This is a genomic window from Aeromonas sp. QDB68, from assembly GCF_027707405.1.
Taxonomy (GTDB): domain Bacteria; phylum Pseudomonadota; class Gammaproteobacteria; order Enterobacterales; family Aeromonadaceae; genus Aeromonas; species Aeromonas caviae.
In genome coordinates, this window is the sequence record NZ_JAPCIQ010000017.1 from 1 (window position 1) to 55,851 (window position 55,851).

Below are 55,851 nucleotides of genomic sequence, written 5' to 3' on the forward strand. Positions count from 1 at the left end.
TGGCATATGGATTTAGGGACTCAGAATACTTTTTTCTGAAAATCAAGGCGGCCTTCCCCGGAAAGCCGCGATGAACCAAAAATAAGGGGCCGAGTGGCACTGGTGGCTAGAGAGTTTAGCGCATAATGAAAACGGCGCTCCGAGGAGCGCCGTCGTTTTGGTGTTGGCTGATCAACTACTGCTGCAATTCCTGCTCGCTGAACACTCCGGCGAAGAGGGCGCTGGAGAGGTAACGCTCGGCGGCGCTTGGCAGGATGACGACGATCGTTTTCCCTTCGAACTCCGGCAGCTCGGCCAGACGGTTGGCAGCGACCACGGCAGCGCCGGAGCTGATACCGGCCAGGATCCCTTCCTCTTCCATCAGGCGGCGGGCCATCTCGATGGCTTCGTCACTGCTCACCTGCTCGACGCGGTCCAGCAGGCTCAAATCCAGGTTGCCCGGGATGAAGCCAGCGCCGATGCCCTGGATCTTGTGGGGACCGGGCTTTATCTCTTCACCCGCCAGTTTCTGGCTGATGACGGGGGATTCGCTGGGCTCGACCGCTACGGAGACGATGGCCTTGCCCTTGGTCTTCTTGATGTAGCGGGAGACCCCGGTGATGGTGCCGCCGGTACCGACGCCCGCCACGAACACATCCACCTCGCCATCGGTGGCGTCCCAGATCTCGGGGCCAGTGGTCTGCTCGTGGATTTCCGGGTTGGCGGGGTTTTCAAACTGTTGCAGCAGTACGTACTTGCCCGGTTCGGATTCGAGGATCTCGTTGGCCTTGGCGATGGCGCCCTTCATGCCGAGGGGACCTTCGGTCAGCACCAGGTTGGCCCCCAGGGCCTTGAGCAGTTTGCGGCGCTCCAGGCTCATGGTGGCTGGCATGGTCAGGGTGATGGGATAGCCGCGGGCCGCAGCCACGAATGCCAGGGCAATGCCCGTGTTGCCGCTGGTGGGCTCAATGATCTCCTTGCCCTTGGTCAGCACGCCGCGTTTCTCGGCATCCCAGATGAGGTTGGCACCGATCCGGCACTTGACGCTGAAACTCGGGTTGCGGCTCTCGATCTTGGCCAGCACGCGGCCCTTGGTAACACGGTTGAGACGAACAAGCGGGGTGTTGCCTATGGTCTGGCTGTTGTCCTCAAAAATTTTGCTCATGGTGCTATCCCTGTGTTTGTTAAGGCGATGAAACAAGATTACCCTGTGGTTTCTGAATGAGAAGTGACGAATCGTTATAACAATATGTTATTACAACATATAGAACTTATTCTCTCTTGCCGAGGGGGCTCCCGCTGCCTGGGCATCCAGTGGAAGGGATCTCATGGGATTTGCAGGAAGCGACCGCTATCTCGCATCACAGGCACTGAAGATGGCCGTCGATGCCGCCATCGTGCTGGAGAAGCCGCTGCTCATCAAGGGTGAGCCCGGTACGGGCAAGACAGTGCTGGCGGAGGCGGTAGCCAAATCTCTGGGCGCCGAGCTCATCAGCTGGCACATCAAGTCCACCACCAAGGCCCAGCAGGGGCTCTACGAATACGATGCCGTCGCCCGGCTGCGAGACTCCCAGCTCGGTGACCCCAGGGTAGGGGAGATAGGCCACTACATCCGCCGGGGCAAGCTGTGGCAGGCCTTCAGCGCAGAGCGGCGGCCAGTGCTGCTCATCGATGAAATCGACAAGGCGGACATCGAGTTTCCCAACGATCTGCTGCTGGAGCTGGATCGGATGGAGTTCGATGTCTACGAGACCGGCGAGCGCGTCAAGGCGCGCCAGCGCCCCGTGGTCATCATCACCTCCAACAACGAAAAAGAGCTGCCGGACGCCTTCCTGCGCCGCTGTTTCTTCCACTACATCCGCTTTCCCGACAAGGCCGAGATGCAGGCCATCGTCAAGCTCCACTACCCAAACCTCAAGGAGCGGCTGCTCGACGAGGCGATGACGCTCTTCTTTGAGCTGCGTGCGGTAGAGGGGCTGCGCAAGAAGCCGTCCACCTCCGAGCTGCTGGACTGGATCCGGCTGCTGTTGGCCGACGACATCGCCCCCGAGGCCCTGCGCACCCGTGAGCCCGGCAAGCTGGTGCCCGCCCTCTATGGTGCCCTGCTCAAGACGGAGCAGGACTTGCACCTCTTCGAGAAGCTCGCCTTCCTGGCGCGCCGCGGCGGCTGAATGCTCATCGACTTCTTCCTTCACCTGCGCCGCCACAAGCTTCCTTGCAGCCTGCGGGAGCTGCTCGACCTGCACGGGGCGCTGGCGGCCAGACTGGCCAGCCTCGACATGGACGAGTTCTACCAGCTATCCCGCTGCCTGCTGGTGAAAGACGAGGCGCACTACGATCGCTTCGATCGCGCCTTCGCCGAGTATTACGAGGGGTTGGCCGCCATCCCCCTGTTGCCGGAGACCCTGCCTGACGACTGGCTACGCAAGGAGTTCGAGCGACTGTTAAGCCCGGAGGAGAAGGCGTTGCTCCAATCCCTTGGCGGGCTCGACCAGCTGCTGGAGACCCTCAACCAGCGGTTAAGCGAGCAGAAGGAGCGCCACGCCGGCGGCAACAAGTGGGTCGGCACTGGGGGCAGCAGCCCGTTCGGTCACGGCGGCTATCACCCGGAAGGGATCCGCATGGGGGGAGAGGGCCAGCACGGGCGGGCGACCAAGGTGTGGGAGGCGCGCCACTTTCGCAACTTCAGTGACGACTCGCCCCTGGGGCAGCGCGCCATCCAGCTCGCCCTGCGCAAGCTCAGGCGCTGGGTGCGCCGGGGCAATCCCGACGAGTTGGATCTCGACGACACCATCCAAAGCTCGGCCAGGCAAGGCTGGCTCGATGTGAAGCTCAGACCCGAGCGCCACAACGGGGTCAAACTGCTGGTCTTCTTCGACGTAGGGGGCTCCATGGATGCCCACGTGGCCGAGGTGCAGCGCCTCTTTTCGGCCCTGCGCCACGAGTTCAAGCACCTGGTGTTCTTCTATTTTCACAACTGCCTCTACGACTTCGTCTGGCAGGACAATGCCAGGCGCCTTGATGATCGGCTCGATACCTTGCGGCTGCTGCGTACCTACGGCAGCGACTACAGGGTGATGGTGGTGGGGGATGCGAAAATGGGCCCTTATGAAATCACCTGGCCAGGTGGCAGCGTAGAGTACTGGAACGAGGAGCCCGGCCAGGTGTGGCTCGGGCGCCTGCAACAACATTTCCCCAAGATGGTGTGGGTCAATCCGCTGCCAAGGCAGGAGTGGCTGTGGCACCCCTCCATCAAGTTGATGAACGAATTGATCGGCGGGCGGATGCACCCGCTGACCCTGGCGGGTCTGGCTGCGGCCATCGACCAGCTGTGACCCTCTGAACCCTAAAAAACAGACAAGCCGGGATTGCACCCGGCCAGGAGCAAAGATGACCTCTATCGTAATCAGTGGCTCAGGCCTCTATACCCCTCCCTTTGCCGTCAGCAATGAAGCGCTGGTGGCGGCCTTCAACCAGTACGTGGATCTCTACAACGAGGAGAACGCCTCCGCCATCGATGCAGGGCAGCTGCCTGCCAAACAGCACTCGAGCTGCGAGTTCATCGAGAAGGCCTCCGGCATCAAGAGCCGCTATCTGGTGAGCAGCGAGGGGGTGCTGGATCCCGACATCATGCAGCCGCTCATGGCGGAGCGCCCGGACAATCAGCCCTCCATCATGGTGGAGATGGCGGTGGCGGCCGCTGAGCAGGCGCTGATCGCCGCCGGTCGTGAACCGGGGGAGATCGATCTTGTCATCGTCGCCGCCTCCAACATGCCGCGCCCCTACCCGGCGCTGGCCATCGAATTGCAGCACTATCTCGGCGCCAGCGGCCTGGCATTCGACATGAACGTGGCCTGCTCTTCCGCCACCTTCGGGATCAAGACCGCCGCAGACATGCTGGCGGCAGGCACCGCCCGGCTGGCGCTGGTGGTCAATCCGGAGATCTGCTCGGGTCACCTCAACTTCCGCGATCGGGACAGTCACTTCATCTTCGGTGACGCCTGTACCGCCGTGCTGCTGGAACGGGAGGCCGATTGCCAGGTGGCCAACCCCTGGCAACTGGTGGCCAGCAAGCTGGTGACCCAGTACTCCAACAACATCCGCAACAACTTCGGCTTCCTGAACCGGCTCAGCCCGCGCACCCGCTACGGCGACGACAAGCTGTTCCGCCAGCAGGGGCGCAAGGTGTTCAAGGAGGTGCTGCCCCTGGTGTGCGATCAGATAGCCTCCCAGCTGGTGGAGCAGGGATGGGTGGCCGATGGCTTGAGCCGGCTCTGGCTTCATCAGGCCAACCTCACCATGAACCAGTTCATCGGTCGCAAGTTGCTGGGCTATGACGCCAGCCAGCAGGAGGCGCCTGTCATCCTCGACCGCTACGGCAACACCAGCTCGTCGGGTTCCATCATCGCCTTCCACCTCTTTAACCAGGATCTGCCGAGCGGGGCTCGCGGGGTGCTCTGTTCCTTTGGCGCCGGTTACTCCATCGGCAGCCTGCTGCTGCAGCGGCGCTGAGCACCCTGTTTTGCCCATAAAAAAGCCACCCTCCCGGGTGGCTTTTTTCATGCTGCCAGAGAGGCTTTTTTCAAGCAGGTTCGATGGTAATTACCTGACATTGCGGTTCTTTTATCTGAAATCGCACGTTCACATCGAACAATCTAACACCGTACACCTTGTCATCCGGCTTGCCCTTCTTGTAAGCAGGGCGGGGATCCTGGGCCAGTACCTCCCTCACCAGTTCGCGCAGCTCCGGGTGGGCCTTGAGCCAGGGGGCGAGCTGCTGCTCGGCCTGGGCGCTGAAGCTCACCGCCAGCGGCGGGGTGGGGGCATCGGGGGCGAAACCGCCACGGGCGTGGGGCAGGCTGTCGGCATAGGGGACATAGGGCTTGATGTCGACAACGGGGGTGCCGTCGAGCAAGTCCACGGCGCCCAGCTCGAGCCAGAGCTTGCCGCGCTCACGTCCCACCCCGTGCAGTTCGACCACGGAGAGGCCGAGGGGGTTGGGGCGGAAGGTGGAGCGGGTGGCAAAGACCCCGACCCGCTCGTTGCCGCCGAGGCGCGGCGGGCGCACCGTCGGGTGCCAGCCCTGATCCATGGTCTGGTGAAACACGAAGCTGATCCAGAGATGGGAGAATTGCTCGATGCCGCGCAGCACATCGGGCTGATCATAGGGAGGAAGCAGTTCGAGGCGGGCGCGAGCCGCGCTGACCAGACCGGGCTGGCGGGGTATGGCGAACTTCTCCTTGTAGGGAGAGCGGATGATCCCTAGGGTATCGATATCGAACTTCATGGCGGATCCTGGCTGAAAACCCGGGCAATGTAGCACAGGCACGCCGAAAACGCAGGGGGAGCTCCAGGACGCGGCCCCTGTGATCCCGATCCCAGACCCGGTGCCTGGGGGCTGTGTCCTGGTGCCAACTTGCGTAGGGTGGGGCGGCAAAAGGGGTGGCGGGGGAGCGGGCAAGGAGCCTGCTGCCCGCACCATGACGATATGCCTGGCGGCATCAGGGCGTGCCTGGGACGTGTGCTCACCATGCCAGGCCATGGCCGTTTCGGCTGCCCGTGGAGGGGCTGCAAGGAGAGGGCGCCATAGAGGAGAGACAGGGATGAAATTGTTGATTATCGGCGGCACCGGCTTTCTGGGTCGCCACCTGACCACGCTGGCCCTGGATTGGGGGCACGAGGTGACGCTGTTCAATCGCGGCCACCGCCAGCACCCGGATTGGCGGGAGCTGACCCAGCTTCACGGGGACAGAGACGGGGACCTGGCCCCCTTGCGGGGCGAGGGGCGGCACTGGGATCTGGTCATCGACACCTGCTGCTATCGCCCCGAACAGGCCGAAGGACTCTCTGACGCTCTGCTGGGGCGCTGTGATCGGCTCATCTTCATCTCCACCATCAGTGTCTATCGCGATTTTTCCCAACCCGGCATGGATGAGTCGGCCCCCTTGCACGAGATGGCAGGAGCGCCCACCGACTACGGCCCCCTCAAGGTGCTGTGCGAGTCGGTGTATCGTGCCCGCTGGGGAGATCGCCTGTGCACCCTGCGCCCCGGCGTGCTCTGCGGCCCCTTTGACCCGACCGCTCGTCTTGCCTGGTGGGTGAGGCGGGTGCAGCGGGGCGGGCACTGGCTCTTGCCGGGGCAGGGGGAGGACAGGCTGCAATATCTGGATGTACGCGACTGCGCCGAGTTCGTGCTGCGGGCTGCCGAGCAGCGACTCGCTGGGTGTTTCAACCTGATCAAGCCCGGCATCGCACTGAACGACTGGGTGGAGCGCCTCGCTGCCCGGCTGACGCCAGCGACCCCCTTGCAGCTCGAGTGGGCTCCCTGGCGTGACCTGATGGCGGCAGGGGTGGCGCCCTGGCAAAGCTATCCCACGCTGCTGCCAAACGAGCTGCCCGAGTATGCTGGGTATGGCACCATCAGCGCTGAGGCCGCCATCGTCCATGGGCTGAACTTTCGCCCCCTGGAGGAGACGGTTGACGATCTGGTGGTATGGCTTGCCAGCAACCCCCGGGGGCCGCTGCCAGGCATGACCCATGATGAGGAACAGGCCCTGCGACGACGGGGGGCGCTTCCCCTGTCATCGAATGCGCATTAGCCGACATCATAAAGAAGAGGGCACCCCGGGGTGCCCTCTTCTCATGTGGGGTGTTCATCCATGACGGGGCTCAGCGCAGCAATGCACCCGCGTCGGCCAGCAGGGTCCTCAGCACACTGCGATGGCAGCGGGACTCCTGTTCGCAGTAGCATCCCACCGAGAAATGGGTGGTGTGGGAGAGGGCAGCCAGCAGGGCCAGATCGTGCCTCGCGGCCGGGGCGGCCATCTCGGCCTTGTACTGCTTGCAGAAGGCGGTCCACCGGGCCGGGGTGTCGGCAGTCTGACCGAGTTTCATGGTCTCGGCGCTGGGGGCCAGATTGGGGAACCAGACGTCGTACCAATCCTGGCTGGCGAACGCCGCTTTGGGCACGCCGCGAGGGGGGCGACGCACGGTACCGATGCGAAGCCCCTCATCCTCGAGGCGGGGGCTGCCGAGTCGCACGATGGCGATCGCCATGGCAGGACTTACTTCTCTTCGGCCACTTTCAGCGCCTGACCGTAGCAGATCACCTGTTTCAGGCAGCCGGGCACGTCGCTGAACTCGGCGCACTTGTCGAAGCTGACGCCGTTGCCCCCCATGTCCGCCACGCGGCGGCGGGCCAGGGTGCGGGCTTCACCGGCATTGGGCACCGCCTGATTGGCATCGCTCTGGCAGGATTCCCCCTCGACGGTGCCGAGATAGAGGTAGTTGAGGTCGGCGAGCTCGCTCTGCTCGTAGATCCGCACGCTCCCCGGCTTGAAGTACTCGTCGAAGTTTTCCTTGTCCAGATTGCTGTTGAAGGCGAAGTCGGCGCAACCGGAGGCAATCAGGGGCATCATCAGGATCAGGCGTTTCATATCGGCATCTTGTTGGGTGGCGAGTGGGCCATTATAGGGGGCAGTCGCCGATGGCGACCAGCCCCATTTTTAGCCATATCAATGGATTGTAGCGAGACGACCCCGGATCAGGCGGGGGCCAGTCGCCGGTGCAGGCTGCGGTAGTGATCATCTTCCAGCAGCTCCTGGTGGGGGGCACACAGACGGATGCGACCCTCTTCCATCAGGGCTACCCTGTCCATCCGTTCCAGCCCCAGCAGGCGGTGGGAAATGAGCAGCAGGGTGCGATCCGCCCCCAGGGTCAGCAGCAGATCCATGATCTCCCGTTCGGTCTGGGTATCGAGCCCTTCGGTGGGCTCGTCCAGCAGCCAGAGCGGTGCATCGTGGAGCAGGGCGCGGGCGATGCCGATGCGGCGGCGCTCCCCGCCGGAGAGCGGACGCCCGCCATCCCCGAGCCAGGCATCCAGCCCCTGTTCGGCCTGCTCACCCTCATCGCGCAGCAGAGTTCCGAGCCCCACCTGGGTGAGCACCTCGATGAGCCGTTCGTCGCTGGCTCCGGGGGCGGCCAGGGTGAGGTTGCCACGCAGGGTATCGGCAAACAGGTGGACCCGCTGGCTCACCACGGAGCAGGAGGCGCGCAGCGCCTCTTCGCTGTAATCGGTGAGGGGTTTGCCATCGAGCAGGATCTCCCCCGATAGGGCCGTCCACTCCCGGGTCAGCAACCCCATCAGGGTGGACTTGCCACAGCCGGTCTGCCCCAGCAGCGCCAGCTTCTCCCCGGCATGCAGTTGCAGGGTGCACCCTTGCAGCACGGGAGCATCCTGGCCTGGATAGGTGAAATGCAGATCGCTTATCTGCACGGCACCCCGGGCAGCGGGGGCTTGCTGTGCTCCCCACTCCGGCGCCTTGGCCTCTTGCAGGATCTCGTTGAGACGGCGGGCGGAGGTGAGGCTGGTGGAGAGGTGCTGGAAGGCACCGGCCAGCGGCAGCAGCGCCTCGAAGCTCGCCAGGGTAGCGAACACCATGAGTGCGGTGATGGGATCAGGGGCACTGCCACCGACGCCGTGACCGGCCAGCCAGAGCATCAGGGTCAGAGTCCAGCCGCTCAGCAACTGCACCGAGAAGGCTGCCAGGCCGCTGACGCGGGCCATGCGGGCCTGGGCCCGGATCAGGGCCTGCTCCGCCTGCTGCAATCCGGTGAGCGCCTCGGGAGCGGCGGCGAACATCTGCAGTTCGGCCTGGCCATCCAGATAGTCCACCATGCGGGTACGCAGGTTGGACTTCTCGGCGATGAGCTGGCGGCCCGGCGCGCGCCCGGCAAAATAGAAGACCAGGGGCAAAGCCAGCATGCCAAAGAGCAGAATGGCTCCCAGCGTCAGCGCCAGGCGACCATCGAAGAAGGAGAGGAAGAATACCAGCCCGGCGCAGCTCAGCAGTGCCGCCCCAATGGGGGTGATGAGGCGCAGATAGACGTGATCCATGGCGTCGATGTCGGCCACCAGACGGTTGAGCAGGTCAGCCTGGCGAAAACCGGCAAGGGAGCCGGGGGAGAGAGGGGAGAGCTTTTGCCAGAACCAGACCCGCAGCCGGGTCAGCACCCGGAAGGTGGCGTCGTGGCTCACGACCCGCTCGCCCCAGCGACTGGCGGTGCGCACGATGGAGAAGAAACGCACGCCCCCCGCAGGGGTCATGTAGTTGAAGGTGTCTCGGGTGGCGACCGCCAGCCCGGCGACGGCGGCGGCGGAGAGGAACCAGCCGGAGAGGGAGAGCAGGCCCATGCCGGCCACCAGGGTGACCAGGGCCAGCAGCAGGCCGATGGAGAGGCTGAGCCAGTGCTGGCGATAAAGGCGCAGGAACGGCAATAGATCAGTCATCGAGAGAGTCTCCGAAACCTTGGGATTGCGACAGGAGGCGGGCGAAGGGGCCCTGGGCCTCGCCGAGTGCGGCAAAACGTCCCTGCTCCACCAGCTTGCCGTGCGCCAGCACCAGGATGTTGTCCATCTGGCTGAGCTGATCAAGGCGGTGGGTGATCATCAGCAGGGTCTGACCTTGTGCGGCCTGTTCGAGGGCGCTCATGACGGCCCGCTCAGAATGGCGATCCAGGCTGGCAGTGGGTTCATCCAGCACCATCATCTGGGTCGTCTTGAGCAGGGTGCGGGCAAGGGCGATGCGCTGGGCCTGGCCGACGGAGAGGCCGCCCGCCTGATCCCCGACCCGATAGTCCAGCCCTTTCTCATTGACGAACTCCCAGGCCTGGGCGCGCTTGAGCGCGGCTTCCAGCTCGGCGTCGCTGGCGGATGGTCTGGCCAGCAGCAGGTTGTCCCGCAGGGAGCTGTGGAAGAGTTGGGGATTCTGGGAGAGCCAGCCTAGCTGCTGGCGCCACTGGCTGATGTCCAGGGTACGAAGCTCCACTCCGTTGACGCACAGGGAACCGCGATAGGGGGCAAAACCGAGCAGGGCATTGACCAGGGAGCTCTTGCCCGCGCCGCTGATGCCGACCAGGGCGGTGCGCGTGCCGGCTTCCAGCGTGAAATCGAGGGGACCGACCAGCACCTTGCCCTCGGCGCTCAGCACTTCCAGGCTGCGGGCTTCTACCTTGACGGGGCCATCCGCATGGAAGGGGAGCGTCCCGGAGGCGGGTTCGCTCACGTCGGCCTCGAGAAATTCCAGCAGTTGTTCGGCGGCGCCAATGGCCTGTGCCTTGGCGTGATAGTGGGCACCGAGTTCCCGCAGCGGCGCGTAGAACTCGGGGGCGAGGAAGAGCACGAACAGGCCGGTAAAGAGGGTGACCTTGACGCCATAGCTGCCAAAGTTGAGGTGATCGATGTAGGAGAAACCGAAGTAGACGGCCACCAGGGCCACCGCGATGGCGGCGAAGAACTCCAGCACGGCCGTGCTCAGGAAGGCGAGGCGCAGCACCTCCATGGTGCGCTCGCGAAAATCTTCCGATGCATCGCGGATGGCCTCCCCTTCCGCCCGGGTACGCATGAAAAGCTGCAGGGTGCGCAGCCCCTTGAGGCGATCGAGGAAGTGGCCTGAGAGGCGCGCCAGCGACTGGAAGTTTCGGCGGTTGGCATCGGCGGCGCCCACCCCTACCAGGATCATGAAGAGGGGAATGAGGGGGGCCGTGCCGAGTAGAATGAAGCCCGCCGCCCAGTTGACCGGGAACACGGAGACCAGGATCACCAGAGGAATAAAGACGGCGATGGCCATCTGGGGCAGATAGCGGGAGAAGAAGTCCTGCATCTCTTCGATCTGCTCGAGCAGCAGGCTGGCCCAGCTACCGGCGGGGCGACGCTGGATATAGGCAGGGCCGAGCCTGGCGAGGCGGGTGAGCACCAGCTCGCGGATGGCCTGGCGCACCGCACTGCCTGCCTTGAAACTCGCCACCTCGCGGCCATAGGCCAGGGCCGCCTTGGTCAGGGTCACCAGCAACAGACTGATGAAGAGGGGGGCGGAGTGCTCCGGCGTGGAGCCTTCGATGATGAAACCGTGCAGCAGGGTCGCCAGCAACCAGGCCTGCATCACCATCAGGACGCCCTGACCCAGCCCGAAGGCGATGGAGATGCCGATCCAGCGCCGACCATGGCCCGATTGTTTGCGCAACCAGCCATAGAGATGTTTCTGTCTGTTCTTGTCCATTACCACCACTCCTCAAACGAGTGGCGCAAGACTATCGTCGCCCCCACGGCTTGGCAACCTTGCAGAACCGGGCGGATGAACATCATTGTGTGAAAAATCGGCTTCATGCTCATTAGTTGGCCGAACAGCTTGATTTATGGCAAAAAATGCGAGGTCGGTGATTGCGCTCGGCGGCAAAATGCATATAGTAGAGGCCACTGACGCGGGTGTAGTTCAATGGTAGAACGGTAGCTTCCCAAGCTGCATACGTGGGTTCGATTCCCATCACCCGCTCCACATTCCAGATAGCGGCACGCGCCGTTGTCCATATCAGCCAGATGGCTGTCTGTCGTGGGGATTCCCCATCACACCAAGCACGTTTTGATGCCTAGCGGGCATCGTATAATGGCTATTACCTCAGCCTTCCAAGCTGATGATGCGGGTTCGATTCCCGCTGCCCGCTCCAGTCTTCACACAAAAAGCCCACTCCTGCGAGTGGGCTTTTTGTTGTCTGTTTTTTGATGCCGGCGAGAGTGCCAGAGCGGCCAAGCTGAAAGGCGCAGACATGGAAAAGGCGCCACAGGGCGCCTTTTCAACTCGGGAGTGGGGAGGATTACTCCTGCTCCAGCTCGCCGCAGAAGCGATAGCCTTCGCCATGGATGGTGGCGATGATCTCCGGGGTGTCGCCCACGCTCTCGAAGTGCTTGCGAATACGGCGGATGGTCACGTCGACGGTGCGGTCGTGGGGCTTGAGTTCGCGGCCCGTCATCTTCTTGAGCAGCTCGGCACGGGTCTGGATCTGGCCCGGGTTCTCGCAGAAATGCAGCATGGCGCGGAACTCGGAGCGGGGCAGCTTGAACATGTCCCCTGCCGGGCTGACCAGGGCGCGGCTGTTGATGTCCAGGGCCCAGCCATTGAACAGATAACGTTCTACCAGCTTCTTCTCTTCGCCACCGGCGGCCACGTTCATGGTACGGCTCAGCAGGTTGCGGGCACGGATGGTCAGTTCACGTGGGTTGAACGGCTTGGTGATGTAGTCATCTGCGCCGATCTCCAGCCCCAGGATCTTGTCCACTTCGTTGTCGCGACCGGTCAGGAACATCAGGGCGATGTTGTCATCTTCACGCAGCTCGCGCGCCAGCAGCAGGCCGTTCTTGCCCGGCAGGTTGATGTCCATGATCACCAGGTTGATGGTGTGGCTGGTCAGGGCCTGGTGCATCTCGTCACCGTTGTTGGCTTCCAGCACGATGTAGCCTTCGGCTTCGAAGATGCTCTTGAGGGTGTTGCGGGTGACCAGCTCGTCTTCGACGATCAGAATATGTGGTGTTTGCATGAGTATTCCCAGATTCTTATCAGTTAATTATCGAAATTTTAACACTCTTTGGCGTTATCCGACCGGTCCTGAAAATTTATTACGTCATCCTGGGTATGAATATCAGGTCGAATCATCGCGAATTTGGTAACTATGTCGGCAAGCATCCCTGTGCCGTACATGGGCTCTCAACAAGTCTGAACAAGAGAAGCCCGGAGAGGTAGTCCATTACAAAAGTTGCTGCATTTTATCAGTTAACAGGCGCATAACAACACTCTTTGCCGTCAGATAGCAACTTTTTAACTCAGCTTTGATATAAGTCAATCCCCGAGTTCGCTGCATCATACTTGGGCTGACCCGCTTTTTCGCCCTTAATAAATGTAATGGGATGTAACATGTGGTTGACATGACTTTGTGGGAAAACTACAGAAAAGTGTGCTTCATCGCCCCCTTTGCGCCTCCCAGCTGCCCAGCCTATGCCATTGTCACGGCCTGGAACCCGGCCAGCCGGTGGGTGGGGCTGCGCCGCAATGCCCGTCGCCAGCGAGCCCTTGTCCGGCAAGTGGGTGAGTGTCCCGTCATGGGAGAGGTCTGGGGGAGCGATGAGGATGAGCGCTGGCAGGAGGCGTCGCTATTGTTGCCGCTTTCGCTGCCAGAGGCGATCCGGCTGGCCGCCCGATTTGGCCAGAATGCCCTCTATTGGGTGCGTGAAGGAGAGCTCTGGCTGGTGCCCGTGTTGCTGGAAGGGCCGCCCTGTCATCTGGGGGCGCTTGCGTCCCGCTGGCGGCTCAGGCCTTCGGGCTGACATGGCCCCCCGCCATCCGCACAGGGCACCCGGCCGGTGGATTGTCAGCGCCCCGACATGATGAAAGAATGAGCGGACACATTTCACTCCATGGAAGGATGATGATCATGCTGGACCTGCTGCCCGACCTTTGCGATGAACATGGCGATGCCCTTAGGATCGCTGACCCCCTGTTTCAGGACTATGGTGGCAAGGCGCTGTTTTACGGCGAGGCCGTGACCCTCTCCTGCTTTGAAGACAACAGCCTGGTGCGTGATCTGGTCAATCGTCCCGGCCATGGCAAGGTGATGGTGATCGACGGGGGCGGCTCCCTGCGTCGGGCGCTGCTCGGGGATCAGCTGGCCATCAAGGCGGTGGAGCAGGGGTGGGAGGGGATCCTCATCAATGGTGCCGTGCGGGATGTGGGGACGCTGGCGACCCTGGCGCTGGGGGTCAAGGCCCTGGCCCCCTGCCCGGTCAAGACCGAAAAACGGGGCCTGGGCACGCTGGACACCGTGGTCTCTTTTGCCGGTGTGACCATAGCGCCCGGCGACTATGTCTACGCCGATCTCAACGGTGTGCTGGTGAGCGGCGCCAGGCTCCTCTGAACCTCAAAAGTTGAAGCCCACTCCCAGAGTGAGAAAGTGTTCCGTGCTGAAGGCACTGAGTCCGTAATTGGCGGTGATGGCTAGGGAGGGGGTCACCAGCAGGCTGCTGTTGAGCTCAACCAGGGTGCTGGCCTTGCTCACCTCCAGTTGCTTGAGCTGGCTGCCGATGTTGAATGACGGGGAGAGGCGATAGCGCACCCCAGAGCTGATATTGAACCCGGCCTGCCCGCTCTGGGGACCGATGGCGGGGCCGGCCTCCATGTAGAGGCTGATGTCATCCTGAAGCGGGTATTGGTAGCCGGTATTGATGAGCCAGAGGTCGAAGTTGTCGCCAAGATGGCTCTGGTTGCCGAGCAGTACGCCGGAATAGCTTTTGACGTAGAGCGGGTTGTCCGATTCGGTCTGGAGAAAACTCCAGTCGGCGGCCTGAGCCGAAAAGACGAGGCTGGATGCCATTGCGATGACGAGAGACTTGACCATTCGTTTCCCCTCCCTGGGTCCGAACAGGACTACAAGCATGGCACATGCCAGCGGGGAGTAAAGGGAACCCCGATCACAATAAAAGAGTTTTGATTGACGCCGCAGTCATGGCACACAGGCCCCTCACTCCGTGTCGTTACGACACGCTCCATCACGAGGTGAACTGATGAACAACAAACTGATCCTGCTGGCCGCTCTGGCCCTGGGAGGCTGCGCCATGACTACGGGCTCTACGCTGGCACAATTGCAGGCATCGACCTGGCAACTGCAAGGGGCGAGCGGTGATACCTTCACCCTGCAGGTCGCCGGTGACAAGGTGGCGGGCAAGGGCGGCTGCAACCGCTACTTTGGCGGCATCACAGAGCAGGGTGACGGCGTGTTGACGCTGGGCGCCATGGGTTCGACGCGCATGATGTGTGCGGGGGATCTGGCCGGCAAGGAGATGAACTACCTGCAGACCCTGGAGAAGGTGGCGAGCTTCCAGATCAGCGGCAAACAGCTAGTACTCAAGGATGCCGACAAGGCCACCTTGCTGACCTTTGACGCCGTGAAATAAGCCGGGATCTCGTCAAAGGCTGTCGCAGGCGGCCCCTGCGCCAGCGTGCAGAAGAATGTGAAAAGGGACGCCATGGCGTCCCTTTTTGTGCCTGATGCCGGGTCATCCCCCTCGCTGGAAGCGAAACCGCTTCTTGCGCCGGTAGGGATAGACATCCTCGAACATCCCCTCCTTGATGTTGCTCTGCAGCATCTTCCAGTAGTTGGCATCGAAGAGCTCCTTGTGCAACTGCATCATGATCTCCCGCACCTGGGGTTTTTGCAGCAGGAAGGTGGCGAACTCCTCCGGGAAGATGTCGTTGGGTGCCACCGAATACCAGGGTTCGGCGCTCCACTCGTCCTCCGGGTAGCGCGGCGGCGGGATCTGGCGGAAGTTGCACTCCGTCATATAGCAGATCTCGTCGTAGTCGTAGAAGACCACCCGGCCGTGGCGAGTCACCCCGAAGTTCTTGAACAGCATGTCGCCGGGGAAGATGTTGGCCGCCGCGAGCTGGCGGATGGCGTTGCCGTACTCCTCCAGGGCGAGGCGGGTCTGCTGTTCGTCCGCCTGATCCAGATAGAGGTTCAGCGGGATCATCTTGCGCTCGGTGTAGAGGTGTTTGATCACCAGCTTGTCGGCGGTGAGGGTAAGCGCAGAAGGCGCCACAGCCTTGAGCTCGGCCAACAGCTCCGGCGAGATGCGATCGAGGGGAAACTCGAAGTTGGTGAACTCCTGGGTATCTGCCATGCGGCCCACTCTATCGTGCTGTTTTACCAGCCGGTATTTCTCCTTCACCTGCTCGTGGCTCACCTCCTTGGGCGGGGTGAACTCGTCTTTTATCACCTTGAACACCACATCGTAGGAGGGGAGGGTGAACACGCTCATCACCATCCCCTTGATGCCGGGCGCAATGACGAACTGCTCCCGGCTCTGGGCCAGGTGCTGCTGGTAGTGACGATAGAGCTCGGTCTTGCCGTGTTTCTGGCAGCCGATGGCGTTGTAGATTTCATAGTCCGGCTTGCGGGGCATGATCTGGCGAAGGAAGGCCACAAAGAGCGCCGGCACCGGGGCATAGACCATGAAGTAGGCGCGGGCGAAGCCGAACACGATGGAAGCCAGCTCCGGCTCGAAGATGACGGTGTCCACATAGATGCTCTGACCGGTGCTGAGCAAGGGCAGGATGAAGGGATAGACTTCTCCCTTCACCCGGATGAGCCCCACCAGATAGGCTCCCTTGTTGCGATAGAACACCTCCCTGAGCAGCTCGATGGCGAAGGGCTCCTCGTGCAGGATGGCCGGGCCGCTCTCTGCCAGATGGCGGTGGATATCCATGATGTCCCGCTGCTTGTCTTCGAAAGGGAGGGTGAAGCTGTAATCCCCGAGCAGCTGGCTCAGGGTCTGGGGCAGGTGGGAGAGATCGGTGCGATAGATACGCAGCAAGGATCCCAGGTCAGGCTTGTCACCCCGGCTCACGAAGGGGTGGATATAAAGGTTCTCGTCGCGGATGTTGCGATGGCGGAAGATGCGGCGATAGACGGAATTGAAGAAGGACTCCGCCACCTCGAAGTTCTCGCAGCGGGGCAGGAGATCGCTGAAGGCGCCTTTCACCTGCTTGAGCAGGGCCTGGGTCGGCAGCTGCTCCCCCATCATCTGCTTGATGAGGGCAGTGGTGGCGCCGACGTGATGATCATAGAGGCGAATGCGCTCGCGCCCGGCGAGCTGCACTCCCAACCAGTCGCTGTTCTCGAAGCGGCTCTTGCTGCCCTGGGTTATCTCGAGAAAGCGGCTGTAAAACGACTCGAAACGCTGCAAGATCGTCTCGGCGACCGCCTGTTCCAATGGCTGCTGCATCTCTCTCTTCCTTGTGATGTATCGGGCCCATGGCGTCTGTGCCGGTAGGCAAGGGGCTCACTCGTCCGGCCACTATGGCAACATCCAAACATCTGTTCAAGTGGCAATGTTCGGGGATAAACGGTAGATTGCGCCCCTGTTTTGCCGGCGGTTTGCTGCAGTTCGCGGCATCGGCCCTGTTCAGGAGAAACCCGATGAAACTCTATTTTGTACTGGTGGCCCCCGCTCGCGCGGCGAACGTGGGGGCGGCCGCCCGCGCCATGAAGACCATGGGCTTCGATGCCATGCGACTGGTGGGGAGCCGGGTGCACGAAGAGGAGGAGGCGAGCTGGGTCGCCCACGGTGCCCAGGAGATCCTGGCGGAGGCCCAAGCCTTCGACACCCTGGAAGAGGCCCTGGCGGACATGGATCTGGTGGTCGCCACCACGGCCCGCCAGCGCGGCCGCTATCAGCACTACCTCACCCCGGCGGACATTCGCGACCAGATCCGGGCCAAGCCCTCCCTTGAGAAGGTGGCCATCGTGTTTGGCTGCGAGGAGTCCGGGCTCTCCAACGAACAGCTCGCCCAGGTGGATCTCATCAGCTACCTGCCTCTCAAGGTCTCATACCCGTCCCTGAACCTGGGTCAGGCGATCATGTTGTATGCCTATGAGCTGAGTCCGCTGCTCGATGACCAGAAAGTGAGCGACGAGCAGGACGTAGCAGAAAATTTCGAGAGTGCCGGGCAGGTTCGTGTGCTGAAATCAAAAACAGCAGAATTACTTGGTGAACTCGGAGTTTCGCAGGATGAAAAACTGCATCAATGGGTGATGGACCGAGTGCCCATGCTGCCGCAGCGGGATCTCAATATGCTCCATCTGCTCTGCAAAGACCTTGCCCGCAAGTTTGGCAAGGAGGTTTAGGTTGACAGCCCCTCGCCGGGCGCGGTATTGCTAACAACCAGATTCGTTCAAGAGTGTTCGTCATGCAGCTATTCACCAACATCATCACCACCACCATTATTACCGGTACCACCACAGGTGGCACTGGGGCCGGTTGATGCGCTGACGAACAAGCACAGAAATCAGAAAAAGGCCCGTACCCACCCAGTACGGGCCTTTTTTGTTGGATTGTTTTTAGACCTATTAGCAGATCAATTTGCAGGGAATACAGGGAGATAGCGATGAGAGTGTTGAAATTTGGCGGGTCGTCACTGGCCGACGCAGAGCGTTTCTTGCGGGTTGCCGATATCGCGGTGAATACCCATGGCCAATCCCAGGTGGCCCTGGTGCTGTCGGCACCGGCCAAGGTGACCAATCACCTGGTCGCCCTGGTGGAACAGACCAGTCGCGGCATGGATGCAAGCAGTACCCTGTTCGAGATCAACGGCATCTTCTCCCGCCTGCTGGCCGGCTTGAAGGCCGCCTATCCCGCGCTGGATGACAAGGCGCTGCAGGCTCGTTTGACCAGCGAACTGGATCAGGTCGAGCGGCTGATGCAGGGTATCCGTCTGCTGGGGCTGTGCCCGGACAACGTCCAGGCCCGCATCCTGAGCCGTGGCGAGAACCTCTCCATCGCCTTCATGCACGAGCTCTTGCGGGTGCGCGGCCTCGAGCTGGATCTCATCGTGCCCGAGCAGTTGCTGGTCACCGATGGCGGCTACCTCGAAGCCCATGTGGACATCGAAGCTTCCCGGGTGCGCTTCGCCGCCAAGGGCCTGCGCTCTGATTGTCTCTACCTGATGCCGGGCTTCACCGGTGGCAGCGACAAGGGCGAGACCGTGCTGCTGGGCCGCAACGGCTCCGACTATTCCGCAGCCGTCTTGGCCGCCTGCGTCGATGCCGAGTGCTGCGAGATCTGGACCGACGTGGAGGGCTGCTACAACTGCGACCCTCGCCTGGTACCGGATGCCTACCTGCTCAAAACCCTCTCCTATAAAGAGGCGATGGAGCTCTCCTACTTCGGTGCCAAGGTGCTGCACCCGAAGACCATCGCCCCCGTGGCCCAGTTCCACATTCCCTGCCTCATCAAGAACAGCTTCAACCCTCAGGGTCCGGGTACCCTCATCGGGGTCGATCAGGGGGATGACGATCTGAAGGTGAAGGCCATCTCGGATCTCTCCGGCATGTGCATGTTCAACGTCTCCGGTCCCGGCATGAAGGGCATGGTAGGCATGGCCGGTCGTATCTTCTCCGCCGTCTCCCGCGCCGGGGTCAGCATCGTGCTGATCACCCAGTCGTCCTCCGAGTACAGCGTCAGCTTCTGTATCCACAGCTACGACAGCGACAAGACCCGCAAGGTGCTGGAGCGCGAGTTCGAGCTGGAGTTCAAGAACCAGTTGCTGGACCCGCTCGAGATCATGACCGATCTCGCCATCATCTCCCTCATCGGTGACGGCATGCGCACCTCCAAGGGGATGGCGGCGCGCTTCTTCACCTCCCTGGCCCAGGCCTCCATCAACATCGTCGCCATCGCACAAGGGTCGAGCGAGCGCTCCATCTCCGCGGTCGTGCGCTCCGGCAAGGTGGCGGAAGCCATCAAGGCGTGTCACCAGAACTTCTTTGGCAGCCAGCAGTTCATCGATCTCTTCGTGGTCGGGGTGGGCGGCGTCGGTGCGGCCCTGGTGGATCAGATTGCCCGCCAGCAGCCGGTACTGGCCGAGCAGGGCACTGGCCTGCGAGTAGTGGGTATCGCCAACAGCCGCCAGATGGCGGTCAACAAGGATGGTCTGGCCCTCGCCAACTGGCGTGAACAGCTGGTGGAAGCCCAGGGCAGTTTCAGCCTGGAGGCGGTGAAGAAGCTGGTGGAAGAGAGCCACCTCATCAACCCGGTGATCGTCGACTGCACCTCGAGCGAAGCCGTGGCCGTCCAGTACGCCGATTTCCTCGGGGCAGGTTTCCACGTGGTCACCCCGAACAAGAAGGCCAACACCGGGTCGCTCGATTACTACAAGGCGCTGCGCCGCACCGCCCGCCAGACCCGTCGCAAGTTCCTGTACGAGACCAACGTGGGCGCGGGCCTGCCGGTCATCGAGAACCTGCAAAACCTCATCAAGGCCGGTGACAAGCTGCGCGCCTTCGACGGCATCCTGTCCGGGTCGCTCTCCTTCATCTTCGGCAAGCTGGACGAGGGGATGGCCTTCTCCGAGGCCACCCAGATCGCCCGCGGCAACGGCTTCACCGAGCCGGATCCCCGCGATGACCTGAACGGCATGGACGTGGCTCGCAAGCTGCTCATTCTGGCCCGCGAGGCCGGCATGGCGCTGGAGCTCTCCGATGTGGAGGTGGAGCAGGCACTGCCGCCGGGCTTTGACGTGAGCGGCGACGTGGAGGCCTTCATGGCCCGCCTGCCCGAGGCCGACGGCTGGTTCCGCGACCAGTTCGCGGCGGCCCAGCGTGAAGGCAAGGTGCTGCGTTACGTCGGCTCCATCGAGGGTGGCAAGTGCAAGGTGGCCATCAAGGCGGTGGGTGGTGACGAGCCCCTGTTCAAGGTAAAAGACGGGGAGAACGCGCTCGCCTTCTTCTCCACCTATTACCAGCCCATCCCCCTGGTACTGCGCGGCTATGGCGCAGGGACCGAAGTGACCGCCGCCGGTGTCTTCGCCGATGTGCTGCGCACCCAGAACTGGAAGCAGGAGCTGTAACATGAGTTCAGAGATGAACCCGAATGTAGAAATCGGCGGTAGCGTGGTGGCCTATGCCCCGGCCTCCAGCGCCAACCTGAGCGTGGGCTTTGACGTCCTGGGGGCGGCGCTTGCCCCCGTGGATGGCTCCCTGCTGGGTGACCGCGTCCAGGTCAAATCGGCAGAGGTGCCTTTCGCTCTCTCTTCCGTGGGCCGTTACGCCCACAAGTTGCCGGACGACCCGAAAAAGAACATCCTCCACGACTGCTGGGTCGCCTATGGCGAGGCGCTGGAGAAGCGCGGCCTGGGTCTCAAGCCGCTGGAAATGGTGCTGGAGAAGAACCTGCCGGTGGGCTCGGGCCTGGGATCGAGTGCCTGCAGCGTCGTGGCGGCGCTGGAAGGGCTCAACGCCTTCCACGGTGCGCCCCTGAATGAACACGACCTGCTGCTGCTGATGGGGGAGATGGAAGGGAAGATCTCCGGCTCCGTCCATTACGACAACGTGGCGCCCTGTTATCTGGGCGGCATGCAGCTGGTGCTGGAGGAGGGGGGCGTCATCAGCCAGGGCATCCCGGTGTTTGACGAGTGGTACTGGGTGGTCTGCTACCCGGGCACCGTGGTCTCCACCGCCGCCGCCCGCGCCATCCTGCCGGCCCAGTATCGCCGCCAGGACTGCCTCACCTATGGCCGCCGGCTGGCCGCCTTCGTGCATGCCAGCTACAGCCGCCAGGAAGGGCTGGCCGCCAGCGTCCTGAAAGACGTCATCGCCGAGCCTTATCGCGCGGCCCTGATTGAAGGTTTTAACGAGGTGCGGGCCCAGGGGGCCCAGAACGGGGCGCTGGCCACCGGCATCTCGGGGTCCGGTCCCACCGTGTTCGTGGTGATGAAGGATCTGGCCCAGGCCGAACGCATGAAAGAGTGGATGGAAGCGCACTTCGTGCGCAATGAAGATGGATTTGCCCGGGTCTGCAAACTGGACATGGCCGGGGCACGGGTAACAGGAAGCGAGCTATGAATCTTTACAACATCAAGGACAAGAGTGAACAGGTGAGCTTCGCGCAGGCGGTGCGTCAGGGTCTGGGCCGCGAGCAGGGGCTCTTCTTCCCAGAGACCCTGGAGCCGCTGGCCGACGTGGATGCCCTGCTGGATCTGCCGCTGGCCGAGCGCTCGGCCCGCATCCTGAGCCACCTGCTGGGTGACGAAGTACCGGCTGCCAAGGTGAGCGAGCTTATCGACGCCGCTTTCACCTTCCCGGCGCCTCTGGTGAAGCTCAAAGATGGCACCTATGCCCTCGAGCTGTTCCACGGCCCGACCCTGGCGTTCAAGGATTTCGGCGGCCGCTTCATGGCCCAGTGTCTGGCTGCGTTCAGAACCAATGACAAGATCACCATTCTCACCGCCACCTCCGGCGACACCGGCGCCGCCGTGGCCCACGCCTTCTACGGCCTGGAGGGGATTGAAGTGGTGATCCTCTACCCCAAGGGCAAGATAAGCCCCTTGCAGGAGGCGCTTTTCTGCACCCTCGGCGGCAACATCCGCACCCTCGCCATCGACGGTGACTTCGATGCCTGCCAGGCGCTGGTCAAAGATGCCTTCGACGATGAAGGGCTCAAGACCGCCATCGGCCTCAACTCCGCCAACTCCATCAACATCAGCCGCCTGCTGGCCCAGGTTTGCTACTACTTCGAAGCCGTGGCCCAGTTGCCGAAAGCCGATCGCGCCAAGGCGGTCATCAGCGTGCCGTCCGGCAACTTTGGCAACCTCACCGCGGGTCTCATCGCCAAGGCGCTGGGGCTGCCGGTGAAGCGCTTTATCGCCGCCACCAACGCCAACGACACCGTGCCGCGCTACCTGAAAACCGGCCAGTGGGAGCCGCACCAGACGGTGGCAACCCTGTCGAACGCCATGGACGTGAGCCGCCCCAACAACTGGCCGCGGGTGGAAGAGCTGTGCCGTCGCAAGGGCTGGGCGCTGGAAACCTTGGGCTCAGGGATGCGCGACGATGCCCAGACCCGGGATGCGTTGCAGCGCCTGCATCAGCTGGATTACCTGTGCGAGCCCCACGGGGCGATTGCCTGGGATCTGCTGAACGAGCAGCTTGGGCAAGACGAGGTCGGTGTGTTCCTCTGCACCGCCCATCCGGCCAAATTCAAGGAGTCGGTGGACGAGATCCTGAATCTGGATGTGCCGCTGCCGGGCCCGCTCGCCAAGCACGCCGAGTTGCCGCTGCTCTCTGTTAATTTGCCAGCGGAGTTTGCCCGGTTAAGGACGTTTTTGGTGGGGTAAGTAGCTGAGCTGAGATAACCGATAGAAATAAAAATCCCCCGGTAACGGGGGATTTTTATTATCATCTGATGAAGGGTATTTCGTATCGGTGGCCCATTACTCCCTAGGGAAGGTGCGAATAAGTCATATGGCACGAGAGCATTTACTGGTAACCCATTGATATTAAATGACTAAAATTTTCATTTTTTGTTCGTGGGATACTTGTTCGCACTTTCCCAAGGCGTAACGCCACCAAAACCCACGCTACCGCCCGTGGATTACAGCTTCCAATGCGCTCCATTAACCAGCGGGCGGGGCCCGAATGGTGCAGTAGGCGCCGAATGGCCAGCATATCCTCAAGCCTCATACGCAAACCAGTCAAAAGTTGACGCAACCGCAGGGAATGACTGGATTTTTTGCGCCAGCTCAACAATTGAAGTGAAGGCGCCGGGTGGCCGGAGCGGGGGCAAGGAGGGGGTTGTCGAGAAGGAAGGGGCATTTTGTTGTCACGGGGAGGGGGGACTATAGTGCAGCGAGGCGAGGGTGCCTCGTTTGGCCCGCGTGAGTGGGGGCCAATCACAATGGATAGAACAATGGGAGTGTGACATATGAAGCGGATCCTGATGGTGTTGAGTCTGTGTGTGACGGTCATGGGCATGGGAATGGGGGTAGCCCAGAGCGCGACCTCTGGCGCGCAGCAAGAGTGCGAGGCCCAGGCGGCGGTGAAGAAGCTGGCGGGCGCCGCCAAGACCAGCTTTGTGGGCAAGTGCGTCAAGGATGCCTCTGCCAGTGCCAAGGCAAGCCAGTGCGAGAAAGCGGCCGCCGACAAGAAGCTGGCCGGTGCGGCCAAGAACAGCTTCGTTCAAAAGTGCCTGAAGACGGACGGGGCCGCCGACAAGGCGACCCAGTGCGAGAAGGCGGCGGCGGACAAGAAGCTCGCCGGGGCGGCCAAGAACAGCTTTATCCAGAAGTGCGTGAAAACCGCCTGAGCCGGTTGAGGCTCTGACACCAACGCTGGTTGAGGCAGTGACGAGAAAGGGGCCCTGGGGCCCCTTTCTCTGTTGTGATGGGTGGTGGGGGCTGCCCTCGCCGCCAGTGTGCCCGGCCATAAGCTCCGGGCGGGGAGCTAACTTGATCCCTGCCTGGTCATCACTCTCCCTGGGTTGGCTGGGTATGTTCGGGGGCGCTGCTAAGCAGATCCTGCCCCTCGTCCTGGCTCAGCACCAGATAGCGCTCGTACTGGCGCAAGACGTCGGCACTCAGCTCGTCCCGGGTCAGGTACTGGATGTCGTACCCGGCGCGGCCATCGGCAAAATAGGTGATGGGCTCGAAGATGCGGGCCTCGGGATCGTGGTTGTGGGCCGCCTCCAGGGGGTTGAAGGCGGGGGCGGGGCGGGCCTCGATGCGCACCCCGTAGCAGAAGTCCCGGCGACCTTGCTGGGGTACCAGCAGATGGCACTGATCCGGCCCATCCTCTTCGACCCGGCTGGTGATGCCCCGGGCAGCGAACTCCTGGCTCAGGGCCGTCAGGGCGGGCAGGGCGACCTTGTCCACAAAGGCGCGGGCTTCCTGCTCGGTGGAGGGGCGCAGCAGGTGATCCATCCGGGTGCGCCACTGCTTGCCGTTCCAGAAGTCAGTGGCGGGGGAGAGGCGCCTGGCCGAGTGCTCCTTGTCTGCGACAAGGCCGCGGCAGAGTCCGAGGCAGAGCAGCACCATGATGAAGGCAAACGGCAGTGCGGCGATGAGGGTCATGGACTGGAGTGCCGCCAGCCCCCCTGTGCTCATCAGGGTACCCGCGGTGACCCCGAGCAGCAGAGCCCAGAACAGGCGCTGCCAGATCGGTGAGCCCTCCTTGCCCTGGGTAGCGATGTTGTCGATGACGAAGGCTCCCGAGTCGGCGGAGGTGACGAAGAAGACGCTGATGAGGATCACCGCGAGGGCCGAGGTGATGTCCGCTCCCGGCAAGAGGTCAAAGAAGTTGAACAGCAGGGTGTCGATGTTGCCGACCGAGTCGATGAGGCTTGTGCCCCCCTCATGCTGGCTGGCCCAGATGGCGGCGTTGCCGAACACCGTCATCCAGAGCAGGTTGAAGGCGGTGGGCACGAACAGGACGCCGAGGATGAATTCGCGCAGGGTGCGTCCGCGGGAGATGCGGGCGATGAAGAGGCCGACAAAGGGGGACCAGGAGATCCACCAGGCCCAGTAGAGCAGGGTCCAGTTGCTGAACCAGCCCGCCTGGCGGGTCTCGCTGTAGGTGAAGGTGCGGAAGGTGAGCTGGCTTAAAGAGGAGACATAGTTGCCAATGTTCTCCGAGAGGGCTCCCAGCAGGTACTGGGTGGGGCCGGCCACCAGCACGAACAGCAGGAGCACGATGGCGAGAAAGAGGTTGAGCTCGGAGAGGCGCTTCACCCCCTTGTCGAGACCGGTGACCGCCGAGATGCCGGCGAGGGTGATGACGACCCCGATGAGGCCGAAGCGAAACAGCTCCCCCGAGGTGTCCATGCCGGTGAGGCGGGTGATCCCCGCCGAGAGTTGCATCACGCCATAGCCCAAGGTGGTGGCGATGCCGAAGATGGTGCCCACCAGGGCGAAGACGTCCACCGCGTGGCCGAGCGGCCCGTGGATCTTCTCCTTGAAGATGGGATAGAGGCCGGAGCGGATGGTCAGGGGCAGGTTGTAGCGAAAGCCGAAGTAGGCCAGCACCAGGCCGACGATGGCGTAGACGGCCCAGGCGTGAAAGCCCCAGTGGAAGAAGGTGGTGACCATGGCCTCGCGGGCGGCCACCGGCGTCAGGGGCGTCGCCTGGGGCGGCGAGACGTAGTGGCTCATGGGCTCGCCCACCCCGAAATACATGAGCCCGATACCCATGCCGGCGGCGAACAGCATGGCGAGCCAGGAGGTGAAGCTGAACTCGGGGCGGGCGTCGTCCGGCCCCAGGCGAATGTTGCCGTAGTGGCTGAAGGCGATCACCAGCAGCAGGATCAGGAACATGCCGACCACCAGCACATAGAACCAGCTGAAATGCTCGGCGATCCAGCTCTGGCCGCTGCCGAAGAAGCGGGCGGCGGCCTCAGGGGCCAGGGAGCAGATGGCCAGCAACGCCAGGATGAAGAGCAGGCCGGGGATGAAGATGGGCAGCGACAGGGTGCATCTGGGAGGGCGAGGAGCGTTCATGGGACACCTTTGGGTGGAAGGACTCAAGACACTATAGGCCCCTCGGGTGCAAAGCAGACAAGGGGTGGATGGCGAGTGACGGGGTCAACGGCCATGAGCACCGTGGGGGAGGCACTCGTCGTCCTGTTTTTTTCATCGTATTTTATGCCTTTAAATCAGATGGTTACCGATTTCTTGTTTGTTAATAGCGAGTTGATGCCGTTTTTTGGGAAATCATTTCTCCCCTCGTCCGGTTCTATTGAACGTAGCCGGATGAGATGCGCCGGAGACATCACTCTCGACAACAAGGAATAGAGACATGAACGTGAAAAAGAGTACTGCCATCGCCTCTGCCATGACGGGTCTGCTGGCCCTGGGTGCCCAGTTCATCGCCGCGCCGGCCATGGCTGCGGATGACAAGGAGAAGTGCTACGGCGTGGTCAAGGCGGGCAAGAACGACTGCGCCACCAAGGGCGGATCCTGCGCCGGCACCGCCAAGATGGATGCCCAGGGGGATGCCTTCGTGGTAGTGCCCAAGGGGCTGTGCGAGAAGCTCGCTGGCGGGTCCCTGCAACCCAAGTAAGCCGCATGCCATGGTGTGGCGCCCGCCACATCATGGCCCTATCTATTGAGAGCCCAGCCATGAACCCCTTGATCGGTATCGGTTTACGCCCCCCGCACTACGACGAGATCCGCCACACCCTGCCCGGAGTGGGCTGGCTTGAGGTACACAGCGAAAACTACTTCGAGCGCCACAACCAGGGCTTTGAGGTGCTGGCGGAGCTTGCGAGGCACTACCCCGTGAGCCTTCACGGAGTCGGCATGTCGCTGGGCTCCGCCGATCCTCTCGATGCCGGGCACCTGCGCCAGCTGGCGGCCCTGGTGGCGGCCATCTCGCCGGTGCGGGTGTCGGAGCACCTGAGCTGGGGCAGCATCGGCGGGCGCTATTTCAACGATCTGCTGCCCATGCCCTACACCCGGGCCGCTCTTTTGCACATGAGCGACAAGATAGATCGGGTGCAGCAGACACTGGGCAGACAACTGCTCATCGAGAATCCCTCCTCCTACCTGCAACTGGCGGGGGAGATGGGGGAGGCCGAGTTTCTGGCCGAGCTGGCTGGGCGCTGCGGCTGCGGCGTCCTGCTCGATCTCAACAACCTCCATGTGAGCGCGGTCAATCACGGCCTGGAGGTGGACGACTATCTGGCGACTATCGACCTCGACACGGTCGGCGAAATTCACCTGGCCGGTTTTACCGAGAAGCACCTGCCTCAGGGGCCCCTCTATATCGACACCCACAGCACCCCCGTGGCCGAGCCCGTCTGGGCGCTCTACGAGCAGGTCTGCCAGCAGCGTGCCATCCCCACCCTGATTGAATGGGATCTGGCGATCCCCCCGCTGCCGGTGCTGCTGGGAGAGGCGCAGCGTGCCAGCGAGATCCTGAGCGCGGCGCAGCAAACATCCAGGGAGGCCGCCCATGTCTGAGCTTGCTTCCCTGCAACGCGCTTTTGCGAGCGGTCTGCTCGGCCAGGATGATGCCATCCTCGGGCACATCCAGCCGGGACGCTTTGCCCCCGACGCCCTGTTGCAGATCTATCGCAACAACTTCATCCTCGGCCTCACCGAGGTGCTCGCCAGCAGCTACCCCGCGGTACGCGCCATGGTTGGCGAGACCTTCTTTGAGGCTGCGGCACGAGGGTTCGTGCTGGCGGCACCTCTGGAGGAGGGGAGCGTCATGGACTACGGGGAGGGCTTTGGCGACTGGCTGGCACGCTTGCCCACCACGGCCGCGTTGCCCTGGCTCGGGGATCTGGCCCGCTTCGAGTGGGGGCTGGAGCGGGTCTCGCTGCTTGCACCAGAGACGCGGCGCTGGCCTGCCGAGCGGCTTGCCGCCATGACCCCTGACCACTGGGAGCGGCTGGTGCTGCATCCTGCCTGCGATCTGCAACTCCTGGAGAGCCCCCATCCGGTGCTGGCGCTCTGGCAGATGGCCCTGCACGGCGGTGAGACGGTCAGGGAGCTGGATGCTGTCTGCTCCCTGGCACTCAAGAAACGCCCCGGACACCGGGTCGACCCCATTGCCCTGGATGCCGCCGCCTGGCGTCTGCTGCAAGGCTGCCTGCAGGGCAGGCCGCTGGCCAGCCTGCTGGCTCAGGATCCCGCCATGGCCGAACACCTGGCCCCCCTCATCACCCTCGACCTGCTGGTCGATCTGGAGCTTGCCCCATGACAACGCAAACCCTTGCCAGGCCCCTTGGCCCCCTTGTTGAACGCATCTTGCCCTGGTGCAGCGGTGGCCTGTTGCTGCTTGCCAGGCTCTGGGTCGCCACCATTTTTCTGCGATCCGGCTGGCTCAAGTTCACGGCCTGGGACAGCACCCTCTATCTGTTCGAGTTCGAATATCAGGTGCCCCTGCTGCCCTGGCAGTGGGCGGCCTATGCGGGCACGGCGACCGAGCTGTTGCTGCCCCTCTTCCTGCTGGCGGGCCTCTTCACCCGTCCGGTCGCCTTGCTGCTGTTTGGCTTCAACGCCATGGCGGTCATCTCCTACCCGGCCCTCTGGGCGGGGGGCTTTCACGATCACCAGTTGTGGGGCTGGATGCTGCTGACCCTGGCCGTGTGGGGGGCGGGCCCCCTGGGGCTCGACAGCTGGCTCCTTGCCCGTCGCTCGCCTCCGGCGTAAGGTGGCCGCACACGAGCCCTGCCTGACTGACGGGTGGGAAAGGAATGCAAAGGAGAAGAGATGAAGGTTCGCGAGGCCCTGGCGGCCGATATTCCTGCCCTGACGACACTGCGCATGGCGCTCTTTTGCGAGGTGGGGGAACTTGCCTGGCCCGATGAGGATCCGGTCCTCAGGGAGGCGACGCAGGCCTACTTCATTCAGGCGCAGGAGAGGGCAGCGCCCGTAGCTGGGTGGTGGAGGAGGAGGGCGAGGTGGTGGCGTGCGCCACCCTGGCACTCTTCGTGCGCCCGCCCTACCCGGGCAATCTGGCGGGGCGGGAAGGGTACCTGCTCAACATCTACACCCGGCCGGCCTGGCGCAGACGGGGAATGGCGAACGCCCTGCTGGTGGCCATGGTGGCGTATGCCCGCGAGCAGCAACTGGGCAAGCTGTGGCTCCATGCCAGCAGTGATGGGCGCGCTATCTACGAACGGTTCGGCTTTGCCGCCAATCCCGCCTGCCTCGAGTGCGTACCTGCCCGTTAGCCTCCTCTTTTTCTGCACCGGGTTGATCCTCTTTCACAAGGGCTGCGTACTGGGAGCCCTTGGCGGCATCGCCGCTTTTCTATACACTGCGCGCCCCATTCGTTTCAGTCGTCTGACCACTTATGTCGGCGCTGGCGATGCCGATACCCTCTGTGGGTGAGGCCGTGGTGCCCATGGGGATGGTCAACGAGGAAGAAGTGTCATGTTCAATCAGAAGCTCAAAGCGCAGTTGCAGGCATGCCAGACCCGGCTCGACGAGGAGCAGGGCATCATAGAGGCGATCAAGGCGGGTGCCGCCACCGTCATCTTCAGCCCGGAGGGGATCATCCAGGAGGCGAGCACCCCTTTCCTGGCCCTGATGGGATATGGTGCCGCCGAACTGATTGGGCAGCCCCACAGCCAGCTCTGTCCGAGGGCCTGGGGGGAGTCCGGTGACTATCGCCAGTTCTGGCGCCGCCTGGCCCAGGGAGAGGTGCAGTCAGGCACCTTCGAGCGCGTGAACCGGCAGGGGGAGACGCGCTGGCTGGAGGCGACCTATTTCCCGGTGAAGCACCAGGGCCGGGTGACCCGGGTACTCAAGATTGCCAGCGACGTCACCGAACAGCACCAGCGGCTTGGGCGGCTCGAGGCGCTGACCGAGGCACTGGACCGCTCCCGGGCCATGATCGAGTTCACCCCGAACGGCGACATTATCCATGCCAATGCCAACTTCCTGAGCGTCATGGGTTACACCCTGAGTGAGATCGCGGGCAGGCACCACAGGATCTTCTGTGACGAAACCTTCCTGCGCGAGCAGCCCCGTTTCTGGGAAGAACTGGCCCGGGGTCAGTTCAAATCCGGCCTCTTCATGCGCCACAACAGCCGGGGGCAGGCCGTCTGGCTGGAGGCGACCTACAACCCCATCCGGGATGGCAGCGGCAAGGTGGTGCGGGTGGTGAAGTTCGCCAGCGACATCACCGCGCGCATCGAGCAGAACCACGCCACCCGGGAGGCCGCCCGCCTGGCCCACAGCACCGCCCAGGAGACCCTGCACAGCGCAGAGGAGGGGGCGGGCCTGCTGCGCGCCGTGGTGCAGACCTCTTCCCTCATCGCTTCCCAGGTGGATGAGGCCATCGCCCTCATCGGCCAGCTCAACGAGCAGTCCAGAAGCATCGAGGCCATCGTCTCGACCATCAGCGCCATCGCCGATCAGACCAATCTGCTGGCCCTGAACGCCGCCATCGAGGCGGCGCGGGCGGGTGAGCAGGGGCGCGGGTTTGCGGTGGTGGCGGACGAGGTGCGCCAGCTGGCCGCCCGCACGTCGCTCTCTACCGACGAGATCGCCAGGGTGGTGCAGAAGAACCGCGAGCTGACCGCCAGGGTGACCGACGACATGGCCGGGGTGGCGGGCAGCGCCGAACTCGGCAAGCAGCAGATCGCCGGGGTGGACAAGCTGATGAGCGAGATCCACCAGGAGGCGGACAGGGTCTCCCAGACGGTGTCCGCCCTCTCCATCTGAGGGGCTGACCGCAAGATTGCCAACAGAGTGAGCGATCGGACGGCCAGGCTGAACCCTGGCTGTATAAGGCCCCCCTTCGTCATTGTGCCGCCCGGCCCCCTTGTTTAGGCTGCCGCCTCCTTTTTATTGAGAGGTAGACAACAATGGCAGTACGACAGAGAGGCAGGGCACTGGCCCTGCTGCTGGGAGTGGGGGCGAGCCTGGGGCTCGGTGGTTGCATGGGCCAGATGGGCCTCTCCTCCATGGTGACCAAGGGCAACCTCAGCGTGGTGGACAACCGCTACGGCCGTGCCGGCGTCTTCGTGCTGCTCTCCCCCGTCTATGGCCTGGCGGCCACGGCGGATCTCTTCGTGTTCAACACCATCGAATTCTGGTCCGGCAAGAACCCCATTACCGGCAAGTCGCCCGCCCTGGTGGATCAGAAGAGCGATGCGATCATCAAGGTGAACCAGCACCTGGATCCTGCCCTCAACCAGGTGCCGCTGGCCCTGCTGCCCCAAGGGGTGCGCGAGGTACAGGTGAGCTACCCGGACGAGCGCACCGCCCAGATGGAGATCCACTACATCGACGGTCAGCGCAGCCTGATGCGGGGAGAGATGCGCGGGGAGCGACTGGATCTCTACCTGGACGACAGACTGGTCTCGACCCTGAGCCGCGAGCAGCGCGATGCGGCGGCAAGTCGGGGAGCGGTGCAGGCATAATTTGTCGCGCCCCTGATCCTTTACTCCCGACAAATGCTATACATGCCTGCGGGCAAGTACGCCCCGATGTAGAGGGAGTGGGCTATGACGGTAAACGGGTTGCGTTTGGCAGAGCTGATTGGTTCTCTCAGTCATGCCCTGGACATGACGGAAGGGCAGCCGAGAGGCCACTGCATCCGCTGCTGCTGGATAGGCTCTCGTCTGGGGGAGCAACTGGGACTGGATGCCCGGCAGCGCCACGACCTCTACTACACTCTGTTGCTCAAGGATCTGGGGTGCAGCAGCAATGCCGCCCGCATCTGCGAGCTCTATCTCACCGACGATCTTCACTTCAAGCGCGACTTCAAGCTGGTGGATGGCTCCCTCTCCGAGGTGGTCAACTTCGTGCTGGGCCACACCGGCTTGCAGGCGGATCTGCTGGGCCGCTTTCGCAGCCTGTTCCACATCTTTCGCAACGGGGATCAGATAGCCAACGAGCTGATCCTGACCCGCTGCCACCGGGGGGCGGACATCGCCCGCCAGTTGCGTTTCAGCGACGAGGTGGCCCAGGGGATCCTCTCCCTGGATGAGCACTGGAGCGGCAAAGGGCGGCCGCAACAACTGGCGGGGGAGGCCATCCCGCTCTTCTCCCGCATCGCCCTGCTCTGTCAGGTGGTGGACGTGTTTCACGCCGCCGCCGGGCCGGACGCGGCGATGAGGGAGCTGCGCGAGCGCAGCGGCAACTGGTTTGATCCCGCCCTGGTCAGCGCCTTCGAGGCGCTGGCAGACGAGGCCTTCTGGCAAGGGCTGGCGGATCCCGCGTTGGTGGAGCGGGTCTTCGCCCACCCGGCGGGGCAGGGGGAGGTGGCGCTGGATGAGGATTATCTGGATGAGATTGCTGCGGCCTTCGGCCAGGTGGTGGACTCCAAGAGCCCCTATACCGCGGGGCACAGCGGCAGGGTGGCGCTCTATACCGACATCCTCGCCGCCCAGATGGGGCTGTCCGAGCCACGGCGACGCTGGCTCAAGCGGGGTGCCCTGCTTCACGATGTGGGCAAGCTCGGGGTGAGCAACGCCATCCTCGACAAGCCGGGCAAGCTTGACGAGCAGGAGTGGGCGGCGGTGCAGATGCATGCCGCCTACACCGAGGAGATCCTGGGCCGCATCGGCGCCTTCGAGGAACTTGCCCTGGTGGCTGGTGCCCACCATGAGCGACTCGACGGCAAGGGCTACCCCAAGGGGCTCAAGGGGGAGGCGATCACCCTGGAGACGCGCATCATCACCACCGCCGACATCTTCGATGCCATCACCGCCAAGCGCCCCTATCGGGATGCCATCCCGGTGCCGCGTGCCCTGGAGATGATGGCGGAAAACCTGGGGACGGCCATCGACCCCGACTGCTTTGTCGCCCTGAAGGCGGGGATAGAGGACTTCTCCCTCTACCTCACTCCCGAGCAGCCCCTGGCTCGTGCAAGCTAAGGCGCGAGCCCGAGACAAGCAAGCCCCGCATCGGCGGCAATGCTGTTCACTTAAGAGAATTTGAGTTCCAGTCCACGTAGTATCAGGACAAAAAATCGAGGGAGGCATGATGCCTCCCTCTTTCTATTGCAAGCCCCGCTGGATAAAGGCTGGAGGAAGATCGACTGGACACAGCCTTGCCCCCTCAACTCAAATCCAATTTATGAATAATCAGTCAAAAAAGTGCTTATCTGAACAGCATTGCGCATCGGCGGGGCTTTTTTGTGGGCGGTTGCAGGCGGCGCGATCAGGGGCGGGTCGAGGGCTTGGCATAGGGTTGCAGCACCAGCCCCAGCAGGCGATGGAGGTGGGCGAGCTGCTCGATGAGATGGAGATTGAGCCAGAGGTAGCCGCCAAGAGTGGGGTCGTGTCCCTGGCCTGGCGCCTGGCTTGCGTCCCCATCGAGCCGGGCGGCGGCGGCTTGCAGGCGGCCGATGGCCTGGTCGGCCGCCGTGGTATCGCCGCTCTTGAGTATGAGGGCGAGTTCGGTGAGCACCGACTCCGTCGCCTGCTGGCAGGCGCGAAGCCCCGGGTGGCTCTGCATCAGGAAGTGGCTCTGGCGATCCCGCCAATAGGTGTTGGCCAGCATCTCCAGGGTGCAGACGCTGTTGCGAAGGGTGGTCTGGGTCGCCTCGAACAGCGGGCTGCCAAGGCGGGTCTCCTTGACCGCCGGGGCCAGCAGGGGGCGCAGGCTGACTATTTTGGCGAGCAGGCGGGCATGGCTTCGGGTGAGCTTGGGGCGCTCCAGCACGTTGGGGGAGAGGTGGGTGTGGTAGAGCCGCCCGGCCTGCTGCAGGGTGTCGTGCATCTGCAGACGCCAGTGGGTATAGGCCCGCTGGGGGTAGATGCTGCAAAACAGCAGGGCCAGCACCGACCCCAGGATGACGTCGCCGCTGCGCCAGAGCGCGGTCTCGATGTCCCCGGGCACCCCGCCGACGATGACCCCCAGGGTGATGCCGATGAGCAGCCCCACATAGGGGCGCTTGCCGAGCGCCAGGTAGCCGCACAGGAACATGATGGCGCAGCACCAGGCCAGCATCAGGGGCAGGGAGTAGAGCTCCAGATAGAGGGCCACCACCCCGCAGGCGGCGCCAAAGACGGTGCCCACCACCCGTTGCAGGGCGCGCGATAGCACGTTGCCCCAGAACGAGATGGGGCCCATCACCACCACCAGGGTGATGAGGGGCCAGGTGCTCTCCGGCAGCTTGAGCTCCCGGGTCAGCAGGAAGGTGAGGGTGAAGGCCAGGGCGATGCGCAGGCCGTGGACCAGGCGGTAGCGGCCATAGATGAGCAGATCGAAGCGGGAGAGCGGGGCATTGAGGCGCAAGGGCGTTCTCTTATCTCGGGTCAGGGTTGTGAGGATAGCAAGGGGGATGGCATTCGCCTTGACCTGCGTCGTTTCCCCGGTTCATGCGGGCGCACCTGTCGGCAGGCGCACCATGACCCGCTCGCCGGGGGGAAGGGCCGCGCTACCCGGCGCCCGTTCGATGCGGCAGTTGGCACTGTCGTGGCCCCCATCCACCGGGCGCACCAGCAGGGTGCCCGCCTCGTCCTGACTGAGCAAGCCGGGCACAACGCCCTGTTCTGCCGATGGGGGCAGGGCCGCCAGCAGCCGGGCGCAGAGGCGAAGGGGCGGCGGGGCCTGACGGGGTTCGTGCGGGGGCAACCGGGCGCAGATGAAGTCGGCGATGGCCTCCAGATCCTCGAAGGAGAACCGGGGCAGGGTCGTGGCCTGGGGGGCGTCGCACACGAGGGCGACGATGTCAGGATCATCGGGGAAGAGCAGGGGCCGGCCGATGGCGGCGCGATACAGCTCCACCTTGGGAAAGCGCCTGTGCTTGAACCCCTCGACCAACAGCAGATCCAGGGCGTTCGTATCGAAGCGGGCCAGCAGCGCCTCGAAGGGGGGCTCCCCCTCCGGGGTCTCCCGGATCAGGGCGTGGCGCCGGTCGGAGGCCGCCATCACCTGGGTGGCGCCCGCCTGGCGCAGGCGGTGGCTGTCCTTGCCGGGTTGGTCCATGTCAAAGGCGTGATGGGTGTGCTTGAGCACCCCGAGGCGCAGACCGCGTGCCACCAGGCGCGGGATGAGGCGCTCCAGCAGGGTGGTCTTGCCGGTGCCGCTCCAGGCGACGAAGCCGAGCAGGGGCAGGGGGCTCATGGCGCGCCCCCTTCCCGCAGCCTCGCCTCCCAGGCGGCGAGATCGCTCGGGCTGTTGAGGTTGACGAAGGCGTCGGGCAGATCGGCAAAGGACACCACCGCCATCCGGTGGCGGGCAAACCAGGCCCCGGTCTTGCGCTCCCCGTCCGCCAGCGCCTGGCTCAGGGAGGGGCGCAGGGCGCGGCGCAGCAGGGCGACCACGGGCTGGAGGTGCTCCCCGTCGTGGGCCACCACCAGATCGGTGTCCGGGGTGATGGCGGCGCGAAAGCGGGTCATCAGATCAAGGGGCAGGGCGGGGCCGTCACAGGGGACGAACAGCACCCAGTCGTGACGGGCCGCCGTCAGCCCCGCCAGCATGCCGGCCAGCGGCCCCTGGAAGTCGGCCTGCGCGTCTCCGATGACGGGGGCAAGCTGCCGGTAGCGAGCCTGGCCGCGGTTGGCGTTGATCAGCACCTCGTCCACCTGGGGGCGCAGGCGGGTCAGCACGTGCTGGATCAGGGGAGTGCCCGCGAGGGGCACCCAGCCCTTGTCATCGCCCCCCATGCGGGTGGCGCGACCGCCCGCGAGGATGACGCCGCTGACGAGAAAAGCGGGGGAAGAGGAAGGGGTCATGGTGCTCCGTTGCTCGCAAAGGGATGCCCACAGGGGCGTGTCGGGATCTTGCGCCAAGGCGGGCGCGGGAGCAACCTTCGGCTGCCCCGGCAAAGGCGCCTTTGGCCGCAGGGTTTGTCCAAGCTCACAAAACCGGATCGGCAAACGTCATATGATCCCCAGCATTCTGAGTCTTGCTCTCCTGCCTGATGGCAACTTCATGTAAATCAAAGAGAATGACTATGGCTACCGGACAATATCTGCTGTGGAAAGATGCACAGGGTCACGATTTTCGCCCCGTTGCACTGACGGGCACCAATCTGCTCAACGATCGCAACCTCAACAAGGGTACCGCCTTCACCGAACAGGAGCGGGCCGATTTTGAGCTCGACGGCCTCTTGCCGCCCCAGGTGCAGACCTTCGAAGCCCAGCTGGAGCGGGTCTATGAGGCCTTCCTGAGCGCCTGCAGCGACATCGAGAAGTACCAGAACCTGCGAGCCCTGCAGGATCGCAACGAAACCCTGTTCTACGCCCTCCTGTCCCGCCACGTGGAGGAGATGACTCCCTACATCTACACCCCGACCGTGGGCAAGGCGTGCCAGGAGTTCAGCCACCGCTTCCAGAAGCCGCGCGGCCTCTACATCACCCCGAAGAACGTCGATGACATGGGCTCTCTCGCCCGCCACATGGATGCCAAGGCGGTGCGCATCATCGTCGTGACCGACAGCCAGGGGATCCTCGGCATCGGCGATCAGGGGGTGGGGGGCATGGGCATTCCCATCGGCAAGCTCGCCCTCTATACCCTGGGGGCGGGCATCCACCCCGCCTGCTGCCTGCCCATCGCGCTGGACGTGGGCACCGACAACCAGGCGCTGCTGGATGACCCCATGTACCTGGGTCAGCCCCACAGGCGCATTCGCGGCAAGGAGTACGACGACTTCATCGACAAGTTCGTGACCGGGGTCAAGCGCCACTTCCCCAACGCCGTGTTGCAGTGGGAGGACTTCAGCAAGTCCAACGCCTTCAACAATCTGGCCCGCTATCAGCAGGCGCTGCCGTCGTTCAACGACGACATCCAGGGCACCGGGGCCGTGGTGCTGGCGGGCATCATAGGGGCCGTCAAATCCAAGGGGGAAACCCTGGGCCAGCAGCACTACCTGGTCTACGGGGCCGGGGCCGGCGGGGTCGGGGTGGCGGATCAGATCTGCGCGGGGATGATCCGCGAGGGGCTTGACCCGCAGGCGGCGCGGGATCGCATATACATCCTGGATACCCAGGGGCTGGTGTGTGACAACCGCGAGGGGCTGGATGAGTACAAGCGCCGCTACGCCAAGCCGGGCCTCTTGCTGGCCCAGTGGGATCTGCCGGGCAAGGCGGGGCTGACCGAGGTGCTGCGCCACGTGCCCATCACAGTGCTGCTCGGCACCAGCGGCGCCGGTGGCGCCTTCCAGGAGGAGCACATCCAGCTGATGCTGGCCCACTGCGATCGCCCCATGGTGTTCCCCCTCTCCAACCCCACCGCCAACTGCGAGGCCCTGCCGGAAGACATCTTCCGCTGGAGCCAGGGGCGCGCCATCGTCGCCACCGGCAGCCCGTTCAAGGACGTGCACCATGAGGGGCAGGATTATCGCATCGGTCAGGGCAACAACGTCTTCATCTTCCCCGGGGTGGGGCTGGCGGCCATCGTCAGCCAGATCCGCGAGATAAGCCCGGACATCTTCACCACCGCCGCCTTTGCGCTCGCGGAGTGCGTGAGCGAGGCGGATCTCGCCCGGGGCACCGTCTACCCGAGGATCAGCGAGCTGCGCAACATCTCGGTGCACGTGGCGACCGCGGTGCTCAAGGATATCGTGCGCCGCGACCCCTCCCACCCGCTCATCGGTCAGGATCTGCAAGAGCACATCCTGAGCCATATGTGGGAGCCGGTCTACCTGCCGTACCGCCGGGTCTGAGGTGCGACCTGCCCGCACGTGTCGCGGGCATGACGATGCCATAGAAAAAGAGAGGGTGGCCCAGGCCACCCTCTCTGTTTTCTGCCCTGCTGTGTGTGCGGGGCAGGACGCTGACACCTATTGAGCGGGCGGGGGCACCAGGCGGTCATCGACGCTGCCGTCGCCCCGAAGCTTGTTGCCATTGGCGTCGACGGCGTCCACACCGTTGTCGTCCACGCTGCCATCGCCTCGAAGCTTGTTGCCATTGGCGTCGACGGCGTCCACACCGTTGTCATCCACGCTGCCATCGCCTCGAAGCTTGTTGCCATTGGCATCGACGGCGTCCATACCGTTGTCATCCACGCTGCCATCGCCTCGAAGCTTGTTGCCATTGGCGTCGACGGCGTCCACGCCGTTGTCGTCCACCCGGCCACCGGCATGACGCTCCCCGCCTGCATGCTTGTCGCCACCGCCGTGGCGATCGCCGCCAGCGTGCTGGTCGCCACCGGCATGTTCGCCCTGACCACGGTCATCGCCGCCGTGGCCGCTGTCGTCCCCGCCATTGTTTCCGTTATGGCTACTATCGCCTCCATTTCCGCTATTGTTTCCACTGTGGCTACTATTGCCCCCACCGCCGCTGTTGCTGCCTCCGCCGCCGCTGTTGCCGCCTCCGCTACCACTGTTGCCGCCGCCATCCCCCCCCTTTGTTGTGCACGATCAGCCCATTGGCCACATAGCTGTGGCTGCCATCGAGGATCAGGTTGAACAGCGCCGTGGCGGGCGGGGCATCAACCCAGGAGAGGGAGGCCACCGGCAGGTCGACAGGGTGCGGCGCCAGCGCCAGGTTGCCCGCGCTGCCTCCCTCTGACCAACCCAGCAGGTGCATGCCGGTAAAGAGCGGCAGCACGGCGAGGGCCGGGTTTTCGGTGCGAGTCATGGCCGGTGCGATGGCCGCCCAGCCCCGGGTGGTGAGGAAGGGGTGCTCGGCGGTAAAGAAGGGGGGCAGATGATTGAGCCCGTAGAGCCTGCGCCCCCCCAGCGCCACCCGCTCGATGGCCTGGATGCGGTTGCTCTGCCCGTGCCTGTCCCGCACCCGATCGCCGATCCGCAGGGTCTCGATGGGGCGTTCGCAGCCATCGGCCATCAGGATGCGGGTACCGGCAATGAAGCAGGACTTGGCATGGGCCTGGTTTACCTGCCACTGGTGGTGGTCGAAGTCATAGCTCAGCGGGGTGGCGAACAGGGCCAGGGCGATGGCCGAGCCCAGCAGCAGCCGGCGCTGGCTGGGTTTGAACGAGGGCAGTGACATGGGAAACTCCTTGTCGGTGTGGGGTCACGCCTTCGAGTATAGAGAGGGGGTTGGGGCGATATCTGCGTCGACCAGTTGAAAGCCTTGTCATGTCAACTCGCCGGAAAAACGATTGGCGTTGGCCATAAAATTGCGTAAAATCACATCCTCGATGCTTGTAGCAGCGAATCCCGCCTAAAAAGCCAGTTTCATGCCCTCCCCAAGCAGTAAAAGGCAACAAATGACGCCGTTTGGCCCGTTGGCTGCCTTGAAAACGTCTTGTGATGACTGAAAAGTGTCAAATATCCCTGTCAGTTATCAAAAAATTAAGGATACCCATGTTTTCCTTGGTCAAGCAAAGCGTCGCCGGGCTGCAAATTCTGTTTGTCGCCTTCGGTGCCATGGTGCTGGTGCCCCTGCTCACCGGACTGAATCCCTCCATGGCCCTGCTTGGCGCCGGTGTCGGCACCCTGCTGTTCCAGCTCTGCACCCGTCGCCAGGTGCCGATCTTCCTCGGCTCCAGCTTCGCCTTCATCGCCCCCATCATCTATGCCACCCAGACCTGGGGCCTGCCCTCCACCATGTTCGGTCTGTTTGCCGCGGGCTTCATGTATTTCATCCTGGCGGCCATCATCCGCGCTCGTGGCATGGGCTTCGTGCACAAGCTGCTGCCCCCCGTGGTCATCGGTCCCGTCATCATGGTGATCGGCCTGTCGGTGGCCCAGGTAGCCTGCAACATGGCCATGGGCCGTGCCGGCGGTGAGCAGGTGGTGCCTGCCACCACGGCGCTGACCCTGGCGGGGATCTCGCTGGCGGTCACCCTGATTGCCGCCGTGTTCTGCAAGGGCTGGATCAAGCTCATCCCCATCCTGTGCGGTGTCATCGCCGGTTATGTCTCTGCCGTGCTGATGGGCCAGGTGAGTTTCGACGGCATGGTCAACGCCCCCTGGCTGGCGTTGCCCCACTTCGAGACCCCGGAGATCAACTGGGCCGCGGCCCTCTTCATGCTGCCGGTGGCCATCGCCCCCTGCATCGAGCACATCGGCGGCGTGCTCGCCATCGGCGGCGTGACCGGCAAGGACTACACCAAGGATCCGGGCCTGCACCGCACCCTGGCCGGTGACGGCATCGGCGTCTGCTTCGCCGGTTTCATCGGTGGTCCCCCCGTCACCACCTATGCGGAAGTGACCGGCGCCGTGATGATCACCCGCAACTTCAACCCGGTCACCATGACCTGGGCCGCGGTGTTCGCCATCATTCTGGCCTTCTTCGGCAAGTTCAACGCCCTGCTCACCTCCATCCCCATGCCGGTGATGGGCGGCATCATGCTGCTGCTGTTCGGATCCATCGCCGCCATCGGTCTCAAGACCCTGGTGGAGTCCAAGGTGGATCTGGGGCTGTCCCGCAACATCGCCATCGTGGCGGTGACCCTGACCGTGGGTGTCGGTGCCCTGGAGATGAAGATCGGTGACTTCGCCCTGGCGGGCGTGGGGCTGGCCTCGGTGGCGGCCATCCTGCTGAACCTCATCCTGCCCCAGCACTCCGAAACGGGTGCCATGGAGAGCGCCAAGGATTAAGCGCCTGGCTTGCTGTACGTTGAGATGATGAAAAAGAGGCCACCTTCGGGTGCAATGCTGTTCACTTAAGAGAATTTGAGTTCCAGTCCACGTAGTATCAGGGCTAAAAAATGAGGGAGGCATGATGCCTCCCTCTTTCTATTGCAAGCCACGCTGGATAAAGGCTGAAGGAACATCGACTGGAAACAGCCTTGCTCCCCCAACTCAAGTCGCATTTATGAATAATTAGTCAAAAATGTGCTTATCTGAACAGCATTGCACCTTCGGGTGGCCTCTCTTTCTTTGCCTGCGTACCACTGAACCCGGCCTCCCCATGTGAAGCGGCTACACTCAGGGGCACCATTGACGGGAGAGGACGAAAGGATGAAGAGGGCATGGATCCTGGCCCTGCTGGGGCTGATGGGAAGCGGCGCGGCCGAGGCCGGTGCGGTGCGCTACGAGGTCGAAGGCAATCCGTTCGAGGGCTATTACCTGGCGGGTGCCGACAAGGATGCCCCTCTGGTGGTGCTGGTGCACGACTGGGACGGGCTCAACGGTTACGAGATCAAGCGGGCCGAGATGCTGGTGGCCCTGGGCTACAGTGTCTTTGCCGTAGATTTGTTCGGTGCCGGGGTCAGGCCGAGCACGGTGGAAGACAAGAAGCGCCTCACCGGGGCCCTTTATCAGGACAGGACCAGGATGCGCACCCTGCTGCAAGGGGGATTGGCGGAGGCGGGCAGGCAGGGGGGGCGGCTCGACAATGCGGTGGCCCTCGGTTACTGCTTCGGCGGCGCCGCCGTGCTGGAGCTGGCCCGCAGCGGGGCGGATCTCAAGGGGGTGGTGAGCGTGCACGGCGGGCTGGAGACCCCGGCCGGGCAGGACTACAAAGAGGTGAAGGGAGAGTTGCTTGTCCAGCACGGCAGCGCCGACGAGGCGGTCTCTCTGGGTCAGTTTGCGGCGCTGGTGGCCGAGCTGGAGAGCGCCGGGGTGAAGCACGAGGCGACCAGCTACAGCGGTGCTCCCCACGCGTTCAGCGTCTTTGGTTCGGACAACTACCGCGCCGATGCCGATGCCAAGTCCTGGCAGCGCTTCACCGGTTTCCTGAAGGAGGTGACCGGCTCCTGAGGGGGCCGGCTCACGCAGGCCATGGCAGTGCCATGGCTTTTTTTATGCCCGTTTTTCGCCATCTCAGGGGAGGGCGAGCACCCTCACCCACATGGCCCCCTTGCCCACCTCGCTCCGTGGGCCCGGGGTGAGCTGGCCGCTTTCGGGGTCGATGGCATGCAGCGCCACCTCGTGGGATTGCTGCCCGGTCGCGATGAGCCAGTGGCCGCTGTGGTCGATGGCAAAGCCCCGGGGACAGGCCTCGGTCGGGAAGTGGCCGAGGGGGGTGAGGGCGCCATCCTGGGGGGAGACGCCGAACAGGGTGAGCAGGCTGCTGGCCCGTTCGCTGGTGTAGAGAAAGCGTCCATCCGGGGTCAGGTGCAGGTCGGCGCCCCAGCGCTCCCCCTCATAGCCTGGGGGCAGCATGTCCAGGCTCTCGCGCGCCACTATCTGTCCGTCCGCCTCCCTGTGGTAGCGATTGAGGGTGGCATCGAGTTCGTTGAGGCAATAGAGATCGCCGTTGTCCGGGTGCAGTGCCAGATGGCGGGGCCCGGCGCCGGGGGCGGTGTGAATGTCCCCCAAGGGATGGGGAACCAGCCTCTCGTCCACCAGGGCAAAGCGGCGCACCCTGTCCTCTTTCAGGCAGGCCACCAGCAGATCCTGCTCCCCGTTTTGCCCCGTAAGCCAGGTGACCGAGTGGGCCGCCATCAGGTGGTCGAGACGCTGGTGAGGGGGCTGCATCCGGCCCGCCTGATCCTGGCGGGAGACGGTGACGTGGTTGAAGGCGTAGGAGGCGGCAAAGAAGAGGCGGCCGCTCCCATCGGTGCAGGTGTGGGAGGCGCTGCCGAGCAGCGGCGCCGAGGTCGGGGCCCCGAGCCGCCCATCGGCGGCGATGGGGAAGCTCAGCACCCGAAAATCGGGGCGCACCCCCGCATGGAGCCAGCGCCGGTCCGGGCTGATGACCAGGGGCTGCACCTCGCCGCCGGTCTGCACTTCCTGCAGCGGGGCGAGGGTGCCTGCTTCGAGGCGAAACACATGGATCAACCCGCTCACCGGGTTGGCCACATAGACCACTTGTTGCATTGCATCTCCTTTGCGACGGCCATCCGTCGGGTCAAGGGAAAGGGGAGTCCCGGCCTCTCAGGCGGGGATCAGGATCTCGCGAATGACGGGCACCACTGACAGTACCAGCAGGGCTGCCATCACCTGGTTGAAGCGGCGACGGGCAAGATCGTTTGCCAGCCAGCGCTTGAGCAGGGAACCGCACAGGAGCCAGAGTCCGACACAGGGGAAAGAGACGATGAAGAAGGTCAGGGCGATGACGAGGTGCTGTTCAAAAGGGTCGCTCCCCGCGCTGGTGAAGGCGGCGATGGCGCCGGTGGCGACCACCCAGGCCTTGGCATTGACCCACTGGAACAGGGCTCCCTTGAAAAAGCCGAACGGGCGGGTCCCGTTGCTGTCAGCCATCCCGTCCGTCGGGCGGGCGATGAGCCAGGCAAGATAGAGCAGATAGAGGGTGCCCGCGCACTTGATGAACATGTGGAGTTCGGGGAAGCGGGTAAAGAGCTGGCCAAAGCCCAGCCCCACCAGCAACAGCATCAGGGTGAAGCCGACGCAGATCCCCATGAGCAGGGGCAGGCTCTTGCGTATCCCGACGCTGGCGCCGGCGCTCATCACCATGATGTTGTTGGGGCCGGGGGTGACCGATGCCGAGATGGCAAAGAGCACCACGGCGTAGAGAGAGTCCATTGGGTTCCTCGTGCAGACAGTCCGTTGTCTTCCCTATATTGGGGGCGATCTGCGCTTTCCAAGGCGGGGGGCGGGCAGAAAAAAAACAGGCCCCGTGACGGGGCCTGTGAAGCGGGCGGGATCAGACGGGCTGGTTCCCTGCCGGCGGCAGCGCCGGGCGGGATTCCACCTTCTGTTCGTCTCCCTGCATGTTCTTGATGTAGACGTCCATCTGGTTGAACGCGATCTCGATGCCATGCTCGCGGAACAGCACGTCGATGCGGCGGTTCAGCTCGTCGATGGCCGGGTTGCGATCCCCCAGCTCGCTCACGAAGAAGCGCAGCTCGTGATCCAGGGTGCTGGGCCCGAAGGTGAGGAAGTAGACGATGGGGGCCGGGTCTTTCAGCACCCGGCTGTTCTCCATGGCGGCCTGCATCAACAGCTTGCGGGTCAGATCCAGATCAGAGCCATAGGCCACTCCGACCCGGGCGATGACCCGGGTGACGGTGTCGGACAGGGACCAGTTGATGAGCCGCTCTATCATCAGCTGCTGGTTCGGGATGATCACCTCCTTGCGGTCGAAGTCGGTGAGGGTGGTGGAGCGGATCCTGATCTTGTTGACCGTGCCCGAGATGGTGCCGATGGTGACGGTGTCGCCGATCCGCACCGGGCGCTCGAACAGGATGATGATGCCGGAGATGAAGTTGGAGACGATCTGCTGCATGCCGAAACCGATACCGACCGAGAGACCGGCGGCCAGCCACTGCAGCTTCTCCCACTGGACCCCGAGCATGGCCAGCGCCGTCAGGCTGCCTACCCCGATCAGGGCGTAGTTGAGCATGGTGGTGAAGGCATAGGCCGTGCCCTGGGCAAGGCGCAGCTTGGAGAGCACCAGCACCTCCAGCAGGCCCGGCAGGTTGCGGGCCAGCGACAGAGCCGCACCAAACACGAAGAGGCCGGTCAGCACGTCGCTCAGGCTGATGGGATAGAGCACGGCGTTGGCCCCGGTCCCTTCGCTCTTGTGCCACAGCACCACGCTGTCGAGGTAGGTGAAGACCGCCACCAGATCAGACCAGAGCCAGTAGAAGGCGACGCCGAACACCAGCAGCAGCATGATGCGGGTCAGACGCAGGGACTGCTGGCTGACCTCTTCCAGATCCATGGGCTGCTCTTCGATGGCTTCGCCCCCTTCCGCATCCTCCTGGGTCTTGTGTTCCCGCTTGGCGACCGCGCGGCGATAGGCCAGACGACGGGCCGCCAGCTCAAGACCACGCAGGGCGGTGCGATAGACCAGACCCCAGATGATGATGAGGTAGAAGGACTCGATGAGCCTGCCGGTGAGTTTCAGGGCCGTGTAGTAGTAGCCAAGGGCTGCCAGCACCATCAGGGCCACCGGCGCCAGCGCCAGGGCGACGGCGGTCAGGGTCTGCAACATGCTCGCCTCGCCCTTGATGCGGGCGCGGGAGATGGGCAGCACCAGGTAGGCGGTCAGCCCCAGCAGCAGCATGGTCATGCCCTGGCCGATGACGTCGTTGCCAAGGGAGGAGGGTTCCACCACCGCCTTGGTCGACAGCATGATGAGGGGCAGCAGGGGGAGCCAGAGGTAGCGCATGCTGTTGCGCTTGGCCTGCAGCTCGTCCCGCGGCATGCGGAAGTGGGTCTCGCCGATGCCCCCCGGTCGCATCACCGACAGGTAGACGCTGAACACCAGGTAGCCGAGGGCCAGGTTCAGGGTGATCTGGAAGATGAGTTTCGGGCTCAGCAGACCGCAATAGGCGAGCAGCAGGCCGGCGGCCAGGATGAAGAGGGTGCCCGGCAGGCGTTGCAGCACGGTGAACAGCAGGGCACGGGGGGTGTGCCACTGGCTGTCCTGACGAAAACGTCCCAGATCCTTGACGATCTTCTTCTGGCGCTCGAGCAGGGTGCCGCGCTTCCACAGCAGCAGGCCCCCCACCAGCAGCAGGGGCAGTGCCAGCAGAGAGACTGCCAGCAGCATGTCGCCCCAGCCACTCCAGTCCGGTTTCAGCACCCAGTCGGAGGCCTGCTTGAAGGCCTGGGCCGGCCAGGTGATGAACCACTTGGCATCGATGGGCTTGTTGCTGCTCACCCAGAAGATGTGCTGCTGCAGGGTGAACTCGATGGAGGCATAGACCCGGGTCAGCTGCTGCTGGGTCAGTTGCAGGCTGATGGCGTTGGTGAGCTGGGCATCCATCTGGCGGTTGAGCTGATCCAGCAGGCCGATGCGGGTGTCGATGAGCTTGGCAAGGCTGGCCCTGTCTTCGTCGCTCACCGACTCGCCGCTGCTGGCGATGAGGTTGTCCAGATACTGGTTCTTCTGGAACAGCTGGTCACGCTGCTGGCTCAGTTCGAACTGGGCCAGGTGCAGGTCGGCGATCTGCTCCTCCAGGTTCTTCACCAGGGTGGAGGGGGCCGCTTCCAGTTGCTGGTAGAGCTGATAGAGGATGCGCGAGAGCAGCAGGTTGCCCTTGAGCATCTGCACCTGTTCGTTGAGGTTGCGCTCGGTCTGGGTGCCGCGCTCCAGCATGCTCTTCGCCTGCAGGTTCTTCTGGGCCAGGGTGTTGAGGCTGTTGGTGGAGCTGATGAGTTGCTGGCTGAGCTGGTAGTTGAGCTCCTGCTCTTTTTGCACCAGGGGGTTGTCTTCGGCGGCCACCAGTTCGCCGGTCTCTTCGGCGGTCTTCTCGGTATCCCCCAGGCGCTTGGCGCTGCTCTGCTCCTGCAATGCCTGCAGTTTCTGCTCTTCACTGGCGAGACGGGCACTCTGGTAGTCCCGTTGCTTGACCACCAGATCCTGCATGCTGGTGCGGTTGTCCAGCTCCTTTTGCAGGTTGGCCAGTTGCAGATCCAGCAGGGCCAGTTCGGCATTAAGCTTCATTTTCTCGGCGCTGCTCACCCCGTCCCCGGCGTTGAGGCGGGTGCGGATCTCCTGGCTACGCTGATAGGCGCGGCTCATGCTGGCCTGGGCCCGCTCCGGCAGGGTCTGCAGGTTGGTGATCTGGCTGCCGATGGTGCCAAGGGCCTCCTGGGCCGCCTGCATGTTGGCCATGATCTCGGGTTGGCGGGCATCGAGCTCCGCCAGGCTCATGGTGGCGTATTCGCTCTTGAGCTGCTCCGGGCTCTTGCCCTGGGTCAGGGCGTCGAGCTTGGCGCCGATCTCCTTGAGCTCTGCCGGCAGGGTGCGCAGGCGTTCGCTCTGGGTTTTGGCCTTGCTCTTCTCCTTGTCGATGCTGTCGAGGAGGGAGAGGGTATCAGTCAGGAACTTCTGGTCCGCCTGCTGGCTGGCCGTGGGGGTGTCCGACTTGCCGAGGGCATCGAGCGCCCGCTGCACGGTGGCGCGCTGGGGCAGATCCTGCGCCAGGGTGCTCGGGGTCCAGAAGGTGATGAGTAAACAGAGCAGCGGCAGCAGGGTGGCCGAGGCTCTTTTGAAGCGTGTTGAGAGCATAAAGCGTCCGGGTGATTATGCGATGTTCGGGGGATTTTCCACCAGGGTAAAATCCGCGTGGATTCTAGCACCGGCGCAAGAGGGGCAGCAGGGGGAGAGATAAAAAAAAACGGCGCCCGCAGGCGCCGCTTTCATCGGTTCAGGACTGATTACAGTACGTGAACGGAGGCGGTGTTGGTGGTACCGCTCGGTACCAGGGCACCGGAGACCATGACAACCACGTCACCCTTCACGCCCATGCCGATTTCCAGCGCAGCTTCTTTGCCGATGCGATAGAAGTCGTCGGTGGAGGCGATGGAGTCAACCACGTGAGCAACCACACCCTTGGTCAGCACCAGCTGGGCAGCGGTCTTCTTGTTGGTGGTGATGGCCAGGATCCAGGCTTTCGGGAAGTATTTGCGAATGGCCTTGGCAGACTTGCCGCCTTCGGTGGCAACCACGATCAGCGGGGCGTCCAGTTTCTCGGAGGTCTCGACCGCGCCTTTGCAGACCGCTTCGGTGATGCGCAGCTTGTTGCTGTCGTTGGCAGCAGACAGGTTGGAGGGCATCACGGCATCGGTACGCTCGCAGATGGTGGCCATGATGGTCACGGCTTCCAGCGGGTACTTGCCCTTGGCGGACTCACCGGACAGCATGACTGCGTCGGTACCGTCCAGGATGGCGTTGGCCACGTCGCCAGCTTCGGCGCGGGTCGGACGCGGGTTCTTGATCATGGAGTCCAGCATCTGGGTCGCGGTGATGACCACTTTGCGGGCTTTGTTGCACTTCTCGATGATCATCTTCTGGGCGAAGATCACTTCTTCTACCGGGATCTCGACACCCATGTCGCCACGGGCAACCATGATGCCGTCGGAGACAGCCAGGATCTCGTCGAAGTTGTCCAGGCCTTCCTGGTTTTCGATCTTGGAGATGATCTGGATGTTCTCGCCGCCGTGGGCTTTCAGGTGCTCACGGATTTCCAGCACGTCTTCTTTCTTGCGAATGAAGGAAGCGGCAACGAAATCAACGCCTTGCTCGCAACCGAAGATCAGGTCGCGCTTGTCTTTCTCGGCCAGGGCCGGCAGCTTGATGGAGACGCCCGGCAGGTTGATGCCCTTGTTCTCGCCCAGGTCACCGTTGTTGAGCACTTTACAGATCACTTCGCGCTCGGTGATTTCGATGACGTCCAGGCCAATCAGGCCGTCGTCAACCAGGATGCGGTTGCCGACGCGCAGGTCGCTGGCAAAACCGGCATAGGTGACGGCGACTTTGTCTTTGTTGCCCACCACGGTCTGGTCGGTGGTGAAGGTGAAGGTCTGGCCGGCGACCAGGGAGACGTCGTTGCCGCCTTCGAGCTTGATGGTGCGGATTTCCGGACCCTTGGTGTCCAGCAGGATGGCTGCGTGCTTGCCGGTTTCGGCCATGACAGCGCGCAGGTTGCTGATGCGACCACCGTGTTCGGCGTAGTCGCCGTGGGAGAAGTTCAGGCGCATGACGTTCATGCCGGCATCCAGCATCTTGCCCAGCATTTCTTTGGATTCGGTCTTGGGACCGATGGTGCAGACGATTTTGGTCTTTTTCATGTCAGTCTTCATGGTTAAGGAATTTCCGCCGTGCAATATACACCAGTTTTTGGATACTTTTTATGATCCAGAAACAACGTTTTGAGCGAAAACGGCCTCAATTTGAAAGATAACGTTTTCGCTCACAGCTCATTTTAGGGGCTAAAATAATTGATTTTCCGCAACTGAGGCCATTTGGTTCCCATTTCTGGCCCAGCATCCTGCCCGATCCCATGTTGTTAAATGACAAACAACAGGGTCCCCTTGCCGGGGCGATCCGGCCCGATGCCGTTGGCCGTCATCCAGTGTAGTCACTCCCTCCCGCGGCGTCAGGGCGAAGCAATGCAAGGCTGGAGCCGGTTGGCCTACAGCGGAAAAAAACGCCGCCCCTCCCGGCACGCCGGGAGGGGCGGCAGCCCTCTGGATCAGCCGAAGAACCAGTAGCCGCGGTTGACCAGCCGGGTCAGCAGTTGCAGGAAGCCCGCCTGATCGGCCAGTTCCACCAGCGCGTCCTGGGTGATGATGTCCTTGTCGCACAGGAGTGCGATGGCGGCCGGATCCTCGCTTGGCAGGGTCCAGGCTTCGCCGTCGATGTAGCAGGTGCGGCTCTCGCCGCTGAACCAGACGCTGCGCAACCCCGGCACCTTGATGGCGGGCTCCCCCTGGCTCAGCAGGTCGGCCACCTCGTCGGCGCTGTAGTCCGGCTCCACCGGATTGACGTCCAGATCGTGCTTGGCCTCGGAGATCATGGTGCCGAACCACTCCTTGAACAGGGTCTCGTCGTCGAGGGCCTGTTGCATCAGCTCCCGCAGGCGGTGCAGCTCATGGGGCTGGATCTCCCCGTGGCGGGCGCGGGGCTGGAGGTCCGGGTCGCCGTAACGGTCGGTGCGGATCTCGTTGTCGATCAGGTGATCGGCAAAGGAGGAGACAAGGGCCTTGGCGTCCGGCGCGCGGAAACCCACCGAGAAGTTCAGGGAGGGCTCGATGGCGTAGCCCTCGTGGGGGAATCCGGGCGGGATGTAGAGGATATCGCCCGGCTCCATGATGACGTCGATGATCGCCTCGAACGGCTCGCAGTGCAGCAGGGCGGCGTGGGCGGCGAACTCGTTCAAGGGCTTGGCATCGCCGACCCGCCAGTGGCGCTTGCCCTGACCCTGGGTGATGAACACATCGTAGTTGTCGATGTGGGGACCGACCCCGCCGTGAGGGGTGGAGAAGCTCACCATCACATCGTCAAAGCGCCAGCCCGGAATGAACTGGAAGGGCACCGCCAGCTCGTGCACCTCGGGTACCCAGTGGTTGCACGCCTGCACCAGCACGGTCCAGTTCTCTTCCCCCAGGTGATCGTAGGATTCGAAGGGGCCGTGGGCCGCCTCCCACTTGTTGTTGAAGCGGGTGACCAGGCGCGATTCAATCACCTCCTCCATGGCCAGACCCGCCAGCTCGTCCGGGCTGATGGGATCCTGAAAGTCGGTGAAACCGCCCTTGATGAGGAGCGGGCGCTTCTGCCAGTAGTGCTCGAGGAAGTGAGCGATATCCAGATTGAGTTGGTACATGGTGCTTCTCGTATCTTGTGAGAGGGCTTGCCCAAGGCGGGCTTGGGCAAGGGCTCTGAAATGGCCCGATAGAGGGTGATCATATCAAATGGGCCAAAATCAACGGGGGCCCTGCCGTCATGACAGAGCCCCCGCCGGTTCGGTTACATCACTTATTTCAGCAGATCAACCAGACGCTGGGCGTCGCCGATGTAGTTGGCCGGGGTCAGCTTCTTGAGCTCGACCTTGACCGCTTCCGGCAACTCCAGGGTGTCGATGAAGGTGCGCATCCCTTCGGCGTCGACGCGGCGACCACGGGTCAGCTCTTTGAGCTTCTCGTAGGGCTTCTCGATGCCGTAGCGGCGCATCACGGTCTGGATGGGTTCCGCCAGCACTTCCCAGTTGGCGTCCAGATCGGCGGCCATGGCGTCCGCGTTGGCTTCCAGCTTGGAGATGCCCTTCAGGGTCGCCTGATAGGCAATCAGGGAGTAACCCACCGCCACACCCAGGTTGCGCAGCACGGTCGAGTCGGTGAGATCACGCTGCCAGCGGGAGATGGGCAGTTTGCTCGCCAGGTGCTGGAACACGGCGTTGGCCAGACCCAGATTGCCTTCGGAGTTCTCGAAGTCGATGGGGTTGACCTTGTGGGGCATGGTGGAGGAGCCGATTTCGCCGGCGATGGTGCGCTGCTTGAAGTGACCCAGGGAGATGTAACCCCAGACGTCACGGTCAAAGTCGATCAGGATGGTGTTGAAGCGGGCCAGGGCGTCGAACAGCTCGGCGATATAGTCGTGGGGCTCGATCTGGGTGGTGTAGGGGTTCCAGGTCAGGCCCAGGGAGGTGACGAACTCCTCGGAGAACTGGTGCCAGTCCACATCCGGGTAGGCGCTGATGTGAGCGTTGTAGTTGCCCACGGCACCGTTGATCTTGCCCAGCAGCTCCACCGCCATGATCTGCTTGAGCTGGCGCTCCAGACGGTAGGCGACGTTGGCCATCTCCTTGCCCATGGTGCTCGGGGTCGCCGGCTGACCGTGGGTACGGGAGAGCAGCGGCATGTCGCGGTACTCGACGGCCAGGCGCTTGATCTCGCTGATGAGCTTTTCGCAATAAGGCTTGATCACCTCTTCCCGGGCGGTCTTCAGCATCAGGCCGTGGGAGTTGTTGTTGATGTCTTCCGAGGTGCAGGCGAAGTGAATGAATTCGCTGACGGCGGCCAGCTCCGGGTTCACTTCCACCTTCTCTTTCAGGAAGTACTCCACCGCTTTCACATCATGGTTGGTGGTGCGCTCGATCTGTTTGATGCGGGCGGCATCCTGCTCGTTGAAGTTGCTGACGATGCCGTCAAGCACGGCATTGGCTGCCTCGCTCAGGGCAGGGACTTCCGGGATCCCGGCGTGGCTGGCCAGTTTTTGCAACCAGCGCACCTCGACTTCGACGCGAAAACGCAGCAGACCGAATTCGGAGAAGATAGGGCGCAGGGCATCGGCCTTGTCGCCATAACGACCGTCAATCGGGGAAACGGCAGTCAGCGCGGACAGCTCCATGGGGTGAACTCCTGATGATTGGTGTGGGGGTTAAAATCGTTTGGCCAGTTCCACCATCTTCTTGCGGGCGAAGATGATCTGGGTACGGCTGCCGCCGAGCTGGCGCCACAGCACCACGGCGCGGATGCCTGCGAGCAGCAGGGCGCGCACCTTGTGCTGCACCAGGGGCTGCTGCAGGAAGAGCGGGGTGCCCGCCACCTGGATGCGGGGCCCGATGGGGCTGATAAGGTCGCTGTAGATGCTCGCCATGTTGGCCAGGATCTGCTCGTCGAGCAGATCGAAATGCTGTTGCTGGCGGCCGATCTGGCTGATCCGCTCCCCCAGCATGTTGAGGATGTCCTTGCGCTTGGCGAGCTTGCGCTCCAGCGCGATCAGGCTCACCACGTAGCGGGTCAGCTCGGCATTCTTCTGGCTGCCGTCGGCCCCCAGCTGTTCCACCAGGGCGCGATAGCCGTCGCGAATGGCCAGGTGGCTGCCGAACACTTCCAGCGGCTGCGTGGGGTTGGTGACCAGAATGCTTTGCAGGCTCTCGCGCAGGGAGGCTTCGTCGCAGGAGCCGTCACGGGCCACTTTCTGCACCAGATAGGCGGCCTGGCAGATGCCTGCGAAGGCCATGGTTCTGTCTTGGAATTTGTCGCTCATATCTTCATGGCCCTGTTCTGTTCTTTCACCGGCCGATGCCATGATCCGGCCTGGACGTTGCCAATCATGTATCGCTGCCTGGTACTGTTTTTCTTTGTCCCCTCTCCCTCAGGGAGAGGGTCAGGGTGAGGGTGGTTACCCCCTCATCCCCAACCCTTCTCCCGCGAGGGGAGAAGGGAGTACAGCGCGGACGCTCGTGAGCGCCCAGCCCTTAGACCGGATGGCTGAAACGCTGTTCGATGATGCCGCCGCCCAGACACACTTCCCCGTCGTAGAAGACGGCGGACTGGCCCGGGGTCACCGCAGCCTGCTTCTCGTCGAAGATGACCCGGATGGTCTCATCGTCGATGGGCTGGATCAGGCAGGGGATATCTTCCTGCCGATAGCGGGTCTTGACGGTGCAGCGGCGCGGCGCGCGAATGGGGGTGCGATCCACCCAGTGCAGCTGGCTCGCGACCAGGCCGTCGGAGTAGAGGCGGGGGTGTTCCCCTTGCGCCACCACGAGGGTGTTGCGCTCCACCTCTTTGTCCACCACGTACCAGGCCTCTTCGGTGGCATCTTTGCGACCGCCAATGCCAAGCCCCTTGCGCTGGCCCAGGGTGTGGTACATCAGCCCCTGATGCTCGCCGATGATCTTGCCGTCCACGGTTTCGATGGGACCGGGCTGGGCGGGCAGGAACTTGGCCAGGAAGTCCTTGAACTTGCGCTCACCGATGAAGCAGATGCCGGTGGAGTCTTTCTTCTTGGCGGTGATGAGATCCAGCTGCTCGGCGATGCGGCGCACCTCGGGTTTTTCCAGATCCCCGACCGGGAACAGGCTCTGACCCACCTGGGCTTCGCTCAGGGTATAGAGGAAGTAGCTCTGATCCTTGTTGGTATCCAGACCGCGCAGCAGGCGCGGGCGGCCGGTGCTGTCGTCACGGCGCACATAGTGGCCGGTGGCGATGTAGGTGGCCCCCAGCTCTTCGGCGGCGAATTCCAGGAACGCCTTGAACTTGATCTCCTTGTTGCACAGGATGTCCGGGTTCGGGGTGCGACCCGCCTTGTACTCTTCCAGGAAGTGCTCGAACACGTTGTCCCAGTATTCGGCGGCGAAGTTGATGGTGTGGAGTTTCATCCCCAGCTTGTCGCAGACGGCCTTGGCATCAGCCAAATCCTGGGCGGCAGAGCAGTACTCGTCCGTGTCGTCTTCTTCCCAGTTCTTCATGAACAAGCCTTCGACCTGATAGCCCTGCTGCTGGAGCAGGTAGGCCGAGACGGAAGAATCCACGCCGCCGGACATGCCGACGATCACCTTGATTTGGCTGTTGTCTGTCATTAGTCGAAGTTACCAGTTCGTTTAAACGGGGCGTATTCTACCAGAGTTTTGCGCCCCCGGTCACATCTCCCTGCCGCCGTTCTCCTTGGAAGCCCGGCGGCGGGAAATCGTTTTTCTTGTCTCGGCCCCATAGCGTCAAAAAGAGCGTCCAATGGCGCTTAGATGAAGGCCTTGAGTGCCGACAGCGGCAGGCGGGTGCCTGCCAGATAGTCCTGGATACACTGCCACACCAGGGGGCTTCGCAGGGCGGGCTTGCACTCGGCAATCTCCTCCAGGCTGAGCCAGTGACAGGCCAGTACGTCACCGTCGGGATCCTCTGGATGGTGCTGACCGGGCGACTTTTCAAGGTCGAAGATGACGGCGGTGCGCACAAAGGTGGCCTCGCTGTCCGCCGGTTTGAAGAGGTAGACCCCAAGCCAGCCGGTGGGCGCGGCGGTGAGTCCGGTCTCCTCCTTCAGCTCGCGGCAGGCCGCCTGGATGAGATCTTCTCCCGGCTCCACGTGGCCGGCGGGCTGGTTGAAGCGGCGCTGGCCCGCAATCTCCTCTTCCACCAGCAAGAAACGCCCCTGCCAGTGCACCAGAGCGGCCACGGTGAGGCGGGTGGGCAGCGGTGGGTGATCGCTCATAAGGACTCCTTGTCTTGTTGGCTGTGCCCCGGCAGGGGCGCTCGATGCAGATCCGCTGTCGCCTTCATTCAGAGGGCTTGGTGCGAGCCGGACGGCGGGCGGTGGTGCGCCCGCCGCTGCGATTGGCCTGGCGCGGGTCTGCCCCGCGGCGGTCCCGCCCCCGGGCTGGATCCTGATCTGTTGGCCGGGCGGTGCGGGGGGCTCTGCGGCCAGTGCCCCCGGCTGCGGCGGATGCCCGTGGTTTGCCTTGCGTGGCGGCTGGTCGTGGCGCGGTTGCCAGCTCGGGGGCGGGCAGGGCGCGGCTCTCTCCCGGCGCCAGACCATCGAGGGTCCACTCCCCGATGGCGTAGCGGATGAGGCGCAAGGTGGGGTGGCCGATGTGGGCGGTCATGCGCCGCACCTGGCGGTTGCGCCCCTCCACGATTGTTATCTCGAGCCAGCAGGTGGGGATCTCTTTGCGCTCGCGAATGGGCGGATTGCGTGGCCACACCACAGGGTCATCCATGATGCGCGCCCCGGCGGGCAGGGTCATGCCGTCGTTGAGTTCCACACCGGCGCGAAGGGCGGCCAGTTTCTCCTCGCTCGGGATGCCTTCCACCTGCACCCAGTAGGTCTTGGGGGTCTTCTCTCCCGGCTGGGTGAGGCGTGCCTGCAGCTTGCCATCGTTGGTGAGCAGCAAGAGCCCTTCGCTGTCTCGATCCAGCCTGCCTGCGGCATAGATGCCGGGCTCTTTGATGTAATCCTTGAGGGTCTCGCGGCCCGCCTCGTCGGTGAACTGGCAGAGCACCATGTAGGGCTTGTTCAGGAGCAGCAGCTTGCGAGCCGCCGGGGCGGGGGCCGGTTTGCGCTCGTTGACTCTCCCTGCGTGCCGGGCCTCCCGGCGTTGGGATGGGCGCACCGTGGTGGGCCCGCTGGCCGTGCGGCCTGCGTCAGGGCGGGCGGAGAGGGAGAGACGGGGACGGGCTGATTTCATCGCATGCCTACCAAAAACAGGGGATGGCGGAGTGTACCACAGGGGGCGGCCATCAGGGGGAGGGCGGGGCTTCCCTCTCGGGTCAGGGGGAGGCGGTGTCCGGCGCCAGTGCGAGGGAGAGGCGCAGCATGTCCTTGTGCTGGATGCCGTGCTCCATCAGGGGTTCGGGATAGTGGGTGAGGAAGTGATCCTTCACGACGGCATGGACGCGAAAGCCGTGGCGCTGGTAATAGGTGAGCTGGTGGCCGAAGCTGCCGGTACCGAGCTCGACGCGGCCTATCCCCTTCCCGGCCAGGTTCTCCAGCACGAAGCGCAGCAGGCCGGAGCCGATGCCCTGCTGCTGGCGGTTGGGGGCAACGGCGATGTTGAAGATCTCGGCGGTTTGCTCCCCCACCAGGCCCGCCACGCAGGCCCCCACGACCTCGTTGTCCGCCAGGGCGACAAAGCCCCAGGCCCCGGGCAGGTAGGCGGCGATGCGCGACGCGGCGGGATCGGCCTCCAGCAGCAGGGCCAGCGGCAGGTGGGCGGGGTCCATCTCGACAAACGTCATCTTTGTTTCTCTCCCTGTTTGTGACGGTGAGCGCCGCGCGAAACGATGGCGGGCTTGACCGATGTGGTGGCCTGGGCGGCGTTCCTCTCGTACGGCATCTCGCCCGGTGTGGATGCCACCAGCCGGATCTGGGTCGGCCACAGCTGCTTGCCGTGGGCACGCCCTTGCCCCTGTGTCCCGATAGGGTTCACCCGCGTCTCAGGGGGTGTCATGCCGGGAAACAGGGGGGCTGGTCCCCGGGATCGGCGCCGGGCGGTTGAGCAGGAAGACCACCTCGCCCCGGTAGTGGGGGGAGGCGGCCAGTGTTGTCTGCCAGGCGGGATCCCACTCCCCATCCTGCACCAGCCCGACCTTGAACGGGATGGTCAGGTGCGCCATGGCGGGCAGATAGGCCTGATAGCCCGGCACCGTGCGCGTGCCCTGATAGGTCTGGATCACCAGCTCGTCCACGGGCAGGCGATTGAGCTCTGCCACGTCCCCCGTTTTCGCCCAGTCGAGCAGCCCCGTCACGCTGAGCTTGCACCCGGGAGGCAGGGTGCGCCGCAGTTGTTGCAGGGCGTTGCCATAGCGATCGAGCTGGCGGGTCGCCGCATCGAAGTCGATCTGGATGCCCGCCACCCTGGCCCCGGCCGCGCGCCACCCCTCGTAGAGGCGCACCAGCACCTGCTCGTGGGCGGGGGAGAGGGGGAGGGCGTTGACACGCACCACCAGCCAGACCTGCCCGGCCTTGAGGGGGAAGGGAACCCGCCCCAGCTTGACGAAGCGGGGGCCGCCGGGCCTGTCCAGGATCTCCCCCTGATG

The 55,851-nt window shown here is 63.5% G+C and carries 48 protein-coding genes, 2 tRNA genes, 2 pseudogenes and 1 other annotated feature (1 of these 53 only partly in view); of the genes and pseudogenes, 25 read left to right on the forward strand and 27 right to left on the reverse strand.

Annotated elements, in window-relative coordinates; genetic code table 11:
- Positions 1–175: 175 nt before the first annotated feature.
- A complete protein-coding gene (gene cysK, locus PG892_RS07680; protein ID WP_041213300.1) occupies positions 176–1,144 on the reverse strand; it encodes a cysteine synthase A in 969 nt (322 codons plus the stop codon).
- A 163-nt stretch (positions 1,145–1,307) separates the two neighbouring features.
- Between cysK and PG892_RS07685 the strand changes: the two genes are divergently transcribed.
- From PG892_RS07685 to PG892_RS07695, 3 genes are read left to right on the forward strand one after another with little or no spacing between them, the layout of a single operon-like run.
- Positions 1,308–2,150, forward strand: a complete 843-nt coding sequence (locus PG892_RS07685) for an AAA family ATPase (RefSeq protein ID WP_103260592.1) — start codon at positions 1,308–1,310, stop codon at positions 2,148–2,150.
- Positions 2,151–3,314: a vWA domain-containing protein gene (locus tag PG892_RS07690; protein ID WP_103858907.1), complete on the forward strand. Its 1,164-nt coding sequence runs from the start codon at positions 2,151–2,153 to the stop codon at positions 3,312–3,314.
- Positions 3,315–3,369: 55 nt separating this feature from the next.
- Positions 3,370–4,491: a beta-ketoacyl-ACP synthase III gene (locus PG892_RS07695; protein ID WP_270825304.1), complete on the forward strand. Its 1,122-nt coding sequence runs from the start codon at positions 3,370–3,372 to the stop codon at positions 4,489–4,491.
- A 70-nt stretch (positions 4,492–4,561) separates the two neighbouring features.
- Here PG892_RS07695 and tsaA read toward each other — a convergent pair whose 3' ends face one another.
- A complete protein-coding gene (tsaA, locus tag PG892_RS07700; protein WP_103858905.1) occupies positions 4,562–5,266 on the reverse strand; it encodes a tRNA (N6-threonylcarbamoyladenosine(37)-N6)-methyltransferase TrmO in 705 nt (234 codons plus the stop codon).
- 316 nt (positions 5,267–5,582) lie between these two features.
- Between tsaA and PG892_RS07705 the strand changes: the two genes are divergently transcribed.
- Entirely contained in the window at positions 5,583–6,578 is a 996-nt protein-coding gene (locus tag PG892_RS07705) for an NAD-dependent epimerase/dehydratase family protein (RefSeq protein WP_270825305.1), read from the forward strand.
- A 70-nt stretch (positions 6,579–6,648) separates the two neighbouring features.
- On the opposite strand, the gene PG892_RS07710 is transcribed toward PG892_RS07705, so the two are convergent.
- From PG892_RS07710 to cydD, 4 genes are all read right to left on the reverse strand, one after another.
- A complete protein-coding gene (locus PG892_RS07710) occupies positions 6,649–7,035 on the reverse strand; it encodes a DUF488 domain-containing protein (protein WP_104454513.1) in 387 nt (128 codons plus the stop codon).
- A gap of 8 nt (positions 7,036–7,043) precedes the next feature.
- Complete coding sequence (gene rcsF, locus PG892_RS07715; protein ID WP_010673578.1) at positions 7,044–7,415, reverse strand: Rcs stress response system protein RcsF; 372 nt, start codon at positions 7,413–7,415, stop codon at positions 7,044–7,046.
- 107 nt (positions 7,416–7,522) lie between these two features.
- Complete coding sequence (gene cydC, locus PG892_RS07720) at positions 7,523–9,268, reverse strand: heme ABC transporter ATP-binding protein/permease CydC (RefSeq protein ID WP_042878895.1); 1,746 nt, start codon at positions 9,266–9,268, stop codon at positions 7,523–7,525.
- Entirely contained in the window at positions 9,261–11,036 is a 1,776-nt protein-coding gene (gene cydD / locus PG892_RS07725; protein WP_247631648.1) for a heme ABC transporter permease/ATP-binding protein CydD, read from the reverse strand. Before cydD ends, cydC begins: the two co-directional genes overlap by 8 nt.
- A gap of 202 nt (positions 11,037–11,238) precedes the next feature.
- On the opposite strand from cydD, the gene PG892_RS07730 reads away from it, so the two are divergent.
- Both PG892_RS07730 and PG892_RS07735 read left to right on the forward strand, forming a co-directional pair.
- Positions 11,239–11,312 (forward strand) — tRNA-Gly (locus PG892_RS07730).
- Positions 11,313–11,406: 94 nt separating this feature from the next.
- Positions 11,407–11,481, forward strand: a tRNA-Gly gene (locus tag PG892_RS07735).
- 147 nt (positions 11,482–11,628) lie between these two features.
- On the opposite strand, the gene arcA is transcribed toward PG892_RS07735, so the two are convergent.
- Complete coding sequence (arcA, locus tag PG892_RS07740; RefSeq protein ID WP_010673581.1) at positions 11,629–12,348, reverse strand: two-component system response regulator ArcA; 720 nt, start codon at positions 12,346–12,348, stop codon at positions 11,629–11,631.
- 385 nt (positions 12,349–12,733) lie between these two features.
- Here arcA and PG892_RS07745 point away from each other — a divergent pair, with 385 nt between their 5' ends.
- Both PG892_RS07745 and PG892_RS07750 read left to right on the forward strand, forming a co-directional pair.
- The gene (locus tag PG892_RS07745) at positions 12,734–13,132 is read left to right on the forward strand and encodes a DUF3293 domain-containing protein (protein WP_082180751.1); all 399 of its coding nucleotides are present in this window, start codon (positions 12,734–12,736) and stop codon (positions 13,130–13,132) included.
- 107 nt (positions 13,133–13,239) lie between these two features.
- Positions 13,240–13,719 (forward strand): putative 4-hydroxy-4-methyl-2-oxoglutarate aldolase, encoded by a 480-nt coding sequence (locus PG892_RS07750; RefSeq protein WP_048208766.1) that lies wholly within the window; start codon positions 13,240–13,242, stop codon positions 13,717–13,719.
- Between the two features lie 3 nt (positions 13,720–13,722).
- Here PG892_RS07750 and PG892_RS07755 read toward each other — a convergent pair whose 3' ends face one another.
- Complete coding sequence (locus tag PG892_RS07755) at positions 13,723–14,199, reverse strand: hypothetical protein (RefSeq protein ID WP_103858902.1); 477 nt, start codon at positions 14,197–14,199, stop codon at positions 13,723–13,725.
- A 166-nt stretch (positions 14,200–14,365) separates the two neighbouring features.
- Between PG892_RS07755 and PG892_RS07760 the strand changes: the two genes are divergently transcribed.
- The gene (locus PG892_RS07760) at positions 14,366–14,755 is read left to right on the forward strand and encodes an META domain-containing protein (protein ID WP_039039356.1); all 390 of its coding nucleotides are present in this window, start codon (positions 14,366–14,368) and stop codon (positions 14,753–14,755) included.
- Between the two features lie 102 nt (positions 14,756–14,857).
- Here the strand turns inward: PG892_RS07760 and aceK are convergent, their stop codons facing one another.
- Positions 14,858–16,585 carry a bifunctional isocitrate dehydrogenase kinase/phosphatase gene (gene aceK, locus PG892_RS07765; RefSeq protein ID WP_103858901.1) on the reverse strand — a complete coding sequence of 576 codons (1,728 nt, stop codon included), beginning with the start codon at positions 16,583–16,585 and terminating at the stop codon, positions 14,858–14,860.
- Between the two features lie 194 nt (positions 16,586–16,779).
- Between aceK and PG892_RS07770 the strand changes: the two genes are divergently transcribed.
- The 5 genes from PG892_RS07770 (at position 16,780) to PG892_RS07790 (ending at position 23,440) form a co-directional block, all read left to right on the forward strand.
- Entirely contained in the window at positions 16,780–17,487 is a 708-nt protein-coding gene (locus PG892_RS07770; protein WP_103858900.1) for a tRNA/rRNA methyltransferase, read from the forward strand.
- Positions 17,488–17,556: 69 nt separating this feature from the next.
- Positions 17,557–17,690 (forward strand) — a sequence feature (Thr leader region).
- A gap of 57 nt (positions 17,691–17,747) precedes the next feature.
- Positions 17,748–20,207 carry a bifunctional aspartate kinase/homoserine dehydrogenase I gene (thrA, locus tag PG892_RS07775; RefSeq protein WP_041214768.1) on the forward strand — a complete coding sequence of 820 codons (2,460 nt, stop codon included), beginning with the start codon at positions 17,748–17,750 and terminating at the stop codon, positions 20,205–20,207.
- 13 nt (positions 20,208–20,220) lie between these two features.
- Positions 20,221–21,201, forward strand: a complete 981-nt coding sequence (gene thrB / locus PG892_RS07780; RefSeq protein ID WP_010673589.1) for a homoserine kinase — start codon at positions 20,221–20,223, stop codon at positions 21,199–21,201.
- Positions 21,198–22,472 carry a threonine synthase gene (gene thrC / locus PG892_RS07785; RefSeq protein ID WP_052814833.1) on the forward strand — a complete coding sequence of 425 codons (1,275 nt, stop codon included), beginning with the start codon at positions 21,198–21,200 and terminating at the stop codon, positions 22,470–22,472. The genes thrB and thrC overlap by 4 nt, the downstream gene beginning before the upstream one ends.
- A 587-nt stretch (positions 22,473–23,059) precedes the next feature.
- Complete coding sequence (locus PG892_RS07790; RefSeq protein ID WP_049636634.1) at positions 23,060–23,440, forward strand: hypothetical protein; 381 nt, start codon at positions 23,060–23,062, stop codon at positions 23,438–23,440.
- Positions 23,441–23,600: 160 nt separating this feature from the next.
- Here PG892_RS07790 and PG892_RS07795 read toward each other — a convergent pair whose 3' ends face one another.
- Complete coding sequence (locus PG892_RS07795) at positions 23,601–25,625, reverse strand: BCCT family transporter (protein WP_270825306.1); 2,025 nt, start codon at positions 25,623–25,625, stop codon at positions 23,601–23,603.
- A 298-nt stretch (positions 25,626–25,923) separates the two neighbouring features.
- On the opposite strand from PG892_RS07795, the gene PG892_RS07800 reads away from it, so the two are divergent.
- The 8 genes and pseudogenes from PG892_RS07800 (at position 25,924) to PG892_RS07835 (ending at position 32,467) form a co-directional block, all read left to right on the forward strand.
- On the forward strand, positions 25,924–26,187 hold the full coding sequence (locus tag PG892_RS07800; RefSeq protein ID WP_010673595.1) for a BufA1 family periplasmic bufferin-type metallophore: 264 nt from the start codon (positions 25,924–25,926) through the stop codon (positions 26,185–26,187).
- 59 nt (positions 26,188–26,246) lie between these two features.
- Positions 26,247–27,089, forward strand: coding sequence for an MNIO family bufferin maturase (gene bufB / locus PG892_RS07805; protein ID WP_103859133.1), 843 nt, complete (start codon positions 26,247–26,249; stop codon positions 27,087–27,089).
- Positions 27,082–27,834: an HvfC/BufC N-terminal domain-containing protein gene (locus tag PG892_RS07810; protein ID WP_103859134.1), complete on the forward strand. Its 753-nt coding sequence runs from the start codon at positions 27,082–27,084 to the stop codon at positions 27,832–27,834. The genes bufB and PG892_RS07810 overlap by 8 nt, the downstream gene beginning before the upstream one ends.
- Entirely contained in the window at positions 27,831–28,286 is a 456-nt protein-coding gene (locus tag PG892_RS07815) for a DoxX family protein (RefSeq protein WP_103859135.1), read from the forward strand. Before PG892_RS07810 ends, PG892_RS07815 begins: the two co-directional genes overlap by 4 nt.
- 60 nt (positions 28,287–28,346) lie before the next feature.
- Positions 28,347–28,810: pseudogene (locus PG892_RS07820) on the forward strand (GNAT family N-acetyltransferase).
- A gap of 202 nt (positions 28,811–29,012) precedes the next feature.
- Entirely contained in the window at positions 29,013–30,308 is a 1,296-nt protein-coding gene (locus PG892_RS07825) for a methyl-accepting chemotaxis protein (protein WP_103859136.1), read from the forward strand.
- Between the two features lie 143 nt (positions 30,309–30,451).
- The gene (locus PG892_RS07830) at positions 30,452–31,009 is read left to right on the forward strand and encodes a DUF3332 domain-containing protein (protein WP_103859137.1); all 558 of its coding nucleotides are present in this window, start codon (positions 30,452–30,454) and stop codon (positions 31,007–31,009) included.
- An 84-nt stretch (positions 31,010–31,093) separates the two neighbouring features.
- On the forward strand, positions 31,094–32,467 hold the full coding sequence (locus tag PG892_RS07835) for an HD-GYP domain-containing protein (RefSeq protein ID WP_103859138.1): 1,374 nt from the start codon (positions 31,094–31,096) through the stop codon (positions 32,465–32,467).
- Between the two features lie 286 nt (positions 32,468–32,753).
- Here the strand turns inward: PG892_RS07835 and PG892_RS07840 are convergent, their stop codons facing one another.
- The 3 genes from PG892_RS07840 to mobA all read right to left on the reverse strand — a co-directional run bounded on the left by PG892_RS07840 (position 32,754) and on the right by mobA (position 35,275).
- Positions 32,754–33,833 carry an FUSC family protein gene (locus tag PG892_RS07840; RefSeq protein ID WP_103859139.1) on the reverse strand — a complete coding sequence of 360 codons (1,080 nt, stop codon included), beginning with the start codon at positions 33,831–33,833 and terminating at the stop codon, positions 32,754–32,756.
- An 81-nt stretch (positions 33,834–33,914) separates the two neighbouring features.
- Positions 33,915–34,664 (reverse strand): molybdopterin-guanine dinucleotide biosynthesis protein B, encoded by a 750-nt coding sequence (gene mobB, locus PG892_RS22620; protein WP_103859140.1) that lies wholly within the window; start codon positions 34,662–34,664, stop codon positions 33,915–33,917.
- Entirely contained in the window at positions 34,661–35,275 is a 615-nt protein-coding gene (gene mobA / locus PG892_RS07850) for a molybdenum cofactor guanylyltransferase MobA (RefSeq protein WP_103859141.1), read from the reverse strand. The genes mobB and mobA overlap by 4 nt, the downstream gene beginning before the upstream one ends.
- A 221-nt stretch (positions 35,276–35,496) precedes the next feature.
- Between mobA and PG892_RS07855 the strand changes: the two genes are divergently transcribed.
- Entirely contained in the window at positions 35,497–37,206 is a 1,710-nt protein-coding gene (locus PG892_RS07855) for an NAD-dependent malic enzyme (protein ID WP_270825307.1), read from the forward strand.
- Between the two features lie 117 nt (positions 37,207–37,323).
- Here PG892_RS07855 and PG892_RS07860 read toward each other — a convergent pair.
- A pseudogene (locus tag PG892_RS07860) lies at positions 37,324–38,494 on the reverse strand (Hint domain-containing protein).
- Between the two features lie 317 nt (positions 38,495–38,811).
- Between PG892_RS07860 and PG892_RS07865 the strand changes: the two are divergent.
- Together PG892_RS07865 and PG892_RS07870 are read left to right on the forward strand one after the other, a co-directional pair.
- Positions 38,812–40,050, forward strand: coding sequence for a uracil-xanthine permease family protein (locus tag PG892_RS07865; protein WP_041213272.1), 1,239 nt, complete (start codon positions 38,812–38,814; stop codon positions 40,048–40,050).
- A gap of 363 nt (positions 40,051–40,413) precedes the next feature.
- Complete coding sequence (locus PG892_RS07870; protein WP_103859028.1) at positions 40,414–41,154, forward strand: dienelactone hydrolase family protein; 741 nt, start codon at positions 40,414–40,416, stop codon at positions 41,152–41,154.
- A gap of 63 nt (positions 41,155–41,217) precedes the next feature.
- On the opposite strand, the gene pgl is transcribed toward PG892_RS07870, so the two are convergent.
- The 13 genes from pgl to PG892_RS07935 all read right to left on the reverse strand — a co-directional run.
- On the reverse strand, positions 41,218–42,216 hold the full coding sequence (gene pgl, locus PG892_RS07875; protein WP_103859027.1) for a 6-phosphogluconolactonase: 999 nt from the start codon (positions 42,214–42,216) through the stop codon (positions 41,218–41,220).
- A 57-nt stretch (positions 42,217–42,273) separates the two neighbouring features.
- The gene (locus tag PG892_RS07880; protein WP_010673613.1) at positions 42,274–42,882 is read right to left on the reverse strand and encodes a LysE family translocator; all 609 of its coding nucleotides are present in this window, start codon (positions 42,880–42,882) and stop codon (positions 42,274–42,276) included.
- Between the two features lie 121 nt (positions 42,883–43,003).
- Entirely contained in the window at positions 43,004–46,321 is a 3,318-nt protein-coding gene (mscK, locus tag PG892_RS07885) for a mechanosensitive channel MscK (RefSeq protein ID WP_103859026.1), read from the reverse strand.
- Between the two features lie 149 nt (positions 46,322–46,470).
- On the reverse strand, positions 46,471–47,883 hold the full coding sequence (gene pykF, locus PG892_RS07890; RefSeq protein WP_010673615.1) for a pyruvate kinase PykF: 1,413 nt from the start codon (positions 47,881–47,883) through the stop codon (positions 46,471–46,473).
- Between the two features lie 404 nt (positions 47,884–48,287).
- Complete coding sequence (locus tag PG892_RS07895) at positions 48,288–49,418, reverse strand: ribosomal protein uL16 3-hydroxylase (protein WP_102948718.1); 1,131 nt, start codon at positions 49,416–49,418, stop codon at positions 48,288–48,290.
- 152 nt (positions 49,419–49,570) lie between these two features.
- Complete coding sequence (purB, locus tag PG892_RS07900; protein ID WP_010673617.1) at positions 49,571–50,941, reverse strand: adenylosuccinate lyase; 1,371 nt, start codon at positions 50,939–50,941, stop codon at positions 49,571–49,573.
- Between the two features lie 30 nt (positions 50,942–50,971).
- Positions 50,972–51,583 (reverse strand): high frequency lysogenization protein HflD, encoded by a 612-nt coding sequence (gene hflD / locus PG892_RS07905; RefSeq protein ID WP_010673618.1) that lies wholly within the window; start codon positions 51,581–51,583, stop codon positions 50,972–50,974.
- A gap of 211 nt (positions 51,584–51,794) precedes the next feature.
- A complete protein-coding gene (gene mnmA / locus PG892_RS07910) occupies positions 51,795–52,901 on the reverse strand; it encodes a tRNA 2-thiouridine(34) synthase MnmA (RefSeq protein WP_010673619.1) in 1,107 nt (368 codons plus the stop codon).
- A 158-nt stretch (positions 52,902–53,059) separates the two neighbouring features.
- Positions 53,060–53,527 carry an NUDIX hydrolase gene (locus tag PG892_RS07915; protein WP_039039255.1) on the reverse strand — a complete coding sequence of 156 codons (468 nt, stop codon included), beginning with the start codon at positions 53,525–53,527 and terminating at the stop codon, positions 53,060–53,062.
- A gap of 64 nt (positions 53,528–53,591) precedes the next feature.
- A complete protein-coding gene (locus PG892_RS07920) occupies positions 53,592–54,500 on the reverse strand; it encodes a pseudouridine synthase (protein WP_103859025.1) in 909 nt (302 codons plus the stop codon).
- Between the two features lie 82 nt (positions 54,501–54,582).
- Complete coding sequence (locus PG892_RS07925; protein ID WP_103858810.1) at positions 54,583–55,050, reverse strand: GNAT family N-acetyltransferase; 468 nt, start codon at positions 55,048–55,050, stop codon at positions 54,583–54,585.
- The gene (locus PG892_RS07930) at positions 55,047–55,241 is read right to left on the reverse strand and encodes a hypothetical protein (protein ID WP_181023108.1); all 195 of its coding nucleotides are present in this window, start codon (positions 55,239–55,241) and stop codon (positions 55,047–55,049) included. The genes PG892_RS07925 and PG892_RS07930 overlap by 4 nt, the downstream gene beginning before the upstream one ends.
- A gap of 7 nt (positions 55,242–55,248) precedes the next feature.
- Positions 55,249–55,851, reverse strand: partial view of a DUF3142 domain-containing protein gene (locus PG892_RS07935; RefSeq protein ID WP_103858811.1) — the 3' portion only. Its footprint extends 159 nt past the window's final position; 603 of the gene's 762 nt are visible here — the last part of the coding sequence; its start codon lies off the right edge, out of view; its stop codon occupies positions 55,249–55,251.

What these genes read in the sequence shown, in the direction of transcription:
- PG892_RS07810 (WP_103859134.1), top strand. Translation starts at nt 27,082, where the DNA reads ATGTCTGAGCTTGCTTCCCTGCAACGCGCTTTTGCGAGCGGTCTGCTC.
- PG892_RS07870 (WP_103859028.1), top strand. Translation starts at nt 40,414, where the DNA reads ATGAAGAGGGCATGGATCCTGGCCCTGCTGGGGCTGATGGGAAGCGGC.
- mobB (WP_103859140.1), bottom strand. Translation starts at nt 34,664, where the DNA reads ATGAGCCCCCTGCCCCTGCTCGGCTTCGTCGCCTGGAGCGGCACCGGC.
- arcA (WP_010673581.1), bottom strand. Translation starts at nt 12,348, where the DNA reads ATGCAAACACCACATATTCTGATCGTCGAAGACGAGCTGGTCACCCGC.
- PG892_RS07710 (WP_104454513.1), bottom strand. Translation starts at nt 7,035, where the DNA reads ATGGCGATCGCCATCGTGCGACTCGGCAGCCCCCGCCTCGAGGATGAG.
- PG892_RS07705 (WP_270825305.1), top strand. Translation starts at nt 5,583, where the DNA reads ATGAAATTGTTGATTATCGGCGGCACCGGCTTTCTGGGTCGCCACCTG.
- PG892_RS07685 (WP_103260592.1), top strand. Translation starts at nt 1,308, where the DNA reads ATGGGATTTGCAGGAAGCGACCGCTATCTCGCATCACAGGCACTGAAG.
- PG892_RS07815 (WP_103859135.1), top strand. Translation starts at nt 27,831, where the DNA reads ATGACAACGCAAACCCTTGCCAGGCCCCTTGGCCCCCTTGTTGAACGC.
- mobA (WP_103859141.1), bottom strand. Translation starts at nt 35,275, where the DNA reads ATGACCCCTTCCTCTTCCCCCGCTTTTCTCGTCAGCGGCGTCATCCTC.
- bufB (WP_103859133.1), top strand. Translation starts at nt 26,247, where the DNA reads ATGAACCCCTTGATCGGTATCGGTTTACGCCCCCCGCACTACGACGAG.
- mnmA (WP_010673619.1), bottom strand. Translation starts at nt 52,901, where the DNA reads ATGACAGACAACAGCCAAATCAAGGTGATCGTCGGCATGTCCGGCGGC.
- hflD (WP_010673618.1), bottom strand. Translation starts at nt 51,583, where the DNA reads ATGAGCGACAAATTCCAAGACAGAACCATGGCCTTCGCAGGCATCTGC.
- purB (WP_010673617.1), bottom strand. Translation starts at nt 50,941, where the DNA reads ATGGAGCTGTCCGCGCTGACTGCCGTTTCCCCGATTGACGGTCGTTAT.
- cydC (WP_042878895.1), bottom strand. Translation starts at nt 9,268, where the DNA reads ATGACTGATCTATTGCCGTTCCTGCGCCTTTATCGCCAGCACTGGCTC.
- thrC (WP_052814833.1), top strand. Translation starts at nt 21,198, where the DNA reads ATGAATCTTTACAACATCAAGGACAAGAGTGAACAGGTGAGCTTCGCG.
- mscK (WP_103859026.1), bottom strand. Translation starts at nt 46,321, where the DNA reads ATGCTCTCAACACGCTTCAAAAGAGCCTCGGCCACCCTGCTGCCGCTG.
- PG892_RS07920 (WP_103859025.1), bottom strand. Translation starts at nt 54,500, where the DNA reads ATGAAATCAGCCCGTCCCCGTCTCTCCCTCTCCGCCCGCCCTGACGCA.
- PG892_RS07865 (WP_041213272.1), top strand. Translation starts at nt 38,812, where the DNA reads ATGTTTTCCTTGGTCAAGCAAAGCGTCGCCGGGCTGCAAATTCTGTTT.
- PG892_RS07695 (WP_270825304.1), top strand. Translation starts at nt 3,370, where the DNA reads ATGACCTCTATCGTAATCAGTGGCTCAGGCCTCTATACCCCTCCCTTT.
- PG892_RS07750 (WP_048208766.1), top strand. Translation starts at nt 13,240, where the DNA reads ATGCTGGACCTGCTGCCCGACCTTTGCGATGAACATGGCGATGCCCTT.
- PG892_RS07790 (WP_049636634.1), top strand. Translation starts at nt 23,060, where the DNA reads ATGAAGCGGATCCTGATGGTGTTGAGTCTGTGTGTGACGGTCATGGGC.
- pykF (WP_010673615.1), bottom strand. Translation starts at nt 47,883, where the DNA reads ATGAAAAAGACCAAAATCGTCTGCACCATCGGTCCCAAGACCGAATCC.
- PG892_RS07795 (WP_270825306.1), bottom strand. Translation starts at nt 25,625, where the DNA reads ATGAACGCTCCTCGCCCTCCCAGATGCACCCTGTCGCTGCCCATCTTC.
- PG892_RS07895 (WP_102948718.1), bottom strand. Translation starts at nt 49,418, where the DNA reads ATGTACCAACTCAATCTGGATATCGCTCACTTCCTCGAGCACTACTGG.
- PG892_RS07760 (WP_039039356.1), top strand. Translation starts at nt 14,366, where the DNA reads ATGAACAACAAACTGATCCTGCTGGCCGCTCTGGCCCTGGGAGGCTGC.
- PG892_RS07915 (WP_039039255.1), bottom strand. Translation starts at nt 53,527, where the DNA reads ATGAGCGATCACCCACCGCTGCCCACCCGCCTCACCGTGGCCGCTCTG.
- cydD (WP_247631648.1), bottom strand. Translation starts at nt 11,036, where the DNA reads ATGGACAAGAACAGACAGAAACATCTCTATGGCTGGTTGCGCAAACAA.
- aceK (WP_103858901.1), bottom strand. Translation starts at nt 16,585, where the DNA reads ATGCAGCAGCCATTGGAACAGGCGGTCGCCGAGACGATCTTGCAGCGT.
- PG892_RS07800 (WP_010673595.1), top strand. Translation starts at nt 25,924, where the DNA reads ATGAACGTGAAAAAGAGTACTGCCATCGCCTCTGCCATGACGGGTCTG.
- PG892_RS07880 (WP_010673613.1), bottom strand. Translation starts at nt 42,882, where the DNA reads ATGGACTCTCTCTACGCCGTGGTGCTCTTTGCCATCTCGGCATCGGTC.
- PG892_RS07925 (WP_103858810.1), bottom strand. Translation starts at nt 55,050, where the DNA reads ATGACGTTTGTCGAGATGGACCCCGCCCACCTGCCGCTGGCCCTGCTG.
- thrB (WP_010673589.1), top strand. Translation starts at nt 20,221, where the DNA reads ATGAACCCGAATGTAGAAATCGGCGGTAGCGTGGTGGCCTATGCCCCG.
- PG892_RS07825 (WP_103859136.1), top strand. Translation starts at nt 29,013, where the DNA reads ATGTTCAATCAGAAGCTCAAAGCGCAGTTGCAGGCATGCCAGACCCGG.
- rcsF (WP_010673578.1), bottom strand. Translation starts at nt 7,415, where the DNA reads ATGAAACGCCTGATCCTGATGATGCCCCTGATTGCCTCCGGTTGCGCC.
- pgl (WP_103859027.1), bottom strand. Translation starts at nt 42,216, where the DNA reads ATGCAACAAGTGGTCTATGTGGCCAACCCGGTGAGCGGGTTGATCCAT.
- PG892_RS07745 (WP_082180751.1), top strand. Translation starts at nt 12,734, where the DNA reads ATGACTTTGTGGGAAAACTACAGAAAAGTGTGCTTCATCGCCCCCTTT.
- cysK (WP_041213300.1), bottom strand. Translation starts at nt 1,144, where the DNA reads ATGAGCAAAATTTTTGAGGACAACAGCCAGACCATAGGCAACACCCCG.
- thrA (WP_041214768.1), top strand. Translation starts at nt 17,748, where the DNA reads ATGAGAGTGTTGAAATTTGGCGGGTCGTCACTGGCCGACGCAGAGCGT.
- PG892_RS07855 (WP_270825307.1), top strand. Translation starts at nt 35,497, where the DNA reads ATGGCTACCGGACAATATCTGCTGTGGAAAGATGCACAGGGTCACGAT.
- PG892_RS07835 (WP_103859138.1), top strand. Translation starts at nt 31,094, where the DNA reads ATGACGGTAAACGGGTTGCGTTTGGCAGAGCTGATTGGTTCTCTCAGT.
- PG892_RS07755 (WP_103858902.1), bottom strand. Translation starts at nt 14,199, where the DNA reads ATGGTCAAGTCTCTCGTCATCGCAATGGCATCCAGCCTCGTCTTTTCG.
- PG892_RS07770 (WP_103858900.1), top strand. Translation starts at nt 16,780, where the DNA reads ATGAAACTCTATTTTGTACTGGTGGCCCCCGCTCGCGCGGCGAACGTG.
- PG892_RS07690 (WP_103858907.1), top strand. Translation starts at nt 2,151, where the DNA reads ATGCTCATCGACTTCTTCCTTCACCTGCGCCGCCACAAGCTTCCTTGC.
- PG892_RS07830 (WP_103859137.1), top strand. Translation starts at nt 30,452, where the DNA reads ATGGCAGTACGACAGAGAGGCAGGGCACTGGCCCTGCTGCTGGGAGTG.
- tsaA (WP_103858905.1), bottom strand. Translation starts at nt 5,266, where the DNA reads ATGAAGTTCGATATCGATACCCTAGGGATCATCCGCTCTCCCTACAAG.